Origin of the sequence: Streptomyces sp. NPDC127197, from assembly GCF_042672405.1 — a bacterium.
GTDB lineage: Bacteria > Actinomycetota > Actinomycetes > Streptomycetales > Streptomycetaceae > Streptomyces > Streptomyces flavusporus.
Genome location: NZ_JBHXVG010000014.1, coordinates 56,992 through 111,126, shown reverse-complemented (window position 1 = coordinate 111,126; position 54,135 = coordinate 56,992). Strand labels below are relative to the sequence as shown.

At 70.9% G+C, this 54,135-nt stretch carries 51 protein-coding genes and 6 pseudogenes (1 of these 57 only partly in view); 30 read left to right on the top strand and 27 right to left on the bottom strand.

All coding sequences use genetic code 11. The annotated features are described in order from the left end of the window. Positions 1–333 precede the first annotated feature (333 nt). Positions 334–1,215, top strand: a pseudogene (locus ACFVJQ_RS22830) (biotin-independent malonate decarboxylase subunit gamma); the annotation flags it as partial. After that, entirely contained in the window at positions 1,112–1,528 is a 417-nt protein-coding gene (locus tag ACFVJQ_RS22825) for a hypothetical protein (RefSeq protein WP_385786260.1), read from the top strand. The pseudogene ACFVJQ_RS22830 and the gene ACFVJQ_RS22825, both read left to right, overlap by 104 nt. Positions 1,529–1,578: 50 nt before the next feature. Here the strand turns inward: ACFVJQ_RS22825 and ACFVJQ_RS22820 are convergent, their stop codons facing one another. Next, complete coding sequence (locus ACFVJQ_RS22820) at positions 1,579–1,818, bottom strand: hypothetical protein (protein WP_385786257.1); 240 nt, start codon at positions 1,816–1,818, stop codon at positions 1,579–1,581. Between the two features lie 48 nt (positions 1,819–1,866). Here ACFVJQ_RS22820 and ACFVJQ_RS22815 point away from each other — a divergent pair. From ACFVJQ_RS22815 to ACFVJQ_RS22795, 5 genes and pseudogenes are all read left to right on the top strand, one after another. After that, a pseudogene (locus tag ACFVJQ_RS22815) lies at positions 1,867–1,939 on the top strand. A 56-nt stretch (positions 1,940–1,995) separates the two neighbouring features. Beyond that, positions 1,996–3,150 (top strand): gala protein, encoded by a 1,155-nt coding sequence (locus tag ACFVJQ_RS22810; protein WP_385786254.1) that lies wholly within the window; start codon positions 1,996–1,998, stop codon positions 3,148–3,150. After that, positions 3,147–4,949 (top strand): ankyrin repeat domain-containing protein, encoded by a 1,803-nt coding sequence (locus ACFVJQ_RS22805; protein ID WP_385786251.1) that lies wholly within the window; start codon positions 3,147–3,149, stop codon positions 4,947–4,949. The genes ACFVJQ_RS22810 and ACFVJQ_RS22805 overlap by 4 nt, the downstream gene beginning before the upstream one ends. Continuing rightward, entirely contained in the window at positions 4,946–6,142 is a 1,197-nt protein-coding gene (locus ACFVJQ_RS22800; RefSeq protein WP_385514050.1) for an AAA family ATPase, read from the top strand. Before ACFVJQ_RS22805 ends, ACFVJQ_RS22800 begins: the two co-directional genes overlap by 4 nt. Before the next feature lie 8 nt (positions 6,143–6,150). Then, positions 6,151–7,362, top strand: a complete 1,212-nt coding sequence (locus ACFVJQ_RS22795) for a VWA-like domain-containing protein (protein ID WP_385514051.1) — start codon at positions 6,151–6,153, stop codon at positions 7,360–7,362. Between the two features lie 50 nt (positions 7,363–7,412). Here ACFVJQ_RS22795 and ACFVJQ_RS22790 read toward each other — a convergent pair whose 3' ends face one another. Next, positions 7,413–10,349, bottom strand: a complete 2,937-nt coding sequence (locus tag ACFVJQ_RS22790) for a BTAD domain-containing putative transcriptional regulator (protein WP_385786247.1) — start codon at positions 10,347–10,349, stop codon at positions 7,413–7,415. A gap of 186 nt (positions 10,350–10,535) precedes the next feature. Between ACFVJQ_RS22790 and ACFVJQ_RS22785 the strand changes: the two genes are divergently transcribed. Beyond that, positions 10,536–11,744 (top strand): serine hydrolase domain-containing protein, encoded by a 1,209-nt coding sequence (locus ACFVJQ_RS22785; RefSeq protein WP_385514053.1) that lies wholly within the window; start codon positions 10,536–10,538, stop codon positions 11,742–11,744. Positions 11,745–11,806: 62 nt separating this feature from the next. Here ACFVJQ_RS22785 and ACFVJQ_RS22780 read toward each other — a convergent pair whose 3' ends face one another. Together ACFVJQ_RS22780 and ACFVJQ_RS22775 are read right to left on the bottom strand one after the other, a co-directional pair. Further along, a complete protein-coding gene (locus ACFVJQ_RS22780) occupies positions 11,807–12,760 on the bottom strand; it encodes a serine hydrolase (RefSeq protein ID WP_385514054.1) in 954 nt (317 codons plus the stop codon). Then, on the bottom strand, positions 12,757–13,653 hold the full coding sequence (locus ACFVJQ_RS22775) for a LysR family transcriptional regulator (protein ID WP_385514055.1): 897 nt from the start codon (positions 13,651–13,653) through the stop codon (positions 12,757–12,759). The genes ACFVJQ_RS22780 and ACFVJQ_RS22775 overlap by 4 nt, the downstream gene beginning before the upstream one ends. A 146-nt stretch (positions 13,654–13,799) precedes the next feature. On the opposite strand from ACFVJQ_RS22775, the gene bla reads away from it, so the two are divergent. Next, entirely contained in the window at positions 13,800–14,741 is a 942-nt protein-coding gene (gene bla, locus ACFVJQ_RS22770) for a class A beta-lactamase (protein ID WP_385514056.1), read from the top strand. Positions 14,742–14,758: 17 nt separating this feature from the next. Here bla and ACFVJQ_RS22765 read toward each other — a convergent pair whose 3' ends face one another. The 3 genes from ACFVJQ_RS22765 to ACFVJQ_RS22755 form a co-directional block, all read right to left on the bottom strand. Then, complete coding sequence (locus ACFVJQ_RS22765) at positions 14,759–15,592, bottom strand: peptidoglycan-binding protein (RefSeq protein ID WP_385786243.1); 834 nt, start codon at positions 15,590–15,592, stop codon at positions 14,759–14,761. 129 nt (positions 15,593–15,721) lie between these two features. Next, on the bottom strand, positions 15,722–16,387 hold the full coding sequence (locus ACFVJQ_RS22760) for a TetR/AcrR family transcriptional regulator (protein WP_385786240.1): 666 nt from the start codon (positions 16,385–16,387) through the stop codon (positions 15,722–15,724). After that, on the bottom strand, positions 16,384–17,679 hold the full coding sequence (locus ACFVJQ_RS22755) for a PucR family transcriptional regulator (protein ID WP_385786237.1): 1,296 nt from the start codon (positions 17,677–17,679) through the stop codon (positions 16,384–16,386). Before ACFVJQ_RS22755 ends, ACFVJQ_RS22760 begins: the two co-directional genes overlap by 4 nt. 188 nt (positions 17,680–17,867) lie before the next feature. Here ACFVJQ_RS22755 and ACFVJQ_RS22750 point away from each other — a divergent pair, with 188 nt between their 5' ends. Genes ACFVJQ_RS22750 through ACFVJQ_RS22730 form a run of 5 tightly spaced genes read left to right on the top strand, consistent with a single transcriptional unit; the run spans position 17,868 to position 22,711 of the window. Beyond that, positions 17,868–18,626 (top strand): ABC transporter ATP-binding protein, encoded by a 759-nt coding sequence (locus tag ACFVJQ_RS22750; RefSeq protein ID WP_385514060.1) that lies wholly within the window; start codon positions 17,868–17,870, stop codon positions 18,624–18,626. After that, a complete protein-coding gene (locus ACFVJQ_RS22745; RefSeq protein WP_385514061.1) occupies positions 18,623–19,429 on the top strand; it encodes an ABC transporter ATP-binding protein in 807 nt (268 codons plus the stop codon). The genes ACFVJQ_RS22750 and ACFVJQ_RS22745 overlap by 4 nt, the downstream gene beginning before the upstream one ends. Beyond that, on the top strand, positions 19,426–20,316 hold the full coding sequence (locus tag ACFVJQ_RS22740) for a branched-chain amino acid ABC transporter permease (protein ID WP_385786233.1): 891 nt from the start codon (positions 19,426–19,428) through the stop codon (positions 20,314–20,316). The genes ACFVJQ_RS22745 and ACFVJQ_RS22740 overlap by 4 nt, the downstream gene beginning before the upstream one ends. Next, complete coding sequence (locus tag ACFVJQ_RS22735) at positions 20,313–21,422, top strand: branched-chain amino acid ABC transporter permease (protein ID WP_385786230.1); 1,110 nt, start codon at positions 20,313–20,315, stop codon at positions 21,420–21,422. The genes ACFVJQ_RS22740 and ACFVJQ_RS22735 overlap by 4 nt, the downstream gene beginning before the upstream one ends. Positions 21,423–21,427: 5 nt before the next feature. Continuing rightward, entirely contained in the window at positions 21,428–22,711 is a 1,284-nt protein-coding gene (locus tag ACFVJQ_RS22730) for an ABC transporter substrate-binding protein (RefSeq protein ID WP_385514064.1), read from the top strand. Positions 22,712–22,788: 77 nt separating this feature from the next. On the opposite strand, the gene ACFVJQ_RS22725 is transcribed toward ACFVJQ_RS22730, so the two are convergent. Both ACFVJQ_RS22725 and ACFVJQ_RS22720 read right to left on the bottom strand, forming a co-directional pair. After that, the gene (locus ACFVJQ_RS22725; protein WP_385786227.1) at positions 22,789–25,254 is read right to left on the bottom strand and encodes a SpoIIE family protein phosphatase; all 2,466 of its coding nucleotides are present in this window, start codon (positions 25,252–25,254) and stop codon (positions 22,789–22,791) included. A 172-nt stretch (positions 25,255–25,426) separates the two neighbouring features. Continuing rightward, entirely contained in the window at positions 25,427–25,759 is a 333-nt protein-coding gene (locus tag ACFVJQ_RS22720) for a putative quinol monooxygenase (RefSeq protein WP_385786224.1), read from the bottom strand. Between the two features lie 213 nt (positions 25,760–25,972). Here ACFVJQ_RS22720 and ACFVJQ_RS22715 point away from each other — a divergent pair, with 213 nt between their 5' ends. The 3 genes from ACFVJQ_RS22715 to ACFVJQ_RS22705 all read left to right on the top strand — a co-directional run bounded on the left by ACFVJQ_RS22715 (position 25,973) and on the right by ACFVJQ_RS22705 (position 28,766). Then, positions 25,973–27,061 (top strand): NAD(P)-dependent alcohol dehydrogenase, encoded by a 1,089-nt coding sequence (locus ACFVJQ_RS22715; RefSeq protein WP_385786221.1) that lies wholly within the window; start codon positions 25,973–25,975, stop codon positions 27,059–27,061. Positions 27,062–27,064: 3 nt separating this feature from the next. After that, positions 27,065–27,799: an MIP/aquaporin family protein gene (locus tag ACFVJQ_RS22710; RefSeq protein ID WP_385786218.1), complete on the top strand. Its 735-nt coding sequence runs from the start codon at positions 27,065–27,067 to the stop codon at positions 27,797–27,799. A 166-nt stretch (positions 27,800–27,965) separates the two neighbouring features. After that, on the top strand, positions 27,966–28,766 hold the full coding sequence (locus ACFVJQ_RS22705; RefSeq protein ID WP_385514068.1) for an IclR family transcriptional regulator: 801 nt from the start codon (positions 27,966–27,968) through the stop codon (positions 28,764–28,766). 74 nt (positions 28,767–28,840) lie between these two features. On the opposite strand, the gene ACFVJQ_RS22700 is transcribed toward ACFVJQ_RS22705, so the two are convergent. The 6 genes and pseudogenes from ACFVJQ_RS22700 to ACFVJQ_RS22675 form a co-directional block, all read right to left on the bottom strand. Next, complete coding sequence (locus ACFVJQ_RS22700; RefSeq protein WP_385786215.1) at positions 28,841–29,893, bottom strand: alcohol dehydrogenase catalytic domain-containing protein; 1,053 nt, start codon at positions 29,891–29,893, stop codon at positions 28,841–28,843. 23 nt (positions 29,894–29,916) lie between these two features. Next, entirely contained in the window at positions 29,917–30,924 is a 1,008-nt protein-coding gene (locus tag ACFVJQ_RS22695) for an NADP-dependent oxidoreductase (RefSeq protein WP_385514070.1), read from the bottom strand. A 182-nt stretch (positions 30,925–31,106) separates the two neighbouring features. Then, on the bottom strand, positions 31,107–31,361 hold the full coding sequence (locus ACFVJQ_RS22690) for an EF-hand domain-containing protein (protein ID WP_385514071.1): 255 nt from the start codon (positions 31,359–31,361) through the stop codon (positions 31,107–31,109). A 127-nt stretch (positions 31,362–31,488) separates the two neighbouring features. After that, complete coding sequence (locus ACFVJQ_RS22685) at positions 31,489–32,697, bottom strand: cation:proton antiporter (protein WP_385514072.1); 1,209 nt, start codon at positions 32,695–32,697, stop codon at positions 31,489–31,491. A 116-nt stretch (positions 32,698–32,813) separates the two neighbouring features. Beyond that, a pseudogene (locus ACFVJQ_RS22680) lies at positions 32,814–32,918 on the bottom strand (peptide-methionine (S)-S-oxide reductase); the annotation flags it as partial. Between the two features lie 88 nt (positions 32,919–33,006). Then, positions 33,007–33,402: a CBS domain-containing protein gene (locus ACFVJQ_RS22675; protein WP_385514073.1), complete on the bottom strand. Its 396-nt coding sequence runs from the start codon at positions 33,400–33,402 to the stop codon at positions 33,007–33,009. Between the two features lie 162 nt (positions 33,403–33,564). Between ACFVJQ_RS22675 and ACFVJQ_RS22670 the strand changes: the two genes are divergently transcribed. The 4 genes from ACFVJQ_RS22670 to ACFVJQ_RS22655 are packed head-to-tail and all read left to right on the top strand — an operon-like array spanning position 33,565 to position 35,817. After that, complete coding sequence (locus tag ACFVJQ_RS22670) at positions 33,565–34,164, top strand: sulfite oxidase-like oxidoreductase (protein WP_385514074.1); 600 nt, start codon at positions 33,565–33,567, stop codon at positions 34,162–34,164. Beyond that, positions 34,134–34,886: a ferredoxin reductase gene (locus ACFVJQ_RS22665; RefSeq protein ID WP_385514075.1), complete on the top strand. Its 753-nt coding sequence runs from the start codon at positions 34,134–34,136 to the stop codon at positions 34,884–34,886. Before ACFVJQ_RS22670 ends, ACFVJQ_RS22665 begins: the two co-directional genes overlap by 31 nt. Before the next feature lie 14 nt (positions 34,887–34,900). Then, positions 34,901–35,173 (top strand): DUF6510 family protein, encoded by a 273-nt coding sequence (locus ACFVJQ_RS22660; protein WP_385514076.1) that lies wholly within the window; start codon positions 34,901–34,903, stop codon positions 35,171–35,173. Continuing rightward, positions 35,170–35,817, top strand: a complete 648-nt coding sequence (locus ACFVJQ_RS22655) for an RraA family protein (protein WP_385786208.1) — start codon at positions 35,170–35,172, stop codon at positions 35,815–35,817. The genes ACFVJQ_RS22660 and ACFVJQ_RS22655 overlap by 4 nt, the downstream gene beginning before the upstream one ends. An 8-nt stretch (positions 35,818–35,825) precedes the next feature. Here ACFVJQ_RS22655 and ACFVJQ_RS22650 read toward each other — a convergent pair whose 3' ends face one another. Next, positions 35,826–36,743: an NADP-dependent oxidoreductase gene (locus ACFVJQ_RS22650; protein ID WP_385514078.1), complete on the bottom strand. Its 918-nt coding sequence runs from the start codon at positions 36,741–36,743 to the stop codon at positions 35,826–35,828. A 108-nt stretch (positions 36,744–36,851) separates the two neighbouring features. Beyond that, the gene (locus tag ACFVJQ_RS22645) at positions 36,852–37,340 is read right to left on the bottom strand and encodes a carboxymuconolactone decarboxylase family protein (RefSeq protein ID WP_385786205.1); all 489 of its coding nucleotides are present in this window, start codon (positions 37,338–37,340) and stop codon (positions 36,852–36,854) included. 129 nt (positions 37,341–37,469) lie between these two features. Between ACFVJQ_RS22645 and ACFVJQ_RS22640 the strand changes: the two genes are divergently transcribed. From ACFVJQ_RS22640 to ACFVJQ_RS22630, 3 genes and pseudogenes are all read left to right on the top strand, one after another. Continuing rightward, positions 37,470–38,453: a pirin family protein gene (locus ACFVJQ_RS22640; RefSeq protein WP_385514080.1), complete on the top strand. Its 984-nt coding sequence runs from the start codon at positions 37,470–37,472 to the stop codon at positions 38,451–38,453. A gap of 220 nt (positions 38,454–38,673) precedes the next feature. After that, positions 38,674–39,723, top strand: a pseudogene (locus ACFVJQ_RS22635) (excinuclease ABC subunit A); the annotation flags it as partial. Beyond that, a pseudogene (locus tag ACFVJQ_RS22630) lies at positions 39,705–39,896 on the top strand (sigma factor-like helix-turn-helix DNA-binding protein); the annotation flags it as partial. The pseudogenes ACFVJQ_RS22635 and ACFVJQ_RS22630, both read left to right, overlap by 19 nt. A gap of 3 nt (positions 39,897–39,899) precedes the next feature. Here ACFVJQ_RS22630 and ACFVJQ_RS22625 read toward each other — a convergent pair. Genes ACFVJQ_RS22625 through ACFVJQ_RS22605 form a run of 5 tightly spaced genes read right to left on the bottom strand, consistent with a single transcriptional unit; the run spans position 39,900 to position 45,367 of the window. Beyond that, positions 39,900–41,696 carry a hypothetical protein gene (locus ACFVJQ_RS22625; RefSeq protein ID WP_385514081.1) on the bottom strand — a complete coding sequence of 599 codons (1,797 nt, stop codon included), beginning with the start codon at positions 41,694–41,696 and terminating at the stop codon, positions 39,900–39,902. Beyond that, complete coding sequence (locus ACFVJQ_RS22620) at positions 41,693–42,289, bottom strand: hypothetical protein (protein WP_385786202.1); 597 nt, start codon at positions 42,287–42,289, stop codon at positions 41,693–41,695. The genes ACFVJQ_RS22625 and ACFVJQ_RS22620 overlap by 4 nt, the downstream gene beginning before the upstream one ends. Continuing rightward, positions 42,286–43,149 carry a carbohydrate ABC transporter permease gene (locus ACFVJQ_RS22615; protein ID WP_224738267.1) on the bottom strand — a complete coding sequence of 288 codons (864 nt, stop codon included), beginning with the start codon at positions 43,147–43,149 and terminating at the stop codon, positions 42,286–42,288. The genes ACFVJQ_RS22620 and ACFVJQ_RS22615 overlap by 4 nt, the downstream gene beginning before the upstream one ends. Further along, positions 43,146–44,084, bottom strand: coding sequence for a carbohydrate ABC transporter permease (locus tag ACFVJQ_RS22610; RefSeq protein ID WP_385514083.1), 939 nt, complete (start codon positions 44,082–44,084; stop codon positions 43,146–43,148). The genes ACFVJQ_RS22615 and ACFVJQ_RS22610 overlap by 4 nt, the downstream gene beginning before the upstream one ends. Next, on the bottom strand, positions 44,081–45,367 hold the full coding sequence (locus ACFVJQ_RS22605; RefSeq protein WP_385786197.1) for an ABC transporter substrate-binding protein: 1,287 nt from the start codon (positions 45,365–45,367) through the stop codon (positions 44,081–44,083). Before ACFVJQ_RS22605 ends, ACFVJQ_RS22610 begins: the two co-directional genes overlap by 4 nt. Positions 45,368–45,443: 76 nt before the next feature. Here ACFVJQ_RS22605 and ACFVJQ_RS22600 point away from each other — a divergent pair. The 5 genes and pseudogenes from ACFVJQ_RS22600 (at position 45,444) to ACFVJQ_RS22580 (ending at position 50,742) form a co-directional block, all read left to right on the top strand. Continuing rightward, positions 45,444–46,818 (top strand): annotated as a pseudogene (locus ACFVJQ_RS22600) (Gfo/Idh/MocA family protein). A 119-nt stretch (positions 46,819–46,937) separates the two neighbouring features. Next, complete coding sequence (locus ACFVJQ_RS22595) at positions 46,938–48,815, top strand: LamG-like jellyroll fold domain-containing protein (protein ID WP_385514085.1); 1,878 nt, start codon at positions 46,938–46,940, stop codon at positions 48,813–48,815. Positions 48,816–48,854: 39 nt separating this feature from the next. Continuing rightward, positions 48,855–48,998 carry a hypothetical protein gene (locus ACFVJQ_RS22590; RefSeq protein ID WP_385786194.1) on the top strand — a complete coding sequence of 48 codons (144 nt, stop codon included), beginning with the start codon at positions 48,855–48,857 and terminating at the stop codon, positions 48,996–48,998. Between the two features lie 47 nt (positions 48,999–49,045). After that, a complete protein-coding gene (locus ACFVJQ_RS22585; protein ID WP_385786191.1) occupies positions 49,046–49,843 on the top strand; it encodes a MerR family transcriptional regulator in 798 nt (265 codons plus the stop codon). Then, positions 49,840–50,742, top strand: coding sequence for a hypothetical protein (locus ACFVJQ_RS22580; RefSeq protein WP_385786188.1), 903 nt, complete (start codon positions 49,840–49,842; stop codon positions 50,740–50,742). Before ACFVJQ_RS22585 ends, ACFVJQ_RS22580 begins: the two co-directional genes overlap by 4 nt. 31 nt (positions 50,743–50,773) lie before the next feature. Here ACFVJQ_RS22580 and ACFVJQ_RS22575 read toward each other — a convergent pair whose 3' ends face one another. The 3 genes from ACFVJQ_RS22575 to ACFVJQ_RS22565 all read right to left on the bottom strand — a co-directional run bounded on the left by ACFVJQ_RS22575 (position 50,774) and on the right by ACFVJQ_RS22565 (position 52,394). Then, positions 50,774–50,965, bottom strand: coding sequence for a hypothetical protein (locus ACFVJQ_RS22575; RefSeq protein ID WP_385514089.1), 192 nt, complete (start codon positions 50,963–50,965; stop codon positions 50,774–50,776). A 50-nt stretch (positions 50,966–51,015) separates the two neighbouring features. Beyond that, entirely contained in the window at positions 51,016–51,459 is a 444-nt protein-coding gene (locus tag ACFVJQ_RS22570; protein ID WP_385786185.1) for a VOC family protein, read from the bottom strand. 296 nt (positions 51,460–51,755) lie between these two features. Continuing rightward, entirely contained in the window at positions 51,756–52,394 is a 639-nt protein-coding gene (locus ACFVJQ_RS22565) for a LysE family translocator (protein WP_385786408.1), read from the bottom strand. Between the two features lie 172 nt (positions 52,395–52,566). Here ACFVJQ_RS22565 and ACFVJQ_RS22560 point away from each other — a divergent pair, with 172 nt between their 5' ends. After that, a complete protein-coding gene (locus ACFVJQ_RS22560) occupies positions 52,567–52,974 on the top strand; it encodes an SseB family protein (protein ID WP_385514091.1) in 408 nt (135 codons plus the stop codon). A gap of 32 nt (positions 52,975–53,006) precedes the next feature. Here ACFVJQ_RS22560 and ACFVJQ_RS22555 read toward each other — a convergent pair whose 3' ends face one another. Next, positions 53,007–53,396 carry a MarR family winged helix-turn-helix transcriptional regulator gene (locus ACFVJQ_RS22555; protein WP_385514092.1) on the bottom strand — a complete coding sequence of 130 codons (390 nt, stop codon included), beginning with the start codon at positions 53,394–53,396 and terminating at the stop codon, positions 53,007–53,009. A 61-nt stretch (positions 53,397–53,457) separates the two neighbouring features. Beyond that, positions 53,458–54,135: the 3' portion of a LacI family DNA-binding transcriptional regulator gene (locus tag ACFVJQ_RS22550; RefSeq protein WP_385514093.1), read on the bottom strand. 354 nt of this gene lie beyond the right edge of the window; only the last 678 of its 1,032 coding nucleotides appear in the window; its start codon lies off the right edge, out of view; its stop codon occupies positions 53,458–53,460.

The window sequence follows — 54,135 nt, the reverse complement described above, 5'->3', positions numbered from 1 at the left end:
CGAGGGCGTTGGGGGAGCGGATGCTGCGGAGGCCATGTGCGCCACTTCCTCGTGTGCGGTGGGGACGGGTACGTGTGGGCACACCGTAGGAACACGCAGGTCAGGCGCACATGTGGTGAGACCCCGTAGTTCTTAGCCGATGAGTGCGCGCAGCCCCATGCCTCCGCTCCGAAACTCTCCGTTCCCTGATGTGACGGCCCCCATGGCGTCGCGGGGTCGGCGCCGTGAGTCACTCGAGGAACATGCGTCCGAAGAACTGTTATCCCAGGCTCACCGATCGATCTCCCATGTATCGGACAGCATCGTTCGGCATCCAGGGCAGGGAAGTTTTTGATGAGTACAGAGCGCACGAGGGAGCCGGCGGCACTGGTGACCGCTGCCCGAAGCGGCGACCTGGCGGCTCAGGACGCCCTGGTCAGCGCGTTCCTCCCGCTGGTCTACAACGTTGTGGGGCGTGCTCTGAACGGCTCGGTCGACGTCGACGACATGCTCCGTGCCCTTGACGGACTGGGCGGTCTGCGTGCTCCCGAGAGCTTCCGCTCCTGGATCGTGGCGATCGCGATGAATCAGGTCCGGGCGCACTGGCAGGACCGGCAGTCGGCCCCGGGCGCCGTCGAGGAGGCCGAGGACCTCGCGGATCCGGGCGCCGACTTCGTGGACCTGACCATGGTCCAGCTCCAGCTGTCCGGGCAGCGCCAGGAGACCGCACGCGCGACACGCTGGCTGGAGCCTGACGACCGAGGGCTGTTGTCGCTCTGGTGGCTGGAGTGCGTCGGCGAGCTGACGCGGTCCGAGGTCGCCGCGGCCCCGGAGCTGTCGCCTCAGCACACGGCGGTCCGGGTGCAACGGATGAAGGCGCAGCTGGAGGCGGCCCGGGTGGTGGTGCGGGCGCTCGACGCGCGGCCGCGATGCGAGGAACTGACCAAGCGGCCGATCATCGCCGTGGTCGACGTCCCCAGCCAGGCGTACGGCTACCGCGAGGAACTGACCGGCATCCACCAGGCGCTCGCCGGAGCAACCGGCGCGTACGCCACCGCCCGCCTCGCCGGGCACCCGGTCGTCGCCTTCGTCGTCGGCAAGGTCATCTCCGGCGCGGTTGCGGCTCGACGTCATGACGGACGAGCGCTATGCCATCCCCACCACCCGCCTTGCCGAGGCCCAGTCGGCCCGGGCTCCGGTCTGGCGCTCACGCTACGACGGGCCACTGACCGGACTGCCTTCGCAGATCGCCCCGTCGGGATCGCTGCCGGCGTTCCATGGCACGGACGCCATGGGCATCTGGCCGGGCGGCGACGGGGTGACCGGGCGGATGCACGACACCTGGGGCGCGTTCGTCACCACCGGACGCCCCGGCGCCACCGGTCTGCCGGCCTGGCCCACGTACTCCCGCGAGCAACGACCCACGATGATCTTCGATGCCCGGGGAAGCCGCATCGAGAACGACCCGGACGCCGAACGACGTCGGGCCTGGGAGGACCGCGACTGGCAGTCCGCCGGTACGTGGTTCGCGTTCGAGGGCCTCTCGTGAAGGCCCGGAGTCGCCCACCTCACGGGCCCCTGGCTGCACGCCGCGCACCGTCAACTGCCGGAGACAGGCGTGAGGGGGCGCTCGGTCAGCCTGTCGCGCCTGCGCAGGGTACCGGTGTGCGGACTGCCACCCGGCCGCGCCGCCAACGCCGCGAGGTGGATGCTGAGGGCACCGTTCACCCGGGACTCTCGCACACCTCCGTCGCCGACATGCCCGCCGTCGCGCAGCGCACGCTGCTCCACACCGACTACGCCTTCGCCGCCCGGAAGACCGCGGCGCAGTCGCATCACACTGGTGATCGAAATCAGGTGCGGAGTGTGGCTATGATCGTGCGCAGCAAGGCCGTAGCGCAGAGGTCGTCGCGCCCACGCATCGAGCTGGAGGACGTCGGTTCGAATCCGACCGGTCTTGCGTCTACTTGATGTCGACGCGGACGCCGGGCCCCGGCGAAGACCGGTGGAGTGGTGATGACCCAGCCGACAACGCCCGTGCGCTGCCCCGCGATCGAGCACCCCGATCTGCCGCTCGCCGACCCCGAGGAGCTCGGGCCGCTGATGGCCCGCCTCACCGACGCGCGGCCCGTTGCCGACGACGAGACCTTTCCGCTCGGCACCCTGCGCGCCGACGGTCGGGTGGACCTGTGCAAGCAGGGACTCGGCGCCGACGGCGCCGCCCGGCTGCTGCCCGTCGCCACCGCCTCCCCGCACGCCGCCCATCTGCTCCTCGGCACCAACTCCCTCGGCGACAACGGAGTCCGGTCGGTCGCCGACGCCCTGGTCGCCGCGCGGGACACCGGCGCCTCCCACGGGATCCACACCCTCTACCTCGGTTGCAACCGCATCGGCCCCGACGGCGTGACCACCCTCGCCGCGGCACTCGCCGACGACACCACGCTCCGCGCCCTGTGGCTCAAGCGGAATCCCGTCCGGGAGACCGGTGCCCGCACTCTCGCAGGGCTGCTGCGCCGCAACACCACCCTGCGCACCCTCGATCTCGTCAACTCCGGCATCGGCGCCGCGGGCGTACGGGTGCTCCTCGACGCCCTCCTGGACCGGGAGGCCCCGCTCGAACGGCTCTTCCTGGGCGGCAACGGCCTGACCGCCGCCGACGCCCCGCTGCTCGCCGCCCTCGTCCGTGACGCCGGCGTCCGTGAGCTCTACCTGACGGCGAACCACCTCGGCGACGAGGGCACCGCCGTCCTGGCCGCCGCGACCGACCCCGCGAGGCCCGTCCGGCTCGGCCTCGGCGGCAACGGCATCGGCCCCGAAGGCGCCCGCGCCCTCGCCGACGCCCTCGACGGCATCGAGACCCTCGATCTCGGCCGGGCCCTGTCCGAACGCAGCCTCGGCTCCACCGGCAACGCCACCGGCGACGACGGCGCCCGGGCCCTGGCCGCCGCCCTGCCCGGCAGCCCGCTGCGCCGCCTCGAACTGCGCCACACCGGCATCACCGGCCGCGGCGCGAAGAGCCTGCTCGCCGCGCTGCCCGAGCGGCACCGCCTCGAGTACGTGGGCCTCGGCCCCGGCCTGCCCCGTCGCGTCAAGCGGTCCTTCGCCGAGCGGCTGCGCCCCGCCCGGCCGACCCACCCCGACCTGCGTGCGATCGGCAGCGTGTACCGATGAGCCGTCGTCCGCTGCCACCCGCGGCCCTGTCGCCCGAGGACGCCTCCGCCTGGGCCCGCATCCGCCGCTACGCCGTCCCTGGCTGGATGATCGAACGCGCCACGCAAGCACGCCTGGCAGGTGACTGGCGGGCCGCCTGTGCCGCAGCCGCGGTGGACGTCCCGGACGACCTCGACCCGGAGCGGATCGCCGACCGGTACGGCCCCGACGCGGCGGCCCGGGTGACCGACGACCTGCGCCACCTGGCACCGGACCTGCTGCGCTGGCACCTGCCACGCACGCTCAGCGGCCACACCACGCTCACCCCCGGCCGGCGGGTCGTCCTCGCCGCATACGGGAGCTCCGGCCCCGTCCTGTCGCTGACGAACTCCCCGATGCTGGAAGGACCGCAGCGGCTCCGGCTGCACTTCGGTCCCGCCGTCGCGCCCGCGCGCGACCGGCTCCACGGCCTGACGTACGTCACCGAGGACTGGACCGCCGCCCGCCGCTTCTGGGACGTCCGCCGCACCGGCGAACTGCGCCACAGCGCGGGCCCCGCCGACTCCGGCCGGCTGCCGTTCCTCCACCCGGACGGCACCCCGCTCGCCGTCGAGGAACTGCCCGCCGAGGACCCGGGCCCCGCCGACCCGGCCGCCCGCGCCGAGTGGGTCGCCGTCCTGCAGGCCCGTGGCGCCCACATCGAGGCGTACGCTGCCGCCGGACTCGACCTCGACCTCACCTCCCCGCCACAGGGCCCGCGCTCCTACCGGCAGCTCGACGTCGCCCAGCTCATCACGTACGTCGCACCCGACCTCACCCGCATCGCCCCCGAGATCCGTCTGCTGGAGCGCGCCGGACGCGGCACGTGTTTCCGCATCCCCGTCGACTGGCGCGGCTGCCTTCGGGTCACCCTCGCGGACACCGACGGGGCCCCGGCCCAGGTCGTCGGCAGGGACCGCGGCCAGGAGGAGGACGTCCCCCGCCTGCCCTCGTACGCCTGGCAGCGACTGCCCGACATCGGCCTGCTGCGCGCCGGCCGGATCCGGCCCGAGGACCTGCACCCGCTGGTCGCCGCCGCGCTGTTCCCGCAGGCCGGACCCGCTGTCGGCCCGCCCGGCCCGACGACGCCCGCGCCGGTTCGCGTCCGCTGCGGCGGCGTATGGCACGAGGTCGTGTCCAGGAACGGCGTGCTCGACATCCCGCACACCGAGCAGGAGCGGCAGCGCGAACTCGCCCTGCGCGCCTTCGGCGGCACCGTGTCCGGCTGCTTCGCCACCCAGCACGCCTGGACCAGCGGCGAGGGACGGCTGCCGCGCGCCCTGCGGGACCAGCGGCGCGAGCTGTTCCAGCATGTCCAGCACGGGGACACCCCCGCCGTGCTGGCGCTGCTCGACGCCGGAACGGACCCGCACGTCCGCGACCGCAGAGGGCGCGGCCTGCTGCACGTCCTCCATCTGCTCGACCACCGGGAGCTGCTGCCGCGACTGCTCGCCGCCGGGCTCGACCTGGAGGCGCAGGACAAGGCGTACCGCACCCCGCTCCAGAGCGCCGTCCACTACGGAGGGTCCGCCGCCCTGGTCAGGGACCTCCTCGACGCCGGCGCCAGGATCGACGTGATCGACGAGATGGAGCTCTCCCTCGCCCAGGTGATCCGCCGTTACGAACGGACCGACCTGATGTTCCTGCGCCGCCGCGTGCTGCAGGAGCACCCCGGCATCGGCTCCGAGTGGTGGGACGAATACATGAGCGAGCAGGACTCCGAGCCCGACTGGGACGAGGACGAAGAGCTGGCCGCACAGGACGAGGACATTCACGCATGACCGGTTCCCTTCCCGTTCCCGCCGCTCTCGCGGCGGCCGACGCCCTCAACGCCCGCATACGCGTCACCCGCACCGAACCGGCCGGCAACCCCCAACTGGAGGCCCTCGCCCTGGCCGTGACGGCGAATCAGCCCGTTCTGCTGTGGGGCGAGCCCGGCATAGGCAAGTCGGCCGGCATGGAACAGCTCGCTGCCGCCCTCGGCGTGCACCTGGAGACGGTCGTCGCCAGCGTCCACGAGCCGTCCGACTTCGCCGGGCTGCCGATCGTCGGCGAAGACCCGGCGGCCTCGGGCGTGCCGATGGCCCCGCCGGACTGGGCCGTCCGGCTCGCGCGCACCGGGCACGGGCTGCTGTTCTTCGACGAACTGTCCTCGGCGCCGCCGGCCGTGCAGGCCGCCCTGCTGCGGGTGGTCCTCGAACGCCGGGTCGGCAGCCTGGCCCTGCCGGAGTCGGTGCGGATCGTCGCCGCCGCCAACCCGCCCTCCAGCGCCGCCGACGGCTGGCACCTCAGCCCCCCGCTCGCCAACCGCTTCGTCCACCTCGACTGGACGCACGACCCGCGCACCGTGGCCCGCGGCATGGCAGGCACCTGGCCCGAGACGGTCCTCCCCGCGGTGGAACCCGGCCGCGTGCCCGGCGCGGTCGCCCGCGCCCGAGGCGTGATCAGCGGCTTCCTGACCGCCCGGCCCGGCCTGGTCCACCACATGCCGAAAGAGGCCGAGGGCCGCGGCCGCGCCTGGCCCTCCCCGCGCACCTGGGAGATGGCGCTGCGCCTGCTCGCCGCCGGGTACGCGTCCGGCGCCGGACGCGAGGCGCAGGCCGCCGCCGTGATGGGCGCCGTCGGCGAGGCGGCCGGCATCGAGCTGCTGTCGTACCTGGAGAATCTGGACCTGCCCGACCCCGACCGGGTGCTCGCCGACCCGTCGGCCTTCGCGCTCCCCGAACGCGGCGACCGCCAGCTGGCGTTCCTCATCGCCGTGGTCGCCGCCGTGCAGAGCGAACCCACTCGCCCCCGCTGGGAGGCGGGCTGGGACGTCCTCGCCAAGGCCGTGGACGCCGGAGTGCCCGACGTGGCCGCGCGAGCCGCCCGCGACCTCGCCGCGATGCGCGAGCCCGACTGGCCGATCCCGCCCGGGATCGACGCCTTCCTGGAACTGCTCCAGCTCGCCGGCGCCCTGCCGGGCGCGCGCTGACCGGCCCCATGGCTGTCACCGGGGGCCCGGCCGACGGGCTGGACCGCGCCAAGCTGCTGGCCGCGCGTTACAGAGCGGCCGAGGCACGCCCGTACCTGGCCTCCGCCCTGTACGCCCTGACAGTCGTCGTCTCGCGGCAGGTGCGCACCATGGCCGTCGACCGGTACTGGCGCTGCTACGTCGCACCCGACTTCGTCGAGGCGACCGACGTCGAGGAACTGGCCGGGGTGTGGATCCACGAGGCGGCGCACCTCCTGCGCGACCACCACGGCCGGGCCGACCGGCTGCCCGCGGCAGACCAGCGCGACCGCCTGCGGGTCAACATCGCCCAGGACTGCGAGATCAACGACGACCTGGTCTCCGACGGGCTGCGACTGCCCGAAGGGCGCATGGAACCCCGCATGTTCGGTCTGCCCGAGGGCGGACTCTTCGAGGAGTACCTGCCCGGCATTCCGGCCACGTCCCTCCACCCGGTGGACTGCGGGTCCGGCGCGCACGGCGTCCCAGTGCCCTGGGACCTGGGGGAGAAGGGCGGCGAAGGCGTGGCCGGGCTCGGCCCCGTGGAGGCCGAGGCCCTGCGCCGCCAGACCGCCCAGGCCGTCCGTGCCCACCGACGCTCCCGGGGTTCGGTTCCGGCGGGCTGGCGGCGCTGGGCGGAGGAGGTCCTGGAACCCACCGTCGACTGGCGCAAGGCGCTGACCGGCGCCGTCCGCGAGGCCGCCGCGTGGGCGGGCGGTGCGGTCGACTACACCTACCGGCGCCCCTCGCGCCGCACCCCGGCCCTCGGCGGCCGGGTGGTGCTGCCCAGCCTGCGCCGACCGCTGCCACGCGTGGCGATCGTCGTCGACACCTCCGGCTCGATGGGCGAGGACGATCTCGCGGCCGCGCTCGCCGAGGTGTCCGGCGTGCTGCGCGAGGTGGGCGTCGGCGGTAACCGGGTCGCCGTCCTCGCCTGCGACGCCGACGTCCACGCCGTCGCCAGGGTGACCGCCGTCGACCAGGTCGAACTGGCCGGCGGTGGCGGGACGGACATGACCGTCGGCATCCGGAATGCGCTCGCCGCACCCGAACCGCCGAACATCGTCGTCGTGCTCACCGACGGGTACACCCCGTGGCCCCCGGAACCTGTCTCCTGCCGTCTGATCGTCGCCCTGATCGGTGAGGACGCCCCTCAGCCCCCCGACTGGGCCGAGACCGTACGGATCACCCCATCCCGCTGACTGCGCCCTGCGTGGGGACGGAGCCGCCTGGGAACTGCACCGACGAGCGGTCAGCCGTCGGCAGCGACCGTCGGGGCAGACGTCAGGGCACGCAGGTCGGCGAGTACCTGCGCGTCCGTTCCTTCCAGGGCGGACAGCGCGCTGCCCCATCGGCCCAGGGCCGCCCGTTCGTCCCCGAGTGCTCTCAGGACATGCCCCAACTCGTACTCGGCGAGGCCCCGACCGTAGGAGTCGCCGCGCGTGGCGGCTTCCTGGAGCAGCGCCGTGCACACTTCCCCGGCCTGTCCGAGTCGGCCCAGCGCCCGCAGGGCCTGCGCCTGGCCCAGGCGCGTCTCCCGCTCCGCGTTCCAGTGCGCCACACCGGCCGCCATGACGCGCAGCGCCTCTTCGAAGCTCTGCAGGGCCCGGGCGGGCTCGCCGAGGCCCAGGTGGGTGCGGCCCATGTTGCACAGGGCGACCTGCTCGATCACGGCGCTGCCGGCCTCCCGGGCACGTTCCCTGCTGCGCAGGTGGTACGAGAGGGCCGAGCGCAGGTCGGTGAGTTCGGCCACGTACCCCTGGTGCCCGAGGAGCATCGCTTCCTCGCCGGGTGTGAGGTGGTCGGGGCGCAGTGCGAGACACCGTGCCAACGTCGCTCGGGCGTCAGCGTCCCGGTTGAGTTCGCGCAGCAGCGCGGCCCGGTTGCCGAGGTGACGCATCCGGGCCACGTCGTCGGCGAGGTGCTCGCTGAGCTCCACGGCCTCGTCCAGAAGCAGCAGTGCCTGTCGGACGCGTCCGGCCGAGTAGTGCGCGGAGGCGAGGTGGCCCAGCGCCCGGCCTTCGGCTGCGGTGTTGCCGCTGGACCTGGCAAGGGTGATGGCGTGCCGCGTCAGCCGTTCGAGATCCTGCACCCGGCCGCGGTCGTGCAGGTAGGGGAACAAGGCATTGATCAGCTCCAGGGTACGGGTCGGGCCCAGGCGCCCGTGCGCACCGGAGCCGGCCAGGACCAGCAGGTTCGCCGCTTCCGCGTCACCCCAGGCGAGTGCCGCCGCCGTATCGGTGAAGACCGTGCCGGTCCGGCCCCCGGCGTGCTCGGGCACTCGCCCGGTCCCCGGCCGCAGGACCGCGGCGCAGTGTGCGAGCCGTTCCTGGTACCAGCGCAGGGACCGTTCGGCGGCTTCGGCGTTCCGGGCCTGCTCACCCGGCCGGCCGGCGAGTTCCCGGGCGAAGTCGCGGACCAGGTCGTGCGGGGCGTAGCGGCCCCAGCCCACTTCCTGGAGCAGCGCCACCTCCGCCAGACGGTCCAGGGCCCTCTCGGCGCTGCGCTCCGTGCAGTCCATGGCGGTGGCCATCAGCGGTGCCCCGTACTCGGGCAGGTCCAGCGCCCCGATGAGGACCAGGGCTGCGGCGGCGTCACCGTCGCGCGGGTCGTCCGAGCCCAGGAGCGCCTCATGGGCCGCCATCAGGGATCGGCGCACGCTGAGGTCCTCCAGTTCGAGATGGTCCAGGCGGTCCTCCTGCCGGGCGAGGCGTTCCACCAGTTTCTCCACCAGAAGGGTCCGCCGGCTCCTCAGACGGGCTGCGGAGACCTGCAGCGCCAGGGGCAGGTGGCCGCACAGAGCCACCAGCCGGGCGACTGGTTCGGCGTCGGCCGCGGCCCAGGACCGGCCCGAGGCCCGCTCCAGCAGGAGGGCGCTGTCCCGCGGTGAGAGCGGCTCGAGCCGGACATGCGTGGCGGCTCCCAGGGTGGCCAGCGGCCGTCTGCTGGTCAGCAGTACGGCGCAGCCGGCGCCGGCCGGCAGCAGCGGACGTATCTGGCTCACCGAGGCCGCGTCGTCGAGGACGAGCAGCGTTCGGGTGGGGGCGAGCGCGGAGCGCAGCAGGGCGGAGGCGGCCCCCACATCGCACGGGATCCGCCGGGCGTCCACCCCGAGGCCGTGCAGGAGAACGGCGAGGGCGTCGGCGGGTTCGAGGGGGGCCACGCCGGGTGTGGCTCCGTGGAGGTTGAGATACAGCTGGCCGTCGGGGAACGCATGCCGGAGCTGTTCCGCGATGTGCAGGGCGAGGGCCGTCTTGCCCACGCCCGGCATTCCGCTGATCACGGCGAGGGCAGTGCGGCTGCGACCGGACTCCAGCTCCGTACAGTTCTCGGCCATGTGCTCGGCACGGCCGACGAAGCCACCGGGCGGCGCGGGAAGCTGCGCCAGCCGCGGGGGCGTCCCCGCCGATGCGCGGTGCGGTACAGCGGGTGACTCGCGGTGGGGGACGGCCGCGCTGCGGAGCAGCACCTCCCGGTGGGCGTCCTGGACGGCGGGGCCGGGCTCCACCCCGAGTTCTTCGACCAGGCTCCGGCGCAGCGACCGGAAGAGTGCCAGCGCTTCGGCCCGGCGGTCCGTGCGGCCGAGGACGAGCATCAGCTGGCGGTGCAGCGTCTCCCGGAACGGATGTTCCTTGACCAGGACGCCCAGTTCGGCGGCGAGCCCGTCGAGGCGGTCGAGGTGCAGGAGAGCCTCGAAGCGGCATTCGAGCGCCTGCAACCGCTGTTCTTGGAGGAACGTCACCACGGGGTGGCCGGCGAGGGCGGGCACATCGGCGAACGGTGCGCCGCGCCACAGCGCCAGGGCGGCACCGGCGTTCCGCTCCACCACCTCCCAGTCCTCGCGGTTGCGGGCCTCCTGCGCTCGGCGTACCCGCTGTTCGAACACGTCACGGTCCAACTCGCCCTCGCCGACCCGCAGTTCGAGCCCGTGAGGCATGGTGCGCAGCCGTGTGCCGCCGGCGTCGTGGAGGCTTCGCCGCAGCCGGGCGACGTGGTTGTGCAGCGAGGCAGTGGCCGTCGGCGGTGGCTTCTCGCCCCACAACACCGCCATCACCGTGTCCAGCGGCACCGTGCGGTTCGGCTCCAGCAGCAGTACGGCGAGCAACGAGCGGGGCTTCGATCCGCCGAGGGCGACGGCCACGCCGTCGTCGTCGACTGTCGTCAGCGATCCCAGTACTGCGAACCTCACCGGCCCTCCCCGCGTCGGACGCCGAACACCGAACGTCCGGTGTCCGGCATCGATCGAAGAACATCATCTTCGTTCAGTACCGGGTCGGGTTCAACGTCACATCATCGCCGTTGGCGGGGTGTTGGTGGCCGGTTAGGGGTGGTCGGCACGATGCGTGTCCCGCAGGCCGAGAGAGGGTTGGTGCACATGTCGACACGCCGGACACGGAGGACACTGCTGGGCGTGACCGCGATCGCAGCGGCAGGTTCGGCCCTGCTGACGACGCCTGCGGCCGCGGCCGGCGGCACGGTGACCGCCGCGGAGACGCGGGAGTCCCGGCACGCTGCCACCCAGGCTGCCATGGACGCGGCCGTCGCCGCGGGCGTGCCGGGTGTCGTGGCCGAAGTACGCGACACCCGTGGGGGGTGGAAGGGTACCTCGGGCGTCGCCGACCTCTCCACGCAGCAGCCCCGCGGCAACGGCGACCGGTTCCGCGCGGGAAGCGTCACCAAGACGCTGGTGGCGACCGTCCTGCTCCAGCTCCAGGCGGAAGGGAAGGCCGATCTCGATGCCACGGTCGACCACTACCTCCCTGGCCTGGTGCGGGGGAACGGCCACGACGGCACGAAGATCACGGTCCGTCAGCTGATGAACCACACCAGCGGCATCTTCAACTTCACCGAGGACGCTGCGTTCTCGAAGAAGGTGCTGGGCATCGAGTTCCTCGAGTCCCGCTACGACGACTGGACTCCGCAGCAGGTCATCGCCCTCGCCCTGCAAAACCCGCCCCAGTTCGAACCCGGCACCTCCTGGAAGTACTCCAACACCAACTACCTCCTGCTGGGGCTGATCATCGAGAAGCTGACCGGCAGGCCCTACGCCGAGGAGATCGAGCGGCGCATCACCAGGCCGCTCGCGATGCGCGCCACGTACTTCCCCGGCACCGACCCGCATGTCCCCGCGCCCACCCGGCACTACTCCACCTTCACGGAGGACCCGGGGAAGACCTACGACGTGACTGAACTCAACCCGTCCTGGGCCTGGGCGGCGGGCGAGATGGTCACCAACTCCGCCGACCTCAACCGCTTCTACACCGCCCTCTTCGGCGGTAGGCTGCTGCGCCCCGCCCAGCTCCGGCAGATGACGACCACGGTCTCGACCGAGGGCAACCTGCCGCGCCAGCGCTACGGCCTGGGCCTCATCGAGTACGAGACGACCTGCGGGATCAAGGTCTGGGGTCACTCCGGCGGTATCCACGGCTCCTCGACACAGGCCTTCGGCACCAAGGACGGCCGGCACATGATCGCTCTGAACTTCAACGGCGACTGGGTCGGTGGCGGAAAGAACGTCGTCTCGGCCGAGTTCTGCCCGCCCGAACCCGCAACGGCGTCACCGTCACCGACTTCCGTGGACTGAACACCTAGGGCGTGCCCGGCGGATCATGCCGGAATCGCGGGGCCTGGCACGCCGGACACGCCCTAGCCCCACCTCGAACGGAGCTCGTCGCGCAGCCGCCGGGCGACTTGGCCCATGAGGGCGTCGGCGCCAGGCTGTCGGCCGGCGGCCACCCGTGACTCGGTCAGGACGGCTATCGCATAGGTCTGGCCGTCGGCGTGTTCGACGACGCCCACCTCGTGGCGCAGGTTGAGCAGCATGCCGGTCTTGGACGACCAGGTGGAGGAGTCGGAGTCGAAGTCCGGGGCGAGGCGGTTGCGCACGAGGTTGTTGGCCATGAAACCGCGTACCCTTGCCGCGACGTCGGGGTGGATCGCCGAGGGCATCGTCGGGGGCTCGGCGCTCTCGGTTCCGGGCCGCGACCGCCAGAGGGCCTGAAGGAGGTCGACGAAGGCCCGTGCCGTCCCGGTGTTGGCGCGCGAGATGTCGAGCTGTGGCACCCGGTGGCCGCGCCCCGGTGTGCCGGCGTCGATCGCGAGGGCGTGCGCGAGGTGCACGTCCGCCGGGTCGAAACGCTCCACCGGGGTTTCCATCAGCTCGCGCATGGTGTGCCGGACTGCAATGCCTCGCAGCCCCAACTCGTGCAGCACCGCCCCGACCCGGTCGGGCGGCGTGAGGTCGAAGAGCGCGTCGGCCGCGCTGTTGTCGCTGATGCAGAGGGTGAGGTAGAGCAGGTCCTCCACGGCGATGTGGGCGGCGTGACGGAACCGGCTCAGGCCGGTCGGACCGGGAGTGGTGATCCGCCCCGGCGGCACCTCGATCACCGCGGCGCCGTCGAGTTCCCCGCGCCGGATGCGTTCCAGCGTCACCAGGGCGAGCGGGATCTTCACCAGGGACGCGACGGGCAACTCGATGTCGGGGTCGATACCGATCTCGTCACCCGTCTCCAGGTCCCGGACGAGGAACGATCCGTACAGCCCGCCGTCGCGCAGGGCCCGGCGCAGATCCCCGAGCAGTCTCTCGGTACTGGTGGTCATGAGGCTGCCTCCGAGCGCTCCGTGGCGCCGAGGCACCGGCTGATACCGTCCGCGCACACCTGGCGTACGCGGACGGCGTCGACGTCCGCCACGGCCAGGGAGTACCCCCGCGCGAAGCCGGGGCCCAGCTCGCCGACGGGCCGCCAGTGGAGGCGGAGTTCGCGGGCCTGCGCGGCCGAGCACAGCAGTGCGTCGCCCTGACTGAGCACGTCCGCCGCGGCGGCGGCCACGGCCGGTGCGACGGCCAGCTGGGCCGGGAGCAGCCCGACGGCGTCGCGCAGCCGGGCGAGACGGTCCCGGACGTGCGGCACGTCGTCCTCCGGCTGGAGCCACACGCGCCGGGGCCGCTGGTCGCGGTCGGCCCGGCCGGGGCGCAGGGTGTCCAGGTAGATCGGCCCGCCGCCCGGGGCGTGCGCGACCGCCAGGCCCAGCGGCACCGTCCAGGTCGCCTCGGTGGGAGCCACCGCGAGCAGCGCCGCGCGCACCTGCCGGGACGTGACGAGGTCGGCCCGCTCGGCCGGCCCGGCGGGAAACGGGTCGAGGAGGACCTGCTGCTCGTGCGCCTCAGCGATGAGGCGGGCGAGGGCACCGGTCGGGCAGACGGCGGGTACGGCGAGCCGTAGCGGCCGGCGTCGCGCGGCCTCCGCCTCGTGCTCGAACCGGTCGGCGAGCCGCACGAGTTGCCTCGCCGTCGGCAGCATGTCCCGGCCGAAGGGCGTCAGCGTCACCGCCCGCGAGGACCGGTCGAGCAGCCGCTCGCCGAGGCGTTGTTCCAGCGCGGCGACGCGGCGGCTCACCACGGACTGGGCCGTCCGGGCCGCCGCCGCGCCCACCGTGAAGCTGCCGTGCTCGCTCACACTGACGAACGCCCGGCATGCCGCGACAAGATCCATGAGCCCAACTATGCCAAAACAGCATGGAGTCGAACGTCCGCGTCTTGGACCTCGGCACCCCACTGGCCGGAGAGTGGTCGACGCCCAGGGCTTTCCCCGGGGCTCGCAGGTTCCCCATGTCATTCGACGGCTCGGAGGTCCATTCCATGACGCATCCGCTTCGCATCCGCCGGGGCGCCGCCTGGGCGGCGGCCGGATTGCTCGCGCTCGCCGCACTTCCGGCGTGCGGTCAGCACACCGCGTCCGGGGCCGGCTCACCCGCCGGCGCGGCACGGTCCGCGTCACCGGCGGCGGGCACGAAGCCCACCACTGCCGAGTTCCGGGCACTGGAGCGGGAGTTCGACGCGCGGCTCGGTGTCTACGCCCTGGACACCGGCACGGGCCGGTCGGTCGGCCACCGGGCGGACGACCGGTTCGCGTACGCCTCCACGTTCAAGGCGCTGGCGGCGGGTGCCATCCTCCGGAAGTACGGGACGGACGGCATCGACAAGGTGGTGAGGTACTCGCGCGACGACCTGGTCGAGAACTCGCCCGTGTCCGAGAACTTCGTCGAGACCGGCATGACCCTGCGGGGGCTGTGTGCCGCCACCCTCTGGTACAGCGACAACACGGCGGTCAACCTGCTCCTCGACGAACTCGGCGGGCCCGACGGCCTGGAGAAGGTGCTGGAGGAGTTCGGCGACGACGTCACCGAGATGGACCGGTACGAGACGGAGATGAGCGAGGGCACACCGGGCGACATCCGCGATACGAGCACCCCGCGAGCGATGGCGGGGAGCCTGCGGGCGTTCCTGCTCGGTGACGCCCTGAAGCGGGACGAACGCGAGCTTCTGCGGCAGTGGATGACGACGAACATGACCGGTCGGACGCTCATCAGGGCGGGCGTCCCCGACGACTGGGACGTGGCCGACAAGAGCGGCACCGCCGGATACGGGGGACGCAACAACATCGCCGTGGTGTGGCCCGACGACGGTGGCAACCCCATCGTCATGGCGGTCATGTCCACCCGTGACAAGAAGGACGCCGAGCGCCGCGACGCCCTGCTCGCCAAGGCCGCCACCGTGGCGGTCGAGGGCCTCGGCCGCTAGCTCGATGACTACGATGACTACTTCGTGCGCAGCATGAGGGCGTGGCGGGTGTCGTCCCCGTAGACGCCGCTCTCGTCCCCGTGGATGCCGTACCACTTCTGGAACCGGGCTACGGCCTGCCGGACTTCCGCGTCGTAGCGGCCGTCGACGGCGCCGCCGTCGTAGATGTTCGGGATCTGCAGCAGACGCACCTGCAACTCGTACACCCCGTGGCCGCTGTCCGTCTCGCGCAGGACGCCGGTGCCCGGGATCTGGGGGAGCGCGGAACTGCCGGGAAGCGGCCGGTCCGGTTGCTCCATGGATGCGGGGGGTTCCGCCGGTGCGGTGTGCTCGTTGTCGAGCAGGGCCGCGCCGATGATCAATCCGCTCACGGTGCCCAGTCCGAGGGCTCCGGCGACCCGGGTGCGCCGCCGGTTGATGAAGCGACCGGGTCCTCGGCGTCGTCGGAGTCCTCCGCTTCCTTGCCGCTCGGGCGCGCGGACGACTTCCGGGGACACGGGCGCATCGGAGGGCGGGGCGACGAGCGGGGCCGGAGGCGCATCCCACGGTTGCGGGATGGCGCAGCGGGGAGTGTCCGCAGGTGGGCCGGTTCTGCGGTCCGCAGTTGGTCGCGTGCCGCGTGACCACAGCGGCCCTACCACGGCTTCCTGCGGAACCCTGCGCAGGTGACCGGCAACAGCGCTGTCCTCGGCCGTGTCGCCGAGGCGACGGTGCTGCTGGTCCAGCGTGCGTAGGTCGGTCCGTGCGGCGTCCAAGGCGTCCAGAACGGCCTGGAAGGAGTCCCGGATTTCCTGCGCGGGACCGCCCCCGGACGTGAGGCCTTGCCGCGGTTCGGCGTCGGGGATTCCCATCGGCAGTCCTCCTCGGGCAACATCCGTCGTGAAGCGATACGCACTCCGCGCAGCGTTGTCTCAAACCGCCGCCCCACCGCCCCCGCACGTCTGTGCGGCACCCTTGGTGCCGTGCCCGGCGCCGGGCGTTCAGCCGGCCGGAGCCGACAGGTGGATGAGGATGCCGCACACCTCGTCCACGATCTCCCGGGCCTCCCTCTCGTCCGCGCAGTCGCCCAGCTCGCGTGCCGCCCCGCCGATCACGGTGGTCAGCACTCTCACCCGAACCCGGCCGACACGTCGCTTCTCGTCCACCTCCAGGAGCCGGGCGTTGCGCTGTACCCAGGCGCGGTCCCACTGGCGGCGCAGCGCGTCGAAGCCGGCGGGGCCGTCGTCCTCCACGAGGAGCATGGCGAGGCGCCGGTTGTCCCAGGCACCCTCCAGATAGGCCCTGGCTCCGGCGACGAAGAGGGCGATGGGATCGTCCACGCCCCGGTCACGCTCGGCGGCCAGCGTGGCCGCGGTCCGGCGCTCCTGCTCCTCCCGGAACTCCTCCCAGAGGGCGAGATACAGGCCGCGCTTTCCGCCGTAGTGCTGGAAGAGGCTGCCCAGCGGGATGTGGGAGCGTGTCGCGATCTCATTGAGACCGGCCTCGGTGTAACCGCGCTCGGTGAACACCTCCAGGGCGGCGCTCAGCAGGGCATGCCGCACGGAGCCGTCCTGCTCGGCGTCCACTTCCGGCAGGCGCGACTTCGCCTGTCCGTCCGGGTGCTGACGTGGCGTCTGCGTCCCGGTCGTCTCCACGATTCCGCTCACTGGTGTTCTCCGCCTTCCCTGTCCCCGTCGCGGATGGCGAGGGCGACCAGCAGTTCCAGGAGGTCGGCGATCCGGCGCGGATTGCGCCCGGTGCGTTCCTCGATCCGGCGCAGCCTGTAGTGCGCCGTGTTGTGGTGCACCCGCAGCCGGTCGGCGGCCAGCCGCAGGTTGAGATCCGCCTCCGCGAAGGCCCGTATGGTGGCGGCCAGCGGATCGCCACGTCTTCGGTCCTCCTCCAGCAGCGCACGCACACGGGGATCGACCAGCTGGCGGGCGAGGTCGTCGGCGCGCAGCGCAAGGTAGTCGAAGGGGGACAGTCGCGGCAGTGCCGCCACCCCGCCCCCGCTCGGCACGAGGTCGAGTGCGGCCCGGGCCTCCTCGTAGGCGCGCGGCAGTTCGCCGGCGCCCTGGGCGACGGTGCTGATGCCCATGGCGAGCATGGTTCCCTCCCGCGCGAGCCGCCGCTGCACGGCCCCGAAGTGCGCACAGATGTCCTCCGGGTCCATGCCGGTGCGCACCACGGGCACGGCCACCACCTGGCCATGGCGGACGACGACCAGGGTCCGGCCGGCCCAGGGCCCGGCGACGCTGAGGGACGCGCTGGTCGCGTAGCCGTGCTCGGCGGAGGTGAGGTCGCCGGTGCGGATGTCGTCGACGCACACGGCCACGACCGCCATCATCGGCGAGTGCGACCCGATGCCGTAGGCCTGGGCCGCGGCGAGCAGGGGGCCGCGCGTCGGTGCCGCGCCGGCCAGGAGTTGGTCCAGCAGGTCCCGGCGCTCCCGGTCCGCGTCCGCGACCACGTGCTGCTTGTACTCGACGTAGGCCTGCGCGGCATGGGTGCTGGCGTAGTCGACGTACTGCATCAGCGGTGTGACGAGTGACAGCGCGGCCTGCTGCGCCTCGGGGGACGGGCCCGCGCAGTCCAGCAGCGCGTCCCACAGCACCTGCCGGCCGACGCGGAAGGCGCTGATCCAGTCCTCCAGAGCGAACCCCGCGCGGGCCCTGCGCATGGCTGCCGCGCGGCTGAAGACCAGGTCCTCGGGGGCGATGTCGCGGTCGCCGGCCAGCGCCGCGAGCTGCATCCGGTAGTGCGTGAGCACCTGGTCCCGTACGTCGTCGAAGAACCGCTCGTCCTGGAGGGCGTACGACGGGATCTCCGTGCGCATCACCGCGACGGCGGTCTGCGTGACCTCCTCGAGCCGGTCCTGGACGGCGTGCAGGATGCGGTGCCGCTCCCGGCTGAGCGGTTCGGAGAGTGCGGGGGTGCCCAGGGCGGGTCCGCGAGGCATGGCGCCGATCGTCGCTGTCCGCGTCGTGTCCCGTCAACAGGCCCGGCGGGCGAGATCCCCGGGGAACTGGGCGCGGCGCACAAGTCGGAGGCCGCGAAGTTGGGTGCTCGCACCCAATGTGCCGCCGTAAGGCCCCCACCTACTGTGACGCTCGCTCACCCCCCAGTACATCGGAAGGGGCGTCACTCATGCTCGCGGTCGACGGTATCAGCGTGCGCTTCGGCGGGATCACGGCACTGGACGGTGTCGCCTTCACCGTCGAGCCGGGCACCGCCGTGGGGCTCATCGGGCCGAACGGAGCCGGCAAGACCACTTTGTTCAACTGCCTCACCAGGCGCTGCACCCCTGATGCGGGGACGGTGCGGTTCGAGGACGAGGACCTGCTCGCCCTCCCGCCGCACTCCGTGGCCGGGCGCGGTATCGCCCGCACCTTCCAGAACCTGGGACTGTTCCCGCGGCTCACGGTCCGGGAGAACGTCATGGTCGGCGCCCACAGCCGGGGGCGCACCGGACACCTCGCCGCGGCGCTCCGGCTGCCCCGCGTCCGGCGGGAGGAGAGGGAACTGCGTGACCAGGCGGACGACTTGCTACGGCGGCTCGGCCTGGCGGACGTCGCCGACCACCCCGCCTCCGGGCTGCCGTTCGGCACCCTCAAACGCGTCGAACTCGCCCGGGCGCTCGCGGTACAGCCCCGGCTGCTGTTGCTCGACGAACCCGTCAACGGTCTCAGCCACGGCGAGGTCGACCAATTCGCGGATCTGGTCCGGGCGGTGCGTGAGGACTTCGACCTGACGCTCGTGGTGGTCGAACACCACATGGGATTCGTGATGGGCCTGTGCGACAAGGTCGTGTGTCTCGACTTCGGGCGCAAGATCGCCGAGGGCCCGCCGGAGGAGATCCAGCGCGACCCGGCGGTCATCGAGGCGTACCTGGGGGTGGCAGCATGAGCGAGCCGACCACCGGTCCCACCGAGGCCGGGGCGAGTGCGGAGCCGGACTTCCTGAAGGTGTCCGACCTGCACGCCGGATATGGCCAGGCCCGGGTGCTGCAAGGCCTGGACTTCACCGTCGCTCGCGGCGAAGTGTGCGCGATCCTCGGACCCAACGGGGCGGGCAAGACAACAACCCTGCGGGCCCTGTGCGGCATGGTCCGTGGACGCGGCTCGGTGACCTTGAACGGTACGGAGCTGCTGGGCCGTTCGCCCGAGCAGGCCGCCCGGCTCGGCGTGGCGCACGTGCCCGAGGGCCGGGGCACCTTCAACGACCTGACCGTCGAGGAGAACCTGCGCATCGGCGCCCACGTGCGCACCGGCCGACGGCGGCGGGGCCGCGCCGAGCGTGCGGCGGTGGCAGCCGACCTGGAACGGATCTACGGCTACTTCCCCAAGCTGCGCCAGAGGTCCCGCCAGGCCGCCGGCAGCCTCAGCGGCGGCGAGCAGCAGATGCTCGCCATCGGCAGGGCGCTGATGCTGCGGCCCTCGTTGCTGCTCCTGGACGAGCCGTCGCTGGGGCTCGCGCCGCTGGTCACCCGCGAGTTGTTCGAGATCGTCCGTGCCGTCAACGAGGAGGAACGCACCACTGTGGTCGTCGTCGAGCAGAACGCCCAGCTCGCACTGGATGTCGCGCACCGGGCCCACGTACTGGAGGCCGGCCGCCTGGTGCTGTCCGGACCGGCCGCACAGATCCGCGAGGACGGACAGGTCGCCGAGGTGTACCTCGGTGTCTCCGTCCGCGCGGGGAAGGGCGGGTGAGCGCCGTGACCGAGGTACTCCAGCAAGTGGTGGAAGGCGTCGGCTCCGGCGCCGTCTATGCCAGCCTGGCGCTGGCCCTGGTGCTGATCCACCGGTTCACCGGGATCGTCAACTTCGCTCAGGGCGAGCTCGCCATGATCTCCACCTATGTGGCGTGGCAGCTCGTGGCGTCCGGGATGCCGTTCTGGCTTGCGCTGCCGGTCACCCTGGTGGTGTCGTTCGCCGGCGGCATGCTGGTCGAACGGCTCGTCATCCGTCCCGTGCGGAACGCGCCCGAGCTGACGACGGTCATCGTCACGGTCGGCCTGTTCATCTTCGTCAACGCCATGGCCGGTCTGATCTGGTCGTTCACCGTGAAGGACTTCCCGCAGCCGTTCCCCGACGGCGGGATGGATCTGGCCGGGGTGCGGGTGGACTGGTCGACGCTCGGGATCATCGCTGTGGTGGCCCTCGTGATGGGCCTGCTGTACCTGCTGTTCCAGCACACCTCCGTCGGCCTGGTGATGCGGGCGGCCGCGTGCAACCCCGTCTCCGCCCGGCTGTCGGGCATCCGGGTGGGCCGGGTGCTGATGCTCGGCTGGGGGCTGGCCGCGACGGTCGGCGCGGTCTCGGGCGTGCTCGTCGCCCCGGTGCTGTTCCTGGAGCCCAACATGATGGGCGGGGTACTGATCTACGCCTTCGCAGCGGCCACCCTCGGAGGCTTCGACAGCCCGGTCGGCGCGGTCGTCGGCGGCCTGCTCGTGGGCGTCGCCGAGACGCTGGCCGGGGCGTACGTGGACGTGATCGGAGCCGATCTCAAGGTGGGCGTACCCCTGGTGATCATCCTGGCGGTGCTGCTGATGCGGCCCCAGGGCCTGTTCGGACGGGCGGCGGTGGAGCGCGCATGAGCACGATCGTCGCAAACCCCGGCACCGACCGTGCCCGGCGCCTGCGGGCCGCGCTCACCGCGCTGCTCGCCGTGGCAGTCGCCGTCGGCGCACCGTTCTACTTCGCCCCCTTCCAGGTCTTCCAGCTGACCATGGTCCTGCTGTACGCCGTGGCGCTGGCCGGACTCAACCTGCTGGTCGGATTCGGCGGGCAGATCTCGCTCGGGCACGGGGCGTTCTTCGCGGCCGGGGCCTACACGGCCGCGGTCATGCTCGACCGGTACGACACCGGCCACCTGGCCACCCTGTCCGTCGCGGCCGTCGGATGCTTCCTGCTGGGCCTCGGTTTCGGAGTGCCCGCCCTGCGCCTGCGGGGGCTGTACCTGGCCCTGGTCACCCTCTCGTTCGCGGTGTTCCTGCCGCCGCTGCTCAAGCGGCTCGAACCGGTCACGGGCGGTTCCATGGGCCTGACCGTGGACAAGTTGCAGCCGCCCGCGTGGAGCGGGCTGGCCGAGGACCAGTGGATGTACCTCGTCGTCCTCGCCGTCACTGCGGTGGCCCTGCTGCTCGCCCGCAACCTCCTGCGGTCGCGCGTCGGCCGGGCACTGCTCGCCCTGCGGGACAACGAGAGCGCCGCGGAGGTCATGGGCGTACGGCTGTCCCTGCACAAGACCCTCGCCTTCGCCTGGAGCGCGATGTTCGCCGGTGTCGCCGGGTGTCTGTACACCTGGGTGATCGGCTTCGTCTCACCCGACTCGTTCAGCTTCGTGCTGTCCATCACGCTGCTGGCCGGCCTGGTGGTCGGAGGCCTCGCCTCGCTGTACGGACCGCTGCTCGGGGCGGCGTTCGTGATGTACGTGCCGAGCGTGGCCCAGGACATCAGCGACGCGGCGCCTGGTGTGGTGTTCGGCCTGCTGATCATCGCGGTGATGTTCGTGGCCCCGACGGGACTGGCCGGTCTGGCGGGCCGCGCCCGGGGCGCCGCTGCCCGTCGCCTCACCCGCGCCACCCCCGCCGCCGACCGCACGCCCGAATCCGAACCCCCGTCCGCGCCCCCCGCACCCGCGGATCCCGCACCTGTCGATGCCGAACCCGTGGGCGCACCGCCCCGCACGGAAAAGGAATGAATCACATGCGCAAGACGACCGCTCTGCGGGCGGCCACGGCCGCGGCCGCATCCACCGCGCTGCTCCTCGCCGCCGCCTGCAACACCCAGCGCGGGCAGGACGACAAGGATGCCGCCGCCGACGGCGCGTGCCGGGGCCAGCAGACCACCGGCATCACCGACAAGAGCATCAAGCTGGGCGGCATCTATCCGCTGTCGGGACCGGCCTCCGCGTACGGCACGATCAGCAACGGCGTGAGCACCTACTTCAAGCATGTCAACGACAAGGGCGGAATCGACGGCCGCACCGTGGAGTTCGTCGTCCGCGACGACGGCTACCAGCCGCCCAAGGCGGTCGAGGAGGCCCGCAGACTGGTCGAGCAGGAGAAGGTCTTCGCCGTGTTCCAGACTCTGGGCACCCCGTCCACGGCAGCCGTGTGGGACTACCTCAACAAGCGGAAGGTGCCGCAGCCCTTCGTCGCCACGGGCGCCTCCCTCTGGGGTACGGACGACAAGCACCCGTGGACCACCGGCTGGCAGCCCAACTACGTGTCCGAGGCACGGGTGTACGCGAAATTCCTCAAGGAGGAGAAGCCGAAGGCCAAGGTCGCCGTCCTGTACCAGAACGACGACTTCGGCAAGGACCTGCTCGGCGGGTTCAAGGAGGCTGCCGCCGGCAGCGGCATCAAGGTGGTCGCCGAGGAGAGCTACGAGGTCACCGACCCGTCCGTCTCGGCACAGATGACAAGCCTCGCCCGGTCCGAGGCGGATGTGCTGCTCAACATCACCACGCCGAAGTTCGGCAGCCAGGCCCTCGCCGCCGATGCCAAGAACACCAAGTGGAACCCGGTGCACATCGTCAACAACGTGTCCTCGTCCGCCACCGTGCTCGAGCCCGTCGGGTTCAAGAACGTCCAGGGCGTGGTGTCGGCGACCTACTTCAAGGACCCCGCCGACCCGCAGTGGGCCGACGACGCGGAGATGAAGACGTACCGGGACGCGCTGCGCAAGTACGCGCCCGACTCCGACCCGGCCAACCAGTTCAACGCCTATGGCTGGGCCGCCGCCTCCAGCCTGCACAAGGCCCTGGACGCCATGAAGTGCCCGACCAGGGAGGGGCTGCGGGACGCGGTGCGCAACCTGAAGGACGTCAAGGTGGACATGCTGTTGCCCGGTGTCACCCTCTCCACCGGGCCCGACGACGCCTTCCCGCTCGAGACGATGCAGCTGATGCGGTTCAAGGGCGAGCGGTGGCAGCTGTTCGGCAAGCCGGTGGACACCCGCAAGGAATTCGGTTCCCCGGCGAACTGAGCCGACGGGGGCGGTCCGCGTCGATGCCCGACACCTGCGGACCGCCCCCGTCCCTTCGCGGAGCTCGGCGGCGCAGGTCAAGAAGGCATGGTTTCACCGTTACGCGCGTTCGGAGCGGCGGTGGACAGTGGGTGCTCGGCCCAGATGGTCTTTCCGTTGCGGCCGTAGCGGGTGCCCCACCGTTCGGACAGCTGGGCCACCAGGAACAGACCACGTCCGCCCTCGTCGCTGCTTCCGGCCTGGCGCAGGTGGGGGGAGGTGCTGCTGGTGTCCGAGACCTCGCAGATGAGATGGCTGTGCCGGATCAGTCGCAGCAGCACCGGGCCGCCGGCGTACCGGTACGCGTTGGTGACCAGTTCGCTCACGATCAGTTCGGTGACGAAGGCGACCTCCTCCAGCCCCCACTCGGCCAGCTGGTCCGTCACCAGCGCCCGGGCCCGACCGGCGGCAGTGGCGTCGGCCGACAGCTCCCACGTGGCCACCTTCTCCGCCGCCAGCACCCGCGTGCGGCCCAGCAGCAGCGTGACGTCATCGGCGGGCCGGTCGGGCAGCATCGCGTCCTCCACCGCCTTGCACGTGTGCTCCAACGAGCGGGCCGGACCGGCCAGTACGGTGCGCAGCAGTGTCAAGCCCTGGTCGATGTCCCGGTGGTCGGCCAGGAGCAGCCCGTCGCTGCACAGGGCGAGCAGACTGCCCTCGTCCAGTTCGAGGTCGGCGGTCTCGAACGGCAGCCCGCCCACGCCCAGCGGCAGCCCGGCGGGGAGGTCGATCAGGCGCACCCGGCCGTCCGGCCCCAGCACGGTCGGCGGCGGGTGCCCCGCGCGGGCCATGGCGCAGTGCCGGGAGACCGGATCGTAGATCGCGTACAGGCAGGTGGCGCCGACGATCTGGGGGGCGTTGGCGTCCGCCTGCCGCTGTTCGGTGGCCAGATGATCCACCAGGTCGTCGAGCCGGGCGAGGACCTCGTCCGGAGCCAGGTCGAGATGGGCCAGGGTGTGCACGGCGGCGCGCAGCCGTCCCATGGTCGCCGACGCGTGCATGCCGTGGCCGACGACGTCACCGACGACCAGCGCGACGCGCAGTCCCGACAGCGGAATGACATCGAACCAGTCGCCGCCGACACCGGTGGAGGCCTGCGCGGGCAGGTAGCGGTGGGCGGTGTCGACCGCCGGGTGCTCGGGTACCTCGCTCGGCAGCAGGCTGCGCTGGAGGGCCACGGCCGCCTGGTGCTCCTGGGTGTAGCGGCGGGCGTTGTCGATGCAGAGCGCGGCCCGGGCGGCGAACTCCTCTGCCAGGGTGAGGTCGTCCTCCTCGAACGGCTCGGGCCGCTGCCACCGCCAGAAACAGACCAGGCCGAGGACGACACCGCGCGCGGCCAGCGGCACCACCATCAGCGAGTGGACACCCAGCGCCACCATCCTTTCGGCCCGCTCACGGTCGACCAGGAACCATCCGCGGTCGACCTCCAGGGTGGGCTGTAGGACCGAACGCCGCTCGGCCAGGCAGCGTCCCTGCGCGGTCTGTTCGGGGAAGGAGAACAGATGGCCCAGCGGATACATCACCTGCAGTGCCTCGAGCCGGACGCTGCGGACCGCCATCCTGCGCAGCGGGCCCACGGCGTCGGGGGCGGGCTCCTCCCCATGGGTCACGGGTTCCAGCAGATCCACCGAGAGCGCGTCGGCCAGCGCGGGAACCGCTGCCTCGGCCAGCTCACGCGCCGTCCTGGCCACATCCAGGGTGCTCCCGATTCTGGTGCCGGCCTCGTTGAGCAGTGCGAGGCGCCGACGGGCCCGGTGGCGGTCGGTGACATCCTCGACGATCTCGGTGACGCCGAGCACCCGGCCGGACGGGTCCTGCATCCGGAAGGCGGAAACGGAGACGATCAGTTCCTTCTGAGGGTCCTGCTGCAGCCGGCAGGGCTGCTCGGCGAAGATCACGGGCTGGCCCGTCTCCAGGACCGACCGGAGCCGATCCTCGACCAGCTGCGCGTCCGGACCGAGCAGGAAGTCGGAGGTGCGAAGCCCGGCGTAGGCCTCGGCCGGCAGACCGCCGAACCGTGCGATCGCCCGGTTCACCCGCAGCAGGCGCAGGTCCGGGCCGAGAACCGCGACACCGACGGGGGACCGGCGGAAGAAGCCGTCCAGCACGGCCCGGTCGACCTCCCACTGGACGACGTCCTCGGCGCGCGAGCCCACGAGCAGCCACTCGACGGTGGAGTCCAGGCGCTGCACCCTCCGGGCGCGGAACCCCACGTACACGCGGTGGCCCGCGTGATGCCGGACCGGCAGCAGCCCGAACCAGCCGCGCTCCCGCAGGCACGCGGCGACCGCCTCGGTGAACAGGGCCTCGTCTCCGCCGGCGACCAGGACCTCGCGTACCGGCCGGCCCAGCACCTCGGCGGCCCGGTGCCCGAGGAGGCGCGTGGCCTGTTCGCTCCAGGCGACGACCCGCCCGTGGTCGTCCAGGACGGCGGACGCCGACTGGTGGACCGAGAACGGGTCCTCCGGGCTCTCGCTGAGCGTCGTCAGGGATGTGTCGTCCATCGCCCCATCAACCTCGCACCGTTCGAGGGACTCGTAGTGCGGTGCGCCGGGCCGCTCCCACCCGTCCCGCCTGCCTGGGCCTGCAGCGGCTCATCCCCAGTATCGGCCGTGCGGGCGTCGCGCGCTTCGTCGTCGCACGCAAGTCACTCCGGGGGAGTGCGCCCAGCTCGTGCTACTCCTGCTCGGGAACGGCCATCTCGCCCAGCAGCGACCAGTCGTCCTGCGGAACGTGCGCGTTCACGATGCGAGGGGTCTCGACCAGATGCGGTGGCAGCGTCTGCTGTGCGGCCTTGAAGTGCGCCGACTGCACGTGAGCAGCGCCTGCTTCGTCATCGCGGAAGGCCTCGACCAGGACGTACTCCGTGGGGTCCGTCACGCTTCGCGACCAGTCGAACCAGAGGCAGCCGGGCTCCCGGCGCGTGGCTTCGGTGAAGTCGGCGGTGATCTCCGGCCACTGGTCGGCATGCTCGGGACGGACTCGGAACTTGGCGGTGATGAAGATCATCAGGCTCTCTCCATGGACGTATGTCGACTGGCTGCGGGCCTGCAGCAGGTGACGGAGGCAGATCGTACGGCGCCGGCCGATGATCGGCAGGCCGCCCGCGCCAGGGAAGCGCCCGATATCTGAGGACTTCGCATCTTGCGTAATGAGTTGTCTAATTTTTCAGCAGGCGGAATCTTCGGGGTGCTGTTCCATTGACCGTCCGGTTACGAGCCCGTGACGATCTCCTCGCCCCGAGTTTCGGGATTCAGGTACGAGGAGTGTTCCAAAATGAAGGCAGTGCGCGTGCACCAATATCACCAGCGGCCCCTTGTGGAAGAGGTGCCGGAACCCGAAATCACCTCACCGCAGGACGTCATCGTGGAAATTGGTGGGGCCGGACTGTGTCGAACCGACCTCCATGTGATCGAGGGACAGTGGCAGGAAAAGTCGCAGGTATCGCTGCCGTACACATTGGGCCACGAGAACGCCGGATGGGTGCGGGAGATCGGTTCCGGAGTTTCCCATGTCGCGGTCGGCGATCCCGTGATCATCCATCCGCTGATGACCTGTGGTCTGTGCCGCGCATGCCGTTCGGGCGATGACGTGCACTGCGCGAACAGCGCCTTCCCGGGCATCGACTGCGACGGTGGCATGGCCGAGTTCATGCTCACCAGCGCACGCTCGTGCGTAAAGCTCGGCGCCGGTCTCCGACCCGCCGATGTTGCCGCGCTGGCCGATGCGGGCCTGACCGCCTATCACGCCGTACGCAAGGCGGTGCCGCTGCTGTACCCCGGCGCCTGCGTCGTCGCGATCGGCGCCGGCGGCCTCGGGCACATCGGCATCCAGGCCCTGGTGGCCCTGACCGCCGCCGAGATCGTCGTCGTGGACACCTCCGACGCGGCCCTGGAACTGGCCAGGAGCCTGGGCGCCCATCACACCGTGCGCGCCGACGGCGACCCGGTGGCCGCGGTGCGGGAGATCACCGCAGGTCAAGGCGCGCACGTCGTCATCGATTTCGTGGGCGAGCGCGGCACCGAGGCACAGGGTGTCGCCATGCTCCGCAGGGCCGGCTCCTACTTCGTCGTCGGATACGGGGGGCACGTCCACGTTCCGACCATCGACATCATCTCGAACGAGATCAACGTCATCGGCAACCTCGTCGGCAGCTACAACGACCTCGACGAACTGATGACGCTCGCCGCCCAGGGCAAGGTGCGCCTGCACACCACGACGTATCCGCTCGATGCGGTGAACGACGCCATGGACGATCTCGATCAGGGTCGGCTGCAGGGCCGCGCCATCCTCGTGCCCGGCGCTCGGTAAGCCATGACAGAAAACACCGAGAACACATATCTCCAACGGTTGCTCGCCGAGTTCCTGGGCACCGCGTTCCTCGTCTTTCTCGGCGTGGGATCGATTCCCGCCACCCTCATGTTGCAGAAAACCGGGAAGACCAGTTTCACGATGGCCGACCTCGGTGTGATCGCCTTCGCCTTCGCCATGGTGGTGGTGGCCGCCGTGTTCGCAATAGGCCATGTGTCCGGCTGCCATATCAACCCGGCCGTCACCCTCGCCCTGGCGGCCACGGGCAGAATCCCCCGACGTGAGGTGGTGGGATACGTGCTGGCCCAGTGCGCCGGGGCGGTGGCCGGTGCCGGGGCCGTCGTCGGTGTACTCGGCACACGCGCGGTGCACCTCGGCCTCGGCGTCGCGTCCTACGCCCCTCCGACCGCCCCGTCCCAGGCGTTCCTCGCGGAGGCGCTGGGCACCTTCATCCTGGTCTTCGTCGTCTTCGGCGTCGTCGACCAGCGCGCCCCGGGCGGCTTCGCCGGCCTGCCCATCGGATTCGCGGTCTTCGCCATCGCGGTGGCTGTCGGCCCGGTCACCGGAGCGGCCCTCAACCCTGCACGAACGCTGGGGCCTCTGCTGGTGTCCGGCTCGGCCGGAGGGCCGGTGGACTGGTCGCAGCTGCCGGTGTACCTCGTGGCCCAACTGGTCGGCGGCCTGCTGGCCGGTCAGCTGTACGTGGCCATGAACCGGTTGCGTACCATCGCCGCATGACCGTCGCACACCAGGCAGCCCTCGGCCGCCGGGGCCGGACCGGCCTGGCCGGTCCGGCAGGGCACTGTTTCCCTGAGGGCGGCTTGGCGGCCCGTTCCCCGGGAGCCGGCCGTCCGAGGCTCTGTGGGGCGATGCGGCCGGCTTCCCCTGGCCGCGGAGGAGGCGCATGATGCACGGCTTTGAGGCGTCCGCCGCCGAAACCGGAGACCTGCTCGGATCGGTCCGCCGTGCTCTGCGGGTGCTCGAGGCGGTCGCGGCGGGCGGTGACGGCATCACCGCCAAGGCCGTCGCCCGGCGCGCGGGCCTCACCCTCCCGACGACGTACCGCCTGCTGCACACCCTGGTCCACGAGGGCTATCTGGTCAGGCTCCACCAGTCCCGCGGGTACGGGCTGGGGTACAAACTCACCGGCCTGCACCGGCGCCTGTGCCAGCAACTCGAGGTGACCCCCGGGGTGCTCAGTGTGCTCCACCAGATCCACGACGAGTGCGCCGCCGCCGCGTATTTCACTGTTTTCCGCGACGAGGAGATCGTCGTCGCGGAAGTCGTGGACTCGCCATCGGCGCGGCGGGCTGAGCCGCTCGACGTCGGCTTCCACCAGGCTCCCCACGCCACGGCCTTCGGCAAGGTCATGCTGTCGTCGTTGCCGGCCGAGCGGCGTCGTGACCACCTGCGGCAGCAGGGACTGCCCCGGCTCACCGAGCGCACGATCACCACTCCCGACGTTCTGGAGGAAGATCTGGCGCGGGTGCGCCGCTCCGGCGTGGCGATCGAGGTCGGGGAGTTCCAGGGTGGCTTGTCGTGCCTGGCCGCTCCCGTGTTCGACGCAGGAGGGAAGGTTGCGGGGGCCCTGGCCACGTCCATACCCGTGGAGTTGTTCGAGCAGCGGCACCGGCAGCTCGGGGACGCCGTGCGCGCCGGCGCAACCCGCGTCTCGCAGCTGATCGGCGGCACCGCGCAGCCGTAGGCACGGTCCGCGAGCACACCGGGCGAGCCCGGCAGGGTGCGGACCGCCCGGACGAGGCGGCCCTGCGCAAAAAATCAGCGGGTGGGGTCGAGAAGGATCTTGCGGACGCCGTCGGAGCGGCCTGCGAACAGTTCGTACGCCGCCGGGCCTTCGGAGAGGGCGAAGCGGTGGGAGACCACGACCTCGGGCTTGATCCGGCCGGCACGGGTGAGGGCGATCAGGGGAGGGAGTTCGTAGTGGATCGAGCAGAGCCCGATGGCGAACTCGAGTTCCTTGACCTGTGCCAGTCCCATGTGGAAGGGGAATGCCTTGCTGTGGCTGACCCCGATGACGCTGACCCGGCCGGCCTGCCGGACGGCCTTGAGGGCGAGCTCGATGGTGGCGTCCGAGCCCACGGCCTCCACCACGGCGTCCGGACCGCGTCCGCCGGTCATGTCCCGTATGGCCGTCCGTGCGTCCTCGCCCTCGACCGGCTCGACCCCCAGGGCGGCGGCGAAGGCGCGGCGCTCCGCGACCAGGTCCGCGCCCAGCACCCGCGCGGCGCCCATCGCGAAGGCGGACTGGGCGGCCATGAGGCCGACCGGGCCGAGGCCGATGACCAGGACGGTCTCACCGGGCTGGATGCGGGCACGGCGGCAGCCGTACCAGGCCGTGGGCGCGTTGTCCGTCAGGACGACGGCGGCCTCGTCGGAGATGCCCTCGGGCAGGTGCACCAGATTGACATCGGCGTACGGCACCGCCAGCGCCTGGGCCTGGCTGCCTGGAAGCTGCGGGCTGACTCCGTAGCAGAGCTCCGTGCTGGACTTGGCGCGCTCGCACCGGGCGGTGAACCCGGCCGCGCACGACCGGCACAGGGCGCAGCCGACCGAGGCGGGCACCAGAACCCGGTCGCCGGGCTTGAAGCGGGTGACCTGGCCGCCGGTGTCGACCACCACACCGACGCACTCGTGTCCCGGCGTGTAGCCCAGTTCCGGGCTGAACGGGTTGCCACCGTAGATGTGCAGGTCACTGCCGCAGATGCCGGCCGTGGTGACCTGGACGACCGCGTCGGTGGGGCTGGTGACGGCCGGCTCGGGGACATCCCCGTAGCGGATGTCATGACGGCCGTGGTAGCTCAGTGCCTTCACCGGATTCCTCCCCCCTCTGCCCGTCAGTCCGCGATCTTCAGCACGAGCTTGCCGTGGTTCTCTCCACGGAAGAGCCGCATCAGGGTTTCGGGGAACGCCGTCACGTCGCCGGACACGACGTCCTCGAGAGACTTCAGCCGGCCTTCCGCCAGCCACGTGGCCAGCTGGGTGATGCCCTCGGAGTACCGGTCGGCGTAGTCGAACACCACCATGCCCGTCATGGAGGCGCGGTTCACCAGCAGCTGCAGGTAGTTGGCAGGGCCTTGCGGCTTGGTGCTGTTGTACTGGGAGATCGCGCCGCAGACGACGACGCGGGCACCGCGCGCCAGCCGCAGCAGCACGGCGTCCAGAACGTCGCCGCCGACGTTGTCGAAGTACACGTCGACGCCGTCGGGGGCATGCTCGCGCAGCGCCTTACGGACGTCCTCGTTCTGGTAGTCGATCGCGGCATCGAACCCGAACTCGTCGACCACCAGCCGGCACTTGGACTCGCCGCCGGCGATGCCGATGACCCGGCAGCCCAGGATCTTGGCGATCTGCCCGACGACACTGCCGACCGCCCCCGCCGCTCCGGAGACGACGACGGTCTGGCCGGGCTCGGGACGCCCGATGTCGATCAGGCCGAAGTAGGCCGTCAGGCCCGACATGCCGAGAGCGCCGAGATACGTCGGCAAGGGGGCCACCGCCGGGTCGACCTTGGTCACGCCGAGCCCGTCCGACACGCAGTACTCCTGCACACCGAACGAGCCCGACACATGGTCGCCGACCGCGAACCCGGAGTGCCGGGAGGCGATCACCCGTCCCACCGCGCCGGCGCGCATCACCTCGCCGATCTCCACCGGGCGGATGTAGGACCTGCCCGCGTTCATCCAGCCGCGCATCGCCGGGTCGATCGACAGACAGAGCACCTGCACCAGGAACTCCCCGTCGCCCGGCTGCCCGGTCGGCTCCTCGACGTGCTGCCAGTCGGTCGGCCGCGGCTCTCCCACGGGGCGTGCGGCCAGGCGCACCTGGCGGTTGATGCTGCTCATCTCCGGCGGCTCCTTCGGGACATACCATCCAGTCGGTATGGGTGATGAGCGTACGGGTGCCATGCCGTCGGAGACAAGAGGGAGTTCGTGCGACGTACGGCTCATGCACGCGGCCGGCCCTACTCGCGCCCCGTACCGCGTGTCGCGCCGGCGCGCCGCCTGCAGCGGAGGCCGGCCCAGTGTCAGTGCCAGCCGAAACGGCGGTCGACCAATGCCGCGAACTCCTCCAGGGTCAGTACCGCGTCCCCGTTCTGGTCAGCGGCGTCGAACAGCGCGGAGGAGGCGTCGGCGTCGCCCACGCCCCAAAACGGCAGATCCCCCGACGCGGCAAGAGACGGGCCCTTCGTGCGCAGGGCGATGATCACCTCTGCGCGGGTCAGGGTTCCGTTCTGGTCGAGGTCGAGTGCCTCGAACAGCTTCCGGGCCTTGTCGCTCATCTTGACGTCCTCGTTCCCGTCGTCGGCGGGGCGGGCCGACCCACCCGCTCCCAGACGAAAACGTCTCCGCTCCGGCCCACGTTCCCCGCCTGCGTCTGCCAAGTGACAGCGAGAGCCGTTCCTGGGATCAATCCGGGTCCTTTTCGGGCCCCGAGCTTGCGGATGCTCGTGAACGGTTCAGCAATGGCAGGGCCATCAGAGGAAACACGACCACTGACAGCAGGCCTGCCGCCACCAGCGCGGCGGCGTTGGCCGGTCGGATCGCGTTCAGCTTCAAGCCGATCGTTGTCGCGGCCACGATGAGGGGGAGGGAGGTGGCCTGCAAGAGTCCGCTGGCCATGATCTCCGCGCGCGAGAGCCCGGCGCTGCGGTAGACCAATGCGGGCAGTCCCCGAACGAGGAGCAGCGCGGCAAGGAACATCGGTACCCGCAGCACCGTCTCAGCGTCCGCGAACAGGGCTCCGACGTCGAACTGGACACCGCTCGTCACGAAGAACACCGGGACGAGAAATCCATAGCCGAGGCCCTCCAGTTTGACGTGGAACCGCGGGTGCTTCCGTTCGGCGTCGGGGTCGACCAGCCGTAGTACGGCCCCCGCAATGAAGGCACCCAGAATGGCCTCGAATCCCAGATGCAGGGCGATGGCGGACAGGCCGACAATCAGAGCCATTGTCAAGCGGACCCGGACTTGGGCGCTCGTGTCCGCCAGCTTCACCACGGCCCCGGACAGCCACATGGAGCGTCCTGCACGCATCGAGGCCACCACGATGAACGCCACCAGACAAGCAAGGCCGAGCAGGAGAAGCAGCCTGGAGGCCGGGCCCGACGAATGCTCGGAGAAGAACAGCGACAGCAACACCACGGCGCTGATCTCTCCTGCCGAGCCGCCACCGATGGTCAGTTGGCCGACCGGCCGATCAACCGCGTCGGCATCTTTCAGGAGCGGGACCAGAAGACCCAGAGACGTGGCCACCAGCGCGGTGCCGATCAGCAGCGGGCTCTCGACCAGCCCGGCGATGTGCAGCAACCAGCCGATGGCCGCGGCCAGCGCAAGTGTGCCCGCCAGACCCATACCGACGAGCCGTGCCCACGGCCCGCGTAGTTGCTGGAAGTCGATCTCGAGCCCGGCAAGGAACAGCAGGAAGCTCAGGCCGATGATCGACAAGGCCTGAACGGTGGCGTCCGGTTGCACCACGTTCAGCACCGCCGGGCCAAGGACGATCCCGGCCACGATCTCGAGGACCGGGCCCGGAAGAGGGACGCGGGGCACCACCGCGAGGAGGAACGGGACACCGGCGGACACCGCGAGAACGATGACCAGATTGTCGTACGACATCGTGACTCCGGCGTCCGGTCGGCGGGCAGCCCTCGGGTGCGATGACACCTAAGCCGAGCGTGTGGGGCCCCGCCTGACAGGTTGTAGAGTCCAGGCGCCTGTGCGGTTCGCCGCCGTCAGTCCCTCGCGCGTGTGGGAAGCCGCCAGCCTGGGCGGACAAAGTGGCAGGTGTACCCGTTGGGACAGCGCTCCAAGTAGTCCTGGTGCTCGGGCTCGGCCTCCCGGATATTGTCCCTCCTTCCGCGTTGAGCCGGAAGCGCACCGGGCTGGTGCACGCAGCTCAAGCGGCAGACAGGAAGTGCTCGGATGTCAGTGGTTGGCTGGTGCATTGTTGAGTGCGACGAGAACCTCCTGGGCGTGCGGGGTGGAGGCGATGTCGCCCAGCGAGAGCAGACCCACGATGCGACCCTCGTCCACGACGGGCAGCCGGCGCAATGCGTGATCACGCATGAGCGCGCTTGCTTCACACAGTGACGTGTCGGAGGTGACGGTGACGAGGTCCCCGGAGGCGGCCTCCAGCGCTGTGATGCTGCCGGCAATCAGACCTTCGGCGATGACGCGGACCGCGATGTCGCGGTCGGTGACCAGCCCATGGAGGGCGTCGTCGCTGATGACCAGAACGCAGCCGACATCGGCCTCCCGCATGCAGGCTGCCACCGCGGTCAGCGAGGTGTAGGGCTCGACCGTGACGACGTCGGTGGTCATGGCGTCGCGTACCAGCTTCATGGGCTCCTCCGCTCTTCAGTGATGTGATCCATGACGTGGTTCTGAAGCCATACCACTCCGGAGCCTTCTTCTGCCGAGATGCTGTGCTGTGCGATGTCCTGGAGAATGGAAGCCGCCCGCTTCGGAGAATGGGGGCACGGCATGCCCATCGTTTCGCGCGGATTCCACGGCCGAGCTCGGGAAACCCGGCACAGACTTCCTCCTGGGCAGTACGAGACCACCGACTTCCCCGTTCTGTCCGCAGGACCCACTCCCACGGTGAACCCTGACGAATGGGAGTTCACCATCCGCACAGAAACGGGCACACGGCACAGCTGGAACTGGGCGGAATTCACTGCGTTGCCCAGCGAGACTCCGACCGTTGACCTGCACTGTGTCACCAAGTGGTCGAAGTTCGACACGGAGTGGCAGGGAGTTTCCCTGGACGTCCTTCTGGAGGACGTGGAGACCAGTGCCGACTACGCACTTGTTCACTCCTACGGCGATTACACCACCAACGTGCCCCTGGAGGATCTCCTCGACGGGAAGGCATGGATCGCCTACCGCTACGACGGCGAGGAACTCGCGCCGGAGCACGGCGGCCCCGCCAGACTGCTGGTTCCGCACCTGTACTTCTGGAAGTCCGCCAAGTGGGTGCAGCGCATCCAACTGCTCGATGAGGACGAACGGGGATTCTGGGAGAACATCGGCTACCACGATTATGGGGACCCATGGCGCGAGCAGCGGTATCAAGGCGACTAGGGGACCGGCTGCGCTGGAAGACGGCCCGCCTGACCGATCGGCGTATCGAGTCCCACGCTGCGCGCACCCTCGTCTTCGAGGTGCCCGGCTGGCCGGGTCATCTGGCGGGGCAGCATGTCGATGTGCGACTCACAGCGGAGGACGGCTACAGCACACAGCGCAGTTACTCACTGGCTTCGGCACCCGACGGCGAGAGCGTCGAGCTGACCGTGCAGCGTGTCGATGACGGTGAGGTCTCCCCGTATCTGACGGACGAACTGGCAGTGGGCGACGTGGTGGAACTGCGCGGACCGGTCGGCGGCTGGTTCGTGTGGCGGCCCGAGCAGAAGGAGCCGATTCTGCTGGTGGGCGGCGGCTCCGGCCTGGTGCCGCTGATGGCGATGATCCGCATGCGCCGCGCGGTCGGCAGCCGTACGCCCTTCCGGTTGGTGTACGTCGTGCGCAGCCCTGAGTACCAGCTCTTCGTACCCGAGTTGAGAGGGGACGATCCGGGCCTCGACAAGACGTACCTCTATACCCGCTCCACCCCGGCCGAGTGGCCGCGGCCCCCCGGGCGGTTCACCGCTTCGGAGTTGTCGAACGCCGGCTGGCCACCGGACTTTGAACCCACTTGCTACGTCTGCGGTTCCACCGGCTTCGTCGAAACGGCCGCCGGCCTGCTGGTGGCCCTCGGCCACCAGCCCGGCCGTATCCGCACCGAGCGTTTTGGATCCAGCGGATGAGGAGCTGAATTTCCATGACCCTGACGCCTGACTTCCTTGACGGCAACGCCGCCGCCGGGGACCTCGAAGCCCTGTTCGGAACCGATATGACCGTGGCTTCCGGACGATGCCGCGGCTGCAGTGAACAGATGGTGCTTGCCCAGACGCACGCTTACCTCGATGGTCCCGGGATGGTGCTGCGCTGTCCCGGCTGCGACGGCGTTCTGCTTCGCCTGGTTCGCTCTCCCACCGGGATGTGGCTCGACGCCGGCGGACTGGACTACCTCAAGATCCCCACACCGGCATGACTGCCCGCGAGAACGACCGTCTGGAGGAGCTCGCCTCGCGAGTACGTACTCCCGACGTCGTCGATGCCATGGGACGGATGCACCGCCACCGGTGTCACATCGACGACCTGGTGAGCCCGACCCCGGGCCGTGTCCTCCTGGGCCCCGCGGTGACGATCTCGTTTCTCCCTGCATGCCAGGAAGCACTCCCGCCTGAGCAATTCAGTTTCTCCCGGCTGTTCCAAGACGCCATCGGACAGGGCGCACAGGGGCGGGTGCTGGTCCTGGCCGGCAACGGGCATACCGACATATCGCTCGGAGGCGGAACAAAGCTCTCGCTGGTGGCAGTACATGGTCTTGCCGGGGTCCTGGCCGACGGTCGTCTCCGGGACTTCGTCGACATCGCGACGTACGACTTCGCCGCCTACTGCTTGGGGGAGACGAGTAAATGGGGCGGCGATGTGGTGACGCCGTTCGAGGCGAACCGGCCGGTCGTCGTGTCCGGCGTGACCGTCCGCCCGGGTGATTACGTGTTCGCGGACGCGTCCGGCGCTGCCGTCATCCCCGCTGCACAGGTCCTCAGCATGTTCGAGGAGGCCAACCGCGTCGCACAGGACGAGGCAGCGTTCGTCGAGAGCATCCGTCGCGACAACCCCGCCGACTAGCTCAGCGCTCACGCAACTTGGATGACCGTCTTGCCGATGGTTCCCTTCTTCGCGCGGAACGCCTCCGGCGCCCGGTCCAGAGGAAGGACGGCACCCACCAGCGGGCGCAGCCGGCCCTCCCGGTGCCTGCCGATGATCTCCAGGAGGTGACCGCGGTCGGGTTCGACGATGAAGTACATGGCCCGGCCGTCCTCGGGCCGCACCTTCGGGGGATGGGCGATGGTCACCAGGGTGCCGCCGGGCCTGACCACGGCGGCCGAGCGGGCGAGTACCTGGCCGCCGATGGTGTCGAAGACGAGGTCGACGCGGCCCACGGCCTCCTCCCACGCCGGCTGTTGGAGGTCGAGGAAAACCTCTGCGCCGAGCTCCAGCACCTGGTCCCGGCTCCCCTCGCGCCCCGTCCCGATCACGCGCGCCCCGGCTTCGCGGGCAAGCTGCGTCGCGGCCATTCCCACGCCCCCTCCCGCTCCGTGCACCAGCACGCTCTGCCCGGCCTCCAGCCTTCCGTGTATGAACAGGCCCTGCCAGGCGGTGAGGCCCGGCATCGGCAGAGCCGCCGCCTGGACGTGGTCGATTCCCGAGGGCAGCGGCGCCAGGTTGCGTGCTTCCACCGCCACGTACTCGGCGAGAGTGCCGTCCCGGTTCCAGTCGGTCAGCCCCACGACACGCTGACCGGCCGACAGCCCGGTCGTGCCGACCGCGACCTCGGCGACCTCACCCGACACCTCGTGTCCCGGAATGACGGGCGCTCGGTCCCTGCCGCCCCGGTCGACCCAGGTGGCCGGCCAGGCCAGCTCGTCCGGGGTGAAGCAGGCCGCGTGCACCTTTACGATCACGTCCCCCTCGCCCGCGTACGGATACGGTGCCTCCTCCACGACCAGGCCGTCCACAGCGGCATCACGGTCGTGGGTTCGTACGGCCTTCATCGGGGCTCCTTCCGGCAGCGAGGAGACTCCCCTGCCGTTCCAGGATGACGGCGTGGCGCCCTCGGGGCGATCCGGGGCGACGCCTCGCACGGCCTGAAGGTGGGCGGATCACGGTCGGGAGCTGTTCCGTACCGGGTGCTTGCTCATGATCGAGACCCGGTTGAACGCGTTGATGGTGATCGCCACCCAGATCACCGCGGAGATCTGGTCCTCGGTGAGTGTCTCGCGCGCCGCGGCGTAGGCGGATTCCTGTGCCGTGGCGTCGGCGGGGCTGGTGACGGCCTCCGCCAGATCGAGTGCGGCTCGTTCCGCGGGCGTGAACAGTTCGGTGTCCCGCCAGGCCGCCAGGACCCCCAGCCGCTGTGGGGTGTCGCCTCCGCGCAGGGCGGCCCGTGTGTGCATGTGGAGGCAGAAGGCGCAGCCGTTGATCTGCGAGACGCGCAGGTTGATCAGCTCTACGAGGGTGCGGTCGAGCCCGGCGTCGGCAGCGACGGCACGGACCGCCTCCGACGTCTGGACAAGGGCGTCGTAGGCCTTTGGGCTCTGCTTGTCGATGAAGATCCGCTGAACCGCCGGTTCCGTCGTGCCGCTGCTCAACCCGGGACTCCTTCGGTGATGGCGCCCCGTCCACGTGGTGCGTGGTGTACGCGGTCGTGGGCTCCGTATACTCGGACACAAGTTGTTCTATTTTAAACAAACCCCTGGGCGGGCGAGAGGCGGCATCCGATGAGCAACGTGGAAACGGACCCCGTGGAGATGCTGTGCGGAGCGGACACCGAAAGAGGGGCGGAGGAGCCGCGCGTCGACGTGATCTCTCCGCGCGAGGTACCGCTGGGCGGGCCGCGGGCGATGACCGTACGGCGCACACTGCCGCAGCGCGCCCGGACGCTGATCGGAGCGTGGTGCTTCGCCGATCACTACGGCCCCGACGACGTCTCTGCCACCGGTGGCATGGACGTCGCCCCGCATCCGCACACCGGACTGCAGACGGTCAGCTGGCTGTTCAGCGGGGAGATCGAGCACCGCGACACGCTGGGCAGCCACGCTTTCGTACGGCCGGGCGAACTCAACCTCATGACCGGCGGACACGGCATCGCCCACTCCGAGGTTTCGACGCCGCGGACCACGATCCTGCACGGCGTGCAACTGTGGGTGGCCCTGCCCGATGAACACCGGCACACCGAAAGGGACTTCCAGCACCACGTACCCGAGCCCGTGCACATCGACGGAGCCGAGATCAGGGTCTTCCTCGGCTCGCTCGCGGGCTCAGTCTCCCCGGTGCGGACCTTCACGCCGCTGCTCGGTGCCGAAATCGCCCTCGCACCGCGCGCATCGATCACGCTCGCCGTGGACCCCGGTTACGAGCACGGCCTCCTCGTCGACCACGGCGACGTCCGCATGGCCGACACCCTGCTGCGTCCGGCGGACATGGGCTACGCCCACCCCGGCATCGGCGCCCTGACGCTGACGAACGAGTCGGACGTCAGGGCCCGCACGGTCCTGCTCGGCGGGACCCCCTTCGAGGAGGAGATCGTCATGTGGTGGAACTTCATCGGCCGCAGCCATGACGACATCGTCCGGGCCCGGGACGACTGGCAGCACGCCTCCGAACGCTTCGGCACCGTCAAGGGGTACGACGGCGACCGCCTGCCCGCCCCCACCCTGCCGAACGCCACGATCACCCCGCGCAGGAACCCACCCCGGCGCTGACGCCACTGAATTCGCCCTGCGGTGGCCCGCCGGCTCAATTGCGCAGACGCCCGACGAGAAGTCAAGCAGTGGCTGCATATCGTCCTTTGTGCCTTTCCCGGCTGTCCGTCTTTTCGGTGTCCACAGGGTCGACTTTCTTGTCAAGGGCGACATTCCCCACACCTCGAGGTCGCTGAACAGCGGCCTCGACCAGTGATGTTGCGGTGTTACGGTGGGGTCCGTGAGAAAACGGATTGTCGTCAAAGGTGCCCGTCAGCACAATCTCCGTGACGTTTCCGTCGAACTGCCCCGGGATGCGCTGATCGTATTCACGGGCGTATCCGGATCCGGAAAGTCGAGCCTGGCATTCAACACCATATTCGCCGAGGGGCAGCGACGTTATGTCGAATCCCTTTCCGCCTATGCGCGGCAGTTCCTCGGGCAGCTCGACAAGCCCGATGTCGACGCCGTCGAGGGGCTGTCCCCGGCGATCGCCATCGACCAGAAGACGTTGAGCCGCAACCCGCGTTCGACCGTCGGCACGATCACCGAGGTCTACGACCACCTGCGGTTGCTGTACGCGCGGATCGGCCGACCCCACTGCCCCGAGTGCGGTGAGCCGGTCAGCCGGCAGACACCGCAGCGCATCGTCGGCCTGCTGCTGGAGGAGGACGAGGGGACCCGCTTTCAGGTGCTGGGCCCGGTCGTCCGTGACCGGAAGGGCGAACATGCCGAGGTCTTCCGTCAGTTGTCCGCCGACGGGTTCAGCCGGGTCCGGGTGGACGGGACGGTCCTGGCGCCGGCCCCGCCGCCCGCGCTGGACAAGCGCAAGAAGCACTCCGTCGACGTGGTCGTGGACCGGCTGGCCGTCAAAGCGGGAGTACGGCAGCGGCTGACGGAGTCCGTGGAGACCGCGCTGGGGCTCGGGGGCGGTGTCCTGCGGGTCGAGTTCGTGGACCGGGAACCCGGGTCCGCGGACCGCGAGTTGGTCTTCTCCGAGGCGATGGCCTGCCCGCGTTCCCACGACATCGGCCTGGAGTCGCTGGAGCCCCGGCTCTTCTCCTTCAACGCGCCCCAGGGCGCCTGCCCCGCCTGTACCGGACTCGGCTCGCGCCTGGAGGTCGACCCCGCTCTCGTCGTACCGGACGACACCAAGTCGCTGGCGGAGGGCGCCATTGCCCCGTGGACCAACACCAGCGGCGCCGACTACTTCACCCGCCTGCTCGAAGCCCTGGCCGCCGACACCGGCTTCAGCACCGCCACTCCCTGGCGTCAACTCCCGAGGCCGGCATCATCTCCCTGCGCTACGGCCTCTTCGGCGGCCGCACCCGCACCCTGGAGGAGATCGGACAGATCTACGGCGTGACCCGTGAACGCATCCGCCAGATCGAGGCGAAGACGATGAGCAAGCTGCGCCATCCGTCGCGTTCGCAGGTGTTGCGGGACTACCTCGACGACGAGTGACGATCACCTCAGCGTGAGCCGGTACGTCAGCGGTGACCTGCCGGTGATCAGCACGCGGATGCCGTCCGGTGTGAGGGAGCCGTTCATCCACGAGTAGCGTTCGCCCGGCTCGACCACCGGCGGCTGCTTGCCGCCCTTGCCGTTGCCGGGGCCGAACTCGATCCGGTCGTCGCCGACGGTGTACGCGGCCTCGCCGCTCACGAGCTGGAAGGTGTCGGTCTGGCCCGCAACGGGTTCGAGCCCGTCACCGGTCAAGGTGCCACCGCGGCGGAAGCACAGCTCCAGTGCGAGGGGTACCGCGGACCGGGAGACGTCGAAGTCCAGCTCCCAGCCACCGCCGCGTACTTGACGCACCAGCACCTCGGTGCGCAGGGTCCGCCACTCCTTGGGGCGGTGCGGGAAGTCCATTGCGGACCAGAAGCGTCCGTCGTTGCTGAGCGGATAGTCGCCGTCGGGCCGGCGGTGCTGCGGCGGCAGGGGCTGGTGGAACGCGGCCCGCACCTCGGCGTGCAGCCGCCAGCCGCCGTCGACCTGCTCGAGCCCTTCGGCACGGAAGTGACCGAGGGAGAAGAACTGCGGCGACAGGCGCAACGAGTCCAGGATCGCCGCGCCCTTGCGCATCTTGAAGAACGTGGGATTGGTGGACAGACCCGAGGAAATGGCCCGCACCTCGGGAAAGTCCGTGCCGGCGAAGACGGTCGCGGTGTGCGTGCCCCGGCGTACGCGAACCAGACGGCAGTCCGGGTCGTGGTGCACAAAATTCTCGGGAAGCGGTGCCGGTGACGGAAGCGGGCGAGCCAGCTCCGGGCGGTCCAGGACCTCCGCGAGCCGGTCGCCCAGCGGTGTCTCACCGAAGGTCTGGTCCCTGCCGCGCTCCTGCAGCAGCGCGGCCACGGCGGCGAACCGGGCATCGCCGTCGCGGATCGCCATCTCCCGGTACTGGAGCCAGAATTCGGGCAGATGGCGCAGCGCCGTCTGGTCCTGGCGCCGCGAATGCACCGACTCCACCTCGCCGTTGGGCTCGATGACGTAGAGGGTGGCCTTGAGATTGGCGCGTACGGGGGCATACAGATCCGTACGGCCGTAATGGCGGGCCAGGGTGAGCAGGGCGGGGTTGGTGACGACGGCCGAGTAGGTGGGGCTGCGTTCGCTGTACTCGCCGCCGGGCAGCAGGTCGATGCCCTCGGCCAGCCATGCGTCGATGCGGCGGGCGTACGCCGGGTCGGGCCGGCGGCGGTGGATCCGGGCGAGCGCGGCGCACACCAGCCAACGGTGGTTGGCGGTGTGCACACCACCGGTCGCAAGACCCGGGCCCGCCTTGTCCAGGACCTGCCCGACGACGCTGCGCACGGCTTCGGTCGGCCGGTGCCCGTCGCGGTCCAGCAGGGCGTACGCCAGATTCAGGTCGACGACGGAGAAGGCGGTGTCCGGTGGCGAGTGCACGGCGCCCTGGTCGTACAGGCCGTCGTCGTGCTGCTCCTGCGCGAGGACGTCGGCGAGTTCACGGAGGGGGCCGAGCAGGTCGGGGGAGTGGTGGTACGCCGACTCCTTGTGCACATAGACCGAGGTGAACGTGCGCAGCGCGCGGGCCGCGGCCCGCGCCCGGCCCCGGTCGCGCAGGTCGGTGATGGTTTCGCCGTACGCCGTGAGCAGCCCGGTGACGCGCTGGTCGGCGGCCTCGGTCAGCAGGGCGAGGAAGCCGGCGTCCGTGTGCGGTTCGGCCGCGGCGGGCGCGCCGCTGATCCCGGTGGCTGCGGCGGCCGTGGCGGTCGTGGCGAGGAACGTTCTGCGGGCGATCACATGCTCTCCAGTCGTACGTCGACGGACGTCAGAGCCAGGGCCAGCGGCCCCGGCGCGAGAAAGGCCAGCGGCAGCAGCATCCAGCCGCACAGCACGGCCGCCACGAGGGCGAGCAGGACCAGGCCGCTGCCGCCCGGATCCCGTACGGCGTCCCGGGCCGCCGTACGCACGGCCGCGGGCCAGTCGGTGAGTGACTCGGGGCGGGCGCACGCACGCAGTCCGACGACCGCCGCGCATGCGCCGATCACGCCCGCCGCCACGGCGAACAGCCGCGCTCCGGGCAGCCCCGCGCCCGCGAGGGCCAGGTCCGCGGCCAGCAGCAGCACGCCCGCGAGGACCACCGCACCGGCCGCCAGGTCACCGGTGCGCAGCCGCTGCCGCAGCAGGGTGAGATACCGCCCCGCGGTTGCGGGCCGGTCCTTGCGTACGCCGCGCAGGACGGCGCACGCCGTGGAGAACGCGGCCGGCACGGTCACCAGCGGCAGACAGGCCACGGCCGTGGCGAGGCCGACACTGAGCATGTCCGCGAAGAGGGTCGCGCGGGGGCCGAAGAGCTCGCCCGGCTCACGGGTCGTACGGGTACGGGCGCTCATCCCTTGACCCCCGAACTGGCCATGCCCTCCACGAGGAACCGCTGGAAGGCGAGGAAGAACAGCACGATCGGCAGCAGGGCGATCACCGACATCGCGAACATCGGACCGAACGACGACTGGCTGGAGGCGTCCACGAACGCCCGCAGGGCCAGCGTCAGCGTGAACTTCTCGGGCGAGAAGAGATAGATCAGCTGGGTGAAGAAGTCGTTCCACGTCCAGATGAACGTGAAGATCGCGGTGGTGATCAACGCGGGGCGGGTGAGCGGCAGGATGACCAGGAAGAAACTGCGGAACGGCCCGCAGCCGTCGATGCGCGCCGCCTCCTCCAGCTCACGCGGCAGCCCGCGCATGAACTGCACGATGAGAAAGACGAAGAACGCCTCGGTGGCGAGGAACTTGGGCAGGATCAGCGGCCAGTAGGTGTTCACCATGCCGAGCTGGTTGAAGATGATGTACTGCGGGATCAGCACCGCGTGGTGCGGCAGCATGATCGTGGCGATCATGAAGGCGAACAGTGGACCCCGGAAGCGGAACCGCAGCCGCGCGAAGGCGTACGCGGCCAGCGAGCACGACAGGACGTTGCCGACGACCGCACCGCCCGCGATCAGCAGGGAGTTGGTCAGCAGCCGGCCCACGGAGACGTCGTTCACACCGTCCAGGGCGGTGGAGTAGTTCGACCACTCCAGGCGGCTCGGCAGCAGCTGAAGGCTGGCGATCACCTCGTCGGCGGGCTTGAGCGAGGTCGCGACCAGCCAGGCCAGTGGGTACAGCATCACCAGCAGCGCGGCCAGACAGCCGGCGTGCAGGGCGACCCGCCGCCATGCAACGGGCTTGCGGACAGCGGGAGTTGCTGTAGTCATCGGTCCCCCTCGGAGGCGTAGAAGACCCAGGAGCGCGAGGTGCGGAACAGCACGGCGGTCACCGCGCCGATGACGATCAGCAGCACCCAGGCCATGGCGGAGGCGTAGCCCATGTGGGAGGCGACGAAGCCACGGTCGTAGAGGTAGAGCGTGTAGAAGAGCGTCGAGTCGGCCGGCCCGCCCTTGCCCGCGCTGACCGCGAAGGCCGGGGTGAAGACCTGGAAGGCCTGGATGGTCTGGAGCACCAGGTTGAAGAAGATCACCGGGGACAGCATCGGCACGGTGATGGACAGGAACTGCCGCCACCGCCCGGCCCCGTCGACCTCCGCGGCCTCGTACAACTCCCCGGGGATCTGCTGGAGTCCGGCCAGGAAGATCACCATCGGCGCCCCGAACTGCCACACCGTCAGCAGTGCCACCGCGAGCAGCGCCCAGCCGGGCTTGTTCACCCAGCCGCCGGTGCCGAAGAGGTTGTCGACCGTGCCGCCGTCGTTGAAGATCGCCCGCCACACCAGGGCGATGGACATCGAGGCGCCGAGCAGCGAGGGCGCGTAGAACGCCGAGCGGTAGAAGCCCTTGCCCCGCTTCATGCTCTTCAGGGCGAGCGCGACGACGAGCGCGAGGCCCAGTTGCAGGGGCACGGCGATGACGACGTACGTCAGGGTCGCGACCACCGAGCGCCAGTAGCGCGGGTCCTCGGTGAACATCTGCGTGTAGTTGCGCAGCCCCACCCAGCTCGGCGGGTTGAACAGGTCGTAGTCGGTGAAGGAGAGGTAGAGCGAGACGGCCATCGGCAGCAGCGTCAGGACACAGGCACCGAGCACCCAGGGGGAGAGGAACACCCAGGCGGCGCCCTCGCGTCGGCGGCGCGGGGATTTGTGTGTCGGGGCAACGCCCTTCGGGCGTACCGCCGTCGGTATCTGCGTGGTGGTCATGACCTCAGCTCCGCCTTCGCCTCGGTGATGTAGTTCTCGGCCGCTTCGCGGGGTGACATCCGCTCGTACGAGACCTGGTCGTAGTCGCGCTGGAAGGTGGTCTGCAGCGCGCTGTCACCCGACGGGGGCGCCTGGGGCGGATCGTTGAGCTCGCCTTCGAGGGTGGCCTGGAAGTCGTGGATGGTCCGGTCGAAGTCCGTGAGGGACCCGGCGGTCTCCTCGCGGAGGGTCTCGTTCACCGGGATGCTGCGGGTCGCGCCGAGGATCTTCGCGGCGCCGGGGTCGTTGAGCATGAAGTCGATCAGCAGCGCGCCCTCTTCGGGATGCCCGGAGTCGGCGGAGACGCCCATGAACATCGACGGCTTGAAGTACTGGCCGGGTGTGCCGTCCTCGCCGGACGGCATCGGTGCGAGCGTGACGCCCTCGCCGACGAGCGGGACGAAACCGCTGGCCGGAGCGTCCCAGTTGATGTCGGCGATGGCCTTGCCGCGGCCGAGCGGGGTGTTCTCGACGGTGCCGTCGAGCTGGGTGGTCTGCTCGGCGGGCGAGACGGTGCCCTCGCGGCGGAGCTCATCGGTGAACGTCCACCAGCGGGTGAGGTCGTCGGCGGTGAAACCGAGTCCGCCGTCCTCGGTGTACAGGGACTTGCCCTGGCCGCGCAGCCACACCTCGAAGGCGTCCTCGCTCTGGCCCGGGTCGGTGGCCGCCGGCCGGCCGGTCTTCTGCGCGAGGGCGCGCATGGTGTCGGCCCACTCGCTCCAGGTCCAGTCCCCGTTCGGCAGGGGAACGCCGGTGGCCTGCCACGCCTCTGCGTCGTAGACGACGGCCTCGGTGCCACGCCCCTGCGGTACGGCGTACTGCTTGCCGTCGACGGCGCCGGTGGCGAGCAGGCCGGCGTCGATCTCGTCCGTCCGCAGCACGGACTTCTGCCGGCCGAGGTCGTGGAGGACGCCGCCGGACGCGTACTGCTCGATCATGCGGTAGTCGAGCTGCATCACATCGGGGGCGTCGCCGCCGGCGGCCTGGGTGGCGAGCTTCTGCTTGTAGCTGTCGTATCCGGAGAACGAGGTCTGCACCTCGATGTCCGGGTGCTCCTTCTCGAAGAGCTCGATCGCCTGCTCCGTCCTGGCCGCCCTGTCCGGATTGCCCCACCAGGTGTAGCGGAGCACGACCTTGCCTGACGAGCCGCTCGTCTCGGCGGAACCGGAGCAGCCGGTCAGCGCCGCGCACAGCACGAGCACGGCGGCCGTGAGCCAGGACCTCGTCGTCCTGCTTACGGGCATTCCGGGCATGCGGAGTCACCCCTCTCCAGACCTCTAGAAAGCGCTTGCATCGTTCTGCGACCCTAGGGACGTCCGGATGTCACGACAAGACCCCTGCACCGCCTCATCGGAACGAAAGGCTCCGCATGACCTTCGACACCGCGCCCCGACGTTGTTGTGCCGTGGTGGGTCTGGGCACCCGCGCCCGGCTCTACACGCAGGCACTGGCCGGCCCCTACGCGGACCGAGTAGATCTTGTGGGCTTCTGCGATGTCAACGCGCACCGCATGGACGTCCACAACGACTGGATCGCGTCCGTGCACCCGGACCGCGCGCCCGTACCCACGTACGGGGCCGAGGACTTCGACGAGATGCTGCGCCGCGAGCGGGTCGACCTCGTGGTGGTGTGCACCGTGGACCGGACCCACGACGACTACATCGTGCGCGCCCTCGAGGCGGGCTGCGACGTGGTCACCGAGAAACCGATGACGACGGACGCCGAGCGCGCCCGGTGCATCCTCGACGCACAGCGGCGGACCGGACGCTCGGTGCGGGTGGCGTTCAACTACCGCTACAACCCGGTGCACTCGGCCGTACGGGAACTCCTCGCGGGCGGCGAGATCGGCGAGGTCGGCTCGGTGCACTTCGAATGGCTCCTCGACCTGCGGCACGGCGCGGACTACTTCCGCCGCTGGCACCGCGACAAGGCCAACTCCGGCGGACTCCTCGTCCACAAGTCGACCCACCACTTCGACCTGGTCAACTGGTGGCTGGACGCGACGCCGCACACCGTCTTCGCACAGGGCGGCCTCTTCTTCTACGGCGACGAGGCCGGCCGACGCCGGGGCCTGGCCCGCGGCTACGCCCGCGCACACGGCTCCCCGGCGGCCGACGACGACCCGTACGCCCTGCACCTCGCCGACGAGCCGATCCTCAAGTCGCTCTACCTGGACGCAGAGTCGGAGGACGGCTACCACCGCGACCAGAACGTCTTCGCACCGGGCGTGACCATCGAGGACGACATGGCCGTACTGGTGCGCTACGACTCCGGCGCCACGCTGACGTACCACCTGACGGCGTACGCGCCCTGGGAGGGCTACCGCATCGCCTTCAACGGCAGCGAGGGACGACTGGAACTCCTCGTCGAGGAGACGACCTGGTCACGTCCCGGCACCCAGACCGCACTGCACGGCGCCGAGACCGACGAGGACGCGGGCCGCACCGAACTGCTGCTGCGCCGCTTCTGGGAACGCCCCCGCGAGATCAAGGTCGCCACGGGGGAGGGCGGCCACGGCGGTGGTGACGTCCGCATGCTCGACGACCTCTTCGGCGTCGCCGGCACCGACCCCCTCGGCCGTGCAGCCGACGCCACGGCCGGCGCCCGGTCCCTCGTGACCGGCCTGGCCGCGAACGAGTCCCTCGCGTCGGGGCGGGCGGTGCGGGCCGCGGACGTGCTGAGCGTCGGGTTGTAGTGAGAGGGACGCACCGGCGGCGTCCATGCAGCCGGTGTTCAGCTCCACGCCACCGGGTGGCCAGGGCGGGTGAGCAGCGTACGGGCTGACCCGACCCAGCTTTCTCCCGTGGAGCATCGATGAGCGCAGACAGACAGCAAACTTCCCTGCACAGACGCGCGTTGCTGCGCGCCGCGGTCGCCGTCCCGGCAGCCGGCGCGGCGGTCGCGGGGCTGGATGCCACGACGGCCGCGGCCGCCGAGAACCGCGCAGGCGGCGGCCGGTTCGACACCGAGAGCCCGCGCTTCGCACTGGCCGTCCTCCCGGACACGCAGTACCTCTTCGACGCCGACAGCGCCGACCCCACCCCGCTGCGGGAGACCTTCCGCTACCTCGTGGCCGAGCGGTCCGTGTCCAACATCGCCTTCATGACGCACCTCGGCGACGTCACCGAACACGGCACCGAGGACGAGATCGAACTCGCCGCCGACACCTTCCGCACCCTCCACGGCAAGGTGCCCTACAGCGTGCTGGCCGGCAACCACGACATCCGGTCGTCCACGGACGACCAGCGTGGCGACTCCGCCTACCTCGCCGCCTTCGGGCCACGCCGCTACGCCGCCATGCCGACCTTCCGGGGTGCCTCGCCCGACGGCTACAACAGCTACCACGTCCTGAGGGCGGGGGGCCGGGAGTGGATCGTCCTCGCCCTGGACTGGCGGGTGTCGGACAAGGGACTGCGGTGGGCTCAGGGCGTCCTCGACGCCCACCCCACACTGCCCGCGATCCTCACCACACACGACATCGCCTGGTCGGACGACGAGGGCAAGGCCCAGCTGTCGGGCCACGGCACCCGCCTGTGGAACGGCCTCATCCGCGGCAACGACCAGATCTTCCTCGCGCTCGGCGGCCACTACTGGCCCCCGGGGCGCACGGTCCTGACCAACGACGCCGACAACGATGTCCACGTCCACATCACCAACTACCAGGACCGCTACTACGGCGGCGCCGGGATGATCCGCACCTACGGCTTCGACCTCGTCCGCGGCGTCATCGACGTCGAGACCTTCTCGCCGTGGTTCCTCGCCCGGGACCCGCAGCAGCGGTCGCCGCTGGCGGCCGAGACCATCGAACTCACCGGCCCCGTCGACCGGTTCAGCATCGACATCGACTTCGGCGAGCGGTTCAAGGGCTTCGCCCCCGTCGTGCCGCCCGAGCCGCGCCCGGCCTCCGCGGTGATGCCCCGCGGCACGGTCGCCTACTGGCGGTTCGACGCGTCCGGAACCCCCGCGGCCGGCGCCCCCGGAGCCCCCGTCGCCGACGGCGTGGTCGTACGTGACCTCACCGGCAACGGCAACGACCTGACGGTGAGCCGACTGCACTCCAGCGGGCCCGAGGCGCTGACCTGGTCCCGGGACCACCACCCCGGACAGCCCGCGCACGCCAGCCTCCGCTTCGACGGAGGCAAGAGCCCCGACCGCGGCGCCGTCCTGCGGACCGCCGCGCAGGCGCCGTTGAACAGCGAGAAGTTCACCCGCGGCTACACCATCGAGACCTTCGTCCGGCTGCCGGAGCCGTTCGAGGGCGACCACAGCTGGATGGGCATCCTCAGCTGGGAGGGCCGCAACGGCGACGCGGGCAAGACCACCGGCTGGTCGCCGCTGGAACCCACCTGCAGTCTCAACCTGTCACCGGAGAGGTTCCTGCAGTTCGTCGTCTACCCGCACCTCCAGGACGCCGACCCGACGTCGTGGTCCCACGCCGTCCCCGTCGGCCGCTGGATGCACATCGCCGTCGTCAACGACGGCCGCCGCACGGTGATGTACGTGGACGGCTCGAAGATCGCACGCAACCCCACGCAGCCGTCGACCGGCATCGCCACCCTCGGCAAGCCCTTCGTCCTCGGCGCCACACAGTTCGACGCGCGCTTCGGGCAGGGCTTCTACGGCTGGATCGGCGACACACGGATCGTCGACCGGGCGCTGCCCGTGCGGGAGTTCCTCGCCCTCACCGAGTGACCGACGAGCGCGCAGGACATCACGACCGGGACGGCCCGGGTGGCCGAGGCGACGACCCCGCCGGATCTGCCTCTGCCCCCGGGCCGTTCCTTCCACGAGGTGCACGACATCGGCCTGCACGGTGTGCTGTACAGGCTGAGCGCGGACACCCTGTCGGCGTTCGGCAGAGGCCGCCAGCCGTGAACCGTGCCGCTTGACCTTGTTGCGGCGACAACGTTTCTACTGGGGCCATGCGAATCGGAGAGCTCGCCGGCATCGCCGGCATCACCACCCGCGCCGTGCGGCACTACCACCGCATCGGGCTGCTGCCCGAGCCGCCGCGGCAGCCCAACGGGTACCGCGAGTACTCGCTGCGCGACGCCGTCGAGCTGGCCCGCATCCGCCGTCTGACCGAGCTCGGCCTGAGCCTGGACGAGGTGAAGGACGTGTTGGTGGACGACGCGGGCAAGGATCTCGTCGAGATCCTCACCGAGCTGGACGCCGACCTGGCCCGCCAGGAGGAGTCCATCCGGCAGCGCCGCGCCCGCCTGCGCCAGTTGCTCGAGCAGGCCGAGCAGACCGGGCGGCTGCCCGCCGAGGCCCCCATCTCGCCCGAACTCGCCGCCCTCTTCACCGACATGGCCCGCGCCTCGGCGCGGTTGCCCGGGCCGGAGCCGGCGATGGCGGCCAGGGAGCGGGAACTGCTCGCCCTTCTGGAGACCGGCTCACCAGGCGGCGACCGCGGTTGGCTCGACGCCATGGTGCGCAGCCTCAGCGCCGGGCCGGAGGCCATGCGGCGCGCTTACGAGGTCTACGCACAGCTGGACGAGCTGGCCGAGGCAGCCGAGGACGACCCGCGGGTGGAGCGGACCGCCCGGGCCATCGTCGACAGCATCCCGGACGAGGCGGCGCAGTCGATGGCCATCCCGGACGACGGCGCCGTGGGTGAGGACGGCGGCTTCGCGGACGCCTTCTTCGCGGACTTCGCCCCCGCCCAGGCCGCGGCCGTGCGCCGCGCCATCGAGCTGCTGCGGGAGCGTGCCAGGTGAAGGCGCTGAGAAAGGCGGTGCGCTGGTCCTTCGCCACGCTCGTCCCCGGGGAACTCATGCTCGTCCTGTGCGTGGTCGGCGGGGTGCGCACAGCCCCAGCCGTCCGGCTGGCGGTGGAGCTGACGGTACTCGCGCTGATGGCCGCGGCGACCGCCCTGCTCTCCCTCGACTACCGCCGGCACCGTCGGGACGGTCTGGAGCGCGGCCCTGCCTTCCGCGCCGCGATCGCCGACACCGTCCCGGCGCCCGTGCGCAAGCTGACCGCCCACGAGGTCTTCCTCTCCACCAGCTTCCTGCGCTGGGTGACCCGCCGCGGACCGCACGGTGTACGCGAGGGGGACCTGCCCATTCCGTACGCCTCGGGTCAGACCGCGGTCATGTACGGCTTCTTCTTCGTCTGCGTCGTCGAGACCGTGGCCCTCGCCTTTCTGATCCCCTGGCCCGTGGTGCACGCCGTCACTCTCGTCCTCGACATCTGGGGCTGCTACTTCGTCATCGCCCTGCACGCCTCCTGCGTGGTTCGCCCGCATGTGATCGGGGCCGACGGCTCGCTGCGCCTGCGCTACGGCGCCCTGCTGGACATCCGCATCCCGGCCGACCGCATAGCCTCCGTCCGCCTGGACCGGAAGTTCCCGCACGGCAAGCTGGCCGTCGTGGATGAGAACGGCGTCGCCGACATGGCGGTGGACGGTCAGACGACGGTCACCGTCGAGCTCACCGAGCCGGTGCGGTACGTACGCGCCCTGGGCAAGCCCGCCGAGGCTCGCACCTTCCGTTTCTACGCCGACGATCCCGCGTCCGCCGTGGCCTCGCTCAGGGCGGGCGGTCCGTCCGCCGGCACGGACCGGACCAGCCACACCTCCGGCTCCGACTCGGTCAGCCGCACCCGCAGCCGCTGACCGAGCGCCGGCCCGGGGCGATTTCGCCTGTTCACCGGCCCCATGCGACCGGTACACCGGCACCCGCGAGAAGTCCGACTCCTCGCCGGCCGGATTCGCCGAGTTCGTCGTCCGGGCCGACACCCCACTTCACCTGGCCACGCCGGAGACCGAGCTGGATGCGGAGCGGTTCATGGCACTGACCGAGGAACTCGGCGTCGTCGTCCTCGGCCCCGCTCGGCATGACCCCCGCCGATCTGGACCGCCTCGGCCAGTAGCCGCGGAGCAGCAGCCTCAGCGGCCGGGAAGGCGTTCGGTGATCTCCTGCAGGATCCAGCCGTTGCCGTCGGGGTCGCTGAAGGAGGCGAAGGAGGCGTAGCTGCGGCGTTCGGGGTCGGGCCCGGGGACCCGGTTGTCGGTACCGGCGCGGTGGAACACGCCTCCGGCGTCGTGGAAGACCTCGCCGACCTCCGCTCCCCGCTCGACGAGCTCCGCGCGGGCCGCCACGACGTCCGACACGACCAGGTGCAGCCCCTGCGCCGATCCGGGCGCGGCGTCGCTGACTCCGGTGCCGAAGATCACCGAGCAGGGAGAGCCGGGCGGGGTCATCTGCACCACGCGGAAGTCGTCCCCGGCGGGGAAGTCGGCGTCCTCCCGCCAGCCCAGCGCCTTGTAGAAGGCCTTGGCCCGGTCCACGTCGGCGACCGGAATCACCACGACCTCAAGCTTTGTATCCATGACACGGCACTTTTTCTTCTCACCGAGGAGCGGGGAACCGGCGCTGCAGCAGGAGGCAGGCGCCGCGGCGGCCACCGTCGCGAGCGAACGCGCGCTCGTCGAGCGCCGCCAGGGCCGAAGCGCGACAAACAACCGGCGATCAGCCTGTAGGTGGCCACACAGGCCATGATGAACCCATGTCCGGGCTGCCGCAGATACACCGGACAGCGCCGCCTCCGCCTCCGCCGAGCCGCAGGTCGGAGACGAGGGCCCCGAGGGCGGTCAGTCGCGGGCGACCGCCGGCCGGCCCCCGCTGTTCAGTCCTTGCGGCCCGTCACGGCGACCGTGACACCCAGGCCGATCATGGTGAGGCCGCCGACGCCGCCGACCAGGGAGAGCCGCCGCGGGGAGCGGGCGAACCAGTCCCGGGCGGTGGCCGCGGTCAGCCCCCACAGACTGTCGAAGACCACCGCGATGATGTTGAAGACCAGACCGAGCAGCAGCATCTGCACCACGACATGCCCCTGAGCGCGGTCCACGAACTGGGGCAGCACGGCGGCGAAGAACACGATGGTCTTGGGGTTGGCCACCCCGACCGCGAACCCCTCCCACATCGTGCGCAGACCACCCCGGCGACCCTCGTCGGCGGTGAACGCGGCCTGCAGGGCACCACGCTGCCGCCACGCCCTGACCCCGAGGTGGATCAGATACGCGGCGCCTGCCAGCTTCAGCACGGTGAACACCAGGACGGAACGCTCGACCACCGCCCCCACCCCCAGCGCCACGGCGACGACCAGCACATACGCGCCCAGCGTGTTCCCCACGACGGTGGTCAGCGCGGCGCGCCGGCCCTGCGCGAGCGCCCGGCCGATCACGAACAGCACACTCGGCCCGGGGATCACGATCAGCACGAAGGACATGGCCGCGAAGGCCAGCAGGCGGTCGGTGGACAGCATGGCACTCATACAACCAGCGGGCGGGCCCGGCCTCACCTCCTTTTCCGGCGCCGGAGCACCGCCCGGCGGGCGCGGAGGGTTGGGTTCCGCCGGGTCGGGTACGCGTGGGATGCCGCGCCGGGGCGACCTCGTGCCGGGCGGCCGTACGACCACCGCTACCAGGGGATCTGTCATGGAGACACCCGCGAACGACAACAATGCCACCCCGGCCCAGCGGGCACTCGACGTGCTCGCCGAGAACACCGAGGACACGGCGGCGCTGGACACGCTCGCGAGCAGTGAGGTGCTCGTCCCGGTGCCCGACGACGCCCTCGAGGAGGAGGCCGCCGATCCCTCCGCCGTGGCGCTGCCCGTGCTGGAGGAACCGGACGGGCGCCCGGTGGTGCCCGTCTTCACCTCGGAGCTGGAGATGGCCGAGCTGCTGCCGTTCGTCTCCCGTTACCGCCTCGTACCGCTTGGCGCGCTCGCCTCGCAGTGGCCCTCCGACGATCTGTCCCTCACCATCGACGGCAGTTCGTCGCACGGCCTGACGCTCACCTCGGACGGCGTGCGCACCCTGCTGGCCCGGCCACAGAGGTGACCACGGGCGTTCACCCCCGGTGAACGCCCATGTCAGCCCTGCAGTGTGCGGGCCAGGGCCGCCCGTTGCAGGGGCAGGACCTCGGCGTGCAGCTCGCGGCCCCTGCGGGTCAGGGTCACCCAGACGCCGCGCCGGTCCTCTGCGCAGACGGAGCGCTCGACCAGGCCGTCCTTCTCCAGCCGGCCGATGAGGCGGGACAGGGCGCTCTGGCTCAGATGCACCCGCCCCACGAGGTTCTGCACCCGGCACTGGTCGCCCTCCTCCGGCGACTCGGTGGCGAGAATGTCGAGCACTTCGAAGTCGCTCGCCCCCAGGCCGTGCGGATGCAGCACGCGGTCGATCTCGCACATCGTCCGTGCATGCGCCGACAGGATGTCCCGCCACCGTTGCTCCAGGCCGGACTGGGCCGTGTTCGCTGCCATATCCGCACGGTAACACCGAATCGGCCGTTCGTTGAGTGTGCAACTAGTGTGCGTGCAACGGCTACGTGGACTCCCGCTTCACCAGCTCCGTGGGCAGGATCACGGCGGCCGGATCCTCGCCCCCGATCTGCGCGAGCAGGACCCGCACCATCTCGGCGCTGATCCGGTCCCACGGCTGCCGTATGGTCGTCAGCTCCGGGCTCGCCGCGACGGCGGCGGGGGAGTCGTCGAAGCCGCCGACCGCCACGTCCTGCGGTACCCGGCGCCCCGCCCGCTGGAGTGCCGCCAGCACGCCCTGTGCCATCAGGTCGGACGCGACGAACACCGCGTCCATGTCCGGGGCCTGCGCGAGCAGCCGCTCGGCGCCCGCCTCACCGCTGGCCCGGCTGTAGTCGCCGGACACGATGAGCCGCTCGTCGATCTCGACGCCGGCCTCGCCGAGCACCTCCTTGTACCCGGCGAGCCGCTCGACACCGCCCGGGGTGTCGAGCGGGCCGGTGACCACGCCGATCCGCCGACGGCCGAGGGACAGCAGATGCCGGACCATGTCCCGCGCGCCGTCCCGGTCGTCGGCGGCGACGTAACTCACCTTCGAGCCCAGCCCGATCGGCTTGCCGCAGGCGACCAGCGGCACCCCCGCCTCGCGCAGCTCCTGGGCCACCGGGTCCCCGGAGTGGCTGGAGACGAGGAGCACCCCGTCGACGTGTCCCGCGGTGATGTACCGCGTGATGCGCCGCCG

Bases quoted from the DNA above. Each gene is read 5' to 3' on its own strand.
- ACFVJQ_RS22825 (WP_385786260.1), top strand. From the start codon at position 1,112: ATGACGGACGAGCGCTATGCCATCCCCACCACCCGCCTTGCCGAGGCC.
- ACFVJQ_RS22810 (WP_385786254.1), top strand. From the start codon at position 1,996: ATGACCCAGCCGACAACGCCCGTGCGCTGCCCCGCGATCGAGCACCCC.
- ACFVJQ_RS22805 (WP_385786251.1), top strand. From the start codon at position 3,147: ATGAGCCGTCGTCCGCTGCCACCCGCGGCCCTGTCGCCCGAGGACGCC.
- ACFVJQ_RS22800 (WP_385514050.1), top strand. From the start codon at position 4,946: ATGACCGGTTCCCTTCCCGTTCCCGCCGCTCTCGCGGCGGCCGACGCC.
- ACFVJQ_RS22795 (WP_385514051.1), top strand. From the start codon at position 6,151: ATGGCTGTCACCGGGGGCCCGGCCGACGGGCTGGACCGCGCCAAGCTG.
- ACFVJQ_RS22785 (WP_385514053.1), top strand. From the start codon at position 10,536: ATGTCGACACGCCGGACACGGAGGACACTGCTGGGCGTGACCGCGATC.
- ACFVJQ_RS22780 (WP_385514054.1), bottom strand. From the start codon at position 12,760: ATGACCACCAGTACCGAGAGACTGCTCGGGGATCTGCGCCGGGCCCTG.
- ACFVJQ_RS22775 (WP_385514055.1), bottom strand. From the start codon at position 13,653: ATGGATCTTGTCGCGGCATGCCGGGCGTTCGTCAGTGTGAGCGAGCAC.
- bla (WP_385514056.1), top strand. From the start codon at position 13,800: ATGACGCATCCGCTTCGCATCCGCCGGGGCGCCGCCTGGGCGGCGGCC.
- ACFVJQ_RS22765 (WP_385786243.1), bottom strand. From the start codon at position 15,592: ATGGGAATCCCCGACGCCGAACCGCGGCAAGGCCTCACGTCCGGGGGC.
- ACFVJQ_RS22755 (WP_385786237.1), bottom strand. From the start codon at position 17,679: ATGCCTCGCGGACCCGCCCTGGGCACCCCCGCACTCTCCGAACCGCTC.
- ACFVJQ_RS22750 (WP_385514060.1), top strand. From the start codon at position 17,868: ATGCTCGCGGTCGACGGTATCAGCGTGCGCTTCGGCGGGATCACGGCA.
- ACFVJQ_RS22745 (WP_385514061.1), top strand. From the start codon at position 18,623: ATGAGCGAGCCGACCACCGGTCCCACCGAGGCCGGGGCGAGTGCGGAG.
- ACFVJQ_RS22735 (WP_385786230.1), top strand. From the start codon at position 20,313: ATGAGCACGATCGTCGCAAACCCCGGCACCGACCGTGCCCGGCGCCTG.
- ACFVJQ_RS22730 (WP_385514064.1), top strand. From the start codon at position 21,428: ATGCGCAAGACGACCGCTCTGCGGGCGGCCACGGCCGCGGCCGCATCC.
- ACFVJQ_RS22725 (WP_385786227.1), bottom strand. From the start codon at position 25,254: ATGGACGACACATCCCTGACGACGCTCAGCGAGAGCCCGGAGGACCCG.
- ACFVJQ_RS22720 (WP_385786224.1), bottom strand. From the start codon at position 25,759: ATGATCTTCATCACCGCCAAGTTCCGAGTCCGTCCCGAGCATGCCGAC.
- ACFVJQ_RS22710 (WP_385786218.1), top strand. From the start codon at position 27,065: ATGACAGAAAACACCGAGAACACATATCTCCAACGGTTGCTCGCCGAG.
- ACFVJQ_RS22705 (WP_385514068.1), top strand. From the start codon at position 27,966: ATGATGCACGGCTTTGAGGCGTCCGCCGCCGAAACCGGAGACCTGCTC.
- ACFVJQ_RS22695 (WP_385514070.1), bottom strand. From the start codon at position 30,924: ATGAGCAGCATCAACCGCCAGGTGCGCCTGGCCGCACGCCCCGTGGGA.
- ACFVJQ_RS22690 (WP_385514071.1), bottom strand. From the start codon at position 31,361: ATGAGCGACAAGGCCCGGAAGCTGTTCGAGGCACTCGACCTCGACCAG.
- ACFVJQ_RS22685 (WP_385514072.1), bottom strand. From the start codon at position 32,697: ATGTCGTACGACAATCTGGTCATCGTTCTCGCGGTGTCCGCCGGTGTC.
- ACFVJQ_RS22675 (WP_385514073.1), bottom strand. From the start codon at position 33,402: ATGACCACCGACGTCGTCACGGTCGAGCCCTACACCTCGCTGACCGCG.
- ACFVJQ_RS22670 (WP_385514074.1), top strand. From the start codon at position 33,565: ATGCCCATCGTTTCGCGCGGATTCCACGGCCGAGCTCGGGAAACCCGG.
- ACFVJQ_RS22665 (WP_385514075.1), top strand. From the start codon at position 34,134: ATGGCGCGAGCAGCGGTATCAAGGCGACTAGGGGACCGGCTGCGCTGG.
- ACFVJQ_RS22660 (WP_385514076.1), top strand. From the start codon at position 34,901: ATGACCCTGACGCCTGACTTCCTTGACGGCAACGCCGCCGCCGGGGAC.
- ACFVJQ_RS22655 (WP_385786208.1), top strand. From the start codon at position 35,170: ATGACTGCCCGCGAGAACGACCGTCTGGAGGAGCTCGCCTCGCGAGTA.
- ACFVJQ_RS22650 (WP_385514078.1), bottom strand. From the start codon at position 36,743: ATGAAGGCCGTACGAACCCACGACCGTGATGCCGCTGTGGACGGCCTG.
- ACFVJQ_RS22640 (WP_385514080.1), top strand. From the start codon at position 37,470: ATGAGCAACGTGGAAACGGACCCCGTGGAGATGCTGTGCGGAGCGGAC.
- ACFVJQ_RS22620 (WP_385786202.1), bottom strand. From the start codon at position 42,289: ATGAGCGCCCGTACCCGTACGACCCGTGAGCCGGGCGAGCTCTTCGGC.
- ACFVJQ_RS22615 (WP_224738267.1), bottom strand. From the start codon at position 43,149: ATGACTACAGCAACTCCCGCTGTCCGCAAGCCCGTTGCATGGCGGCGG.
- ACFVJQ_RS22610 (WP_385514083.1), bottom strand. From the start codon at position 44,084: ATGACCACCACGCAGATACCGACGGCGGTACGCCCGAAGGGCGTTGCC.
- ACFVJQ_RS22605 (WP_385786197.1), bottom strand. From the start codon at position 45,367: ATGCCCGTAAGCAGGACGACGAGGTCCTGGCTCACGGCCGCCGTGCTC.
- ACFVJQ_RS22595 (WP_385514085.1), top strand. From the start codon at position 46,938: ATGAGCGCAGACAGACAGCAAACTTCCCTGCACAGACGCGCGTTGCTG.
- ACFVJQ_RS22585 (WP_385786191.1), top strand. From the start codon at position 49,046: ATGCGAATCGGAGAGCTCGCCGGCATCGCCGGCATCACCACCCGCGCC.
- ACFVJQ_RS22575 (WP_385514089.1), bottom strand. From the start codon at position 50,965: ATGCCGAGCGGGGCCGAGGACGACGACGCCGAGTTCCTCGGTCAGTGC.
- ACFVJQ_RS22570 (WP_385786185.1), bottom strand. From the start codon at position 51,459: ATGGATACAAAGCTTGAGGTCGTGGTGATTCCGGTCGCCGACGTGGAC.
- ACFVJQ_RS22565 (WP_385786408.1), bottom strand. From the start codon at position 52,394: ATGCTGTCCACCGACCGCCTGCTGGCCTTCGCGGCCATGTCCTTCGTG.
- ACFVJQ_RS22560 (WP_385514091.1), top strand. From the start codon at position 52,567: ATGGAGACACCCGCGAACGACAACAATGCCACCCCGGCCCAGCGGGCA.
- ACFVJQ_RS22555 (WP_385514092.1), bottom strand. From the start codon at position 53,396: ATGGCAGCGAACACGGCCCAGTCCGGCCTGGAGCAACGGTGGCGGGAC.